The organism is Pseudomonas sp. SWRI50 (genome assembly GCF_014269095.1).
Taxonomy (GTDB): domain Bacteria; phylum Pseudomonadota; class Gammaproteobacteria; order Pseudomonadales; family Pseudomonadaceae; genus Aquipseudomonas; species Aquipseudomonas kermanshahensis.
Map to the genome: position 1 here is coordinate 1 of NZ_JABWRW010000016.1, position 56,502 is coordinate 56,502.

53 protein-coding genes and 1 other RNA gene (1 of these 54 only partly in view) are annotated in these 56,502 nt (G+C 62.6%); 16 read left to right on the plus strand and 38 right to left on the minus strand.

The window, feature by feature from the left end; translation table 11 throughout:
• Positions 1-369: 369 nt before the first annotated feature.
• The 11 genes from HU750_RS17230 to HU750_RS17280 form a co-directional block, all read right to left on the minus strand.
• Positions 370-771 (minus strand): ExbD/TolR family protein, encoded by a 402-nt coding sequence (locus tag HU750_RS17230; RefSeq protein WP_027592267.1) that lies wholly within the window; start codon positions 769-771, stop codon positions 370-372.
• Between the two features lies 1 nt (position 772).
• Positions 773-1,495, minus strand: coding sequence for a MotA/TolQ/ExbB proton channel family protein (locus HU750_RS17235; protein WP_099430730.1), 723 nt, complete (start codon positions 1,493-1,495; stop codon positions 773-775).
• A 40-nt stretch (positions 1,496-1,535) separates the two neighbouring features.
• Positions 1,536-2,336 carry an energy transducer TonB gene (locus HU750_RS17240; protein WP_186681395.1) on the minus strand — a complete coding sequence of 267 codons (801 nt, stop codon included), beginning with the start codon at positions 2,334-2,336 and terminating at the stop codon, positions 1,536-1,538.
• 370 nt (positions 2,337-2,706) lie between these two features.
• Positions 2,707-3,696, minus strand: a complete 990-nt coding sequence (locus tag HU750_RS17245; RefSeq protein WP_027592264.1) for a sulfate/molybdate ABC transporter ATP-binding protein — start codon at positions 3,694-3,696, stop codon at positions 2,707-2,709.
• Positions 3,697-3,699: 3 nt separating this feature from the next.
• The gene (gene cysW, locus HU750_RS17250) at positions 3,700-4,572 is read right to left on the minus strand and encodes a sulfate ABC transporter permease subunit CysW (protein ID WP_027592263.1); all 873 of its coding nucleotides are present in this window, start codon (positions 4,570-4,572) and stop codon (positions 3,700-3,702) included.
• Positions 4,573-4,584: 12 nt separating this feature from the next.
• Complete coding sequence (cysT, locus tag HU750_RS17255; protein WP_012274724.1) at positions 4,585-5,403, minus strand: sulfate ABC transporter permease subunit CysT; 819 nt, start codon at positions 5,401-5,403, stop codon at positions 4,585-4,587.
• A 186-nt stretch (positions 5,404-5,589) separates the two neighbouring features.
• A complete protein-coding gene (locus HU750_RS17260) occupies positions 5,590-6,597 on the minus strand; it encodes a sulfate ABC transporter substrate-binding protein (protein ID WP_033702118.1) in 1,008 nt (335 codons plus the stop codon).
• 48 nt (positions 6,598-6,645) lie between these two features.
• A complete protein-coding gene (gene oscA / locus HU750_RS17265; protein WP_003258557.1) occupies positions 6,646-6,828 on the minus strand; it encodes a sulfur starvation response protein OscA in 183 nt (60 codons plus the stop codon).
• 258 nt (positions 6,829-7,086) lie between these two features.
• Positions 7,087-10,140 carry an efflux RND transporter permease subunit gene (locus HU750_RS17270; RefSeq protein WP_186681397.1) on the minus strand — a complete coding sequence of 1,018 codons (3,054 nt, stop codon included), beginning with the start codon at positions 10,138-10,140 and terminating at the stop codon, positions 7,087-7,089.
• Complete coding sequence (locus HU750_RS17275) at positions 10,137-11,204, minus strand: efflux RND transporter periplasmic adaptor subunit (RefSeq protein ID WP_186681399.1); 1,068 nt, start codon at positions 11,202-11,204, stop codon at positions 10,137-10,139. The genes HU750_RS17270 and HU750_RS17275 overlap by 4 nt, the downstream gene beginning before the upstream one ends.
• Positions 11,201-12,289 (minus strand): efflux RND transporter periplasmic adaptor subunit, encoded by a 1,089-nt coding sequence (locus HU750_RS17280; protein WP_186681401.1) that lies wholly within the window; start codon positions 12,287-12,289, stop codon positions 11,201-11,203. Before HU750_RS17280 ends, HU750_RS17275 begins: the two co-directional genes overlap by 4 nt.
• A 389-nt stretch (positions 12,290-12,678) precedes the next feature.
• Between HU750_RS17280 and HU750_RS17285 the strand changes: the two genes are divergently transcribed.
• A complete protein-coding gene (locus tag HU750_RS17285; protein WP_186681404.1) occupies positions 12,679-13,134 on the plus strand; it encodes an REP-associated tyrosine transposase in 456 nt (151 codons plus the stop codon).
• 105 nt (positions 13,135-13,239) lie between these two features.
• Here the strand turns inward: HU750_RS17285 and HU750_RS17290 are convergent, their stop codons facing one another.
• The 7 genes from HU750_RS17290 to HU750_RS17320 form a co-directional block, all read right to left on the minus strand.
• Entirely contained in the window at positions 13,240-14,133 is an 894-nt protein-coding gene (locus tag HU750_RS17290) for an ABC transporter permease subunit (protein WP_027592258.1), read from the minus strand.
• The gene (locus tag HU750_RS17295) at positions 14,130-15,050 is read right to left on the minus strand and encodes an ABC transporter permease subunit (protein WP_027592257.1); all 921 of its coding nucleotides are present in this window, start codon (positions 15,048-15,050) and stop codon (positions 14,130-14,132) included. Before HU750_RS17295 ends, HU750_RS17290 begins: the two co-directional genes overlap by 4 nt.
• Complete coding sequence (gene potA / locus HU750_RS17300) at positions 15,047-16,189, minus strand: polyamine ABC transporter ATP-binding protein (protein WP_027592256.1); 1,143 nt, start codon at positions 16,187-16,189, stop codon at positions 15,047-15,049. The genes HU750_RS17295 and potA overlap by 4 nt, the downstream gene beginning before the upstream one ends.
• 71 nt (positions 16,190-16,260) lie before the next feature.
• Positions 16,261-17,355: a polyamine ABC transporter substrate-binding protein gene (locus tag HU750_RS17305; RefSeq protein WP_099430737.1), complete on the minus strand. Its 1,095-nt coding sequence runs from the start codon at positions 17,353-17,355 to the stop codon at positions 16,261-16,263.
• A 159-nt stretch (positions 17,356-17,514) separates the two neighbouring features.
• Complete coding sequence (locus HU750_RS17310; protein ID WP_186681406.1) at positions 17,515-18,612, minus strand: polyamine ABC transporter substrate-binding protein; 1,098 nt, start codon at positions 18,610-18,612, stop codon at positions 17,515-17,517.
• A 169-nt stretch (positions 18,613-18,781) separates the two neighbouring features.
• The gene (locus HU750_RS17315; protein WP_099430739.1) at positions 18,782-20,143 is read right to left on the minus strand and encodes an aspartate aminotransferase family protein; all 1,362 of its coding nucleotides are present in this window, start codon (positions 20,141-20,143) and stop codon (positions 18,782-18,784) included.
• A gap of 48 nt (positions 20,144-20,191) precedes the next feature.
• Positions 20,192-21,550 carry a glutamine synthetase family protein gene (locus HU750_RS17320; RefSeq protein WP_027592252.1) on the minus strand — a complete coding sequence of 453 codons (1,359 nt, stop codon included), beginning with the start codon at positions 21,548-21,550 and terminating at the stop codon, positions 20,192-20,194.
• Between the two features lie 41 nt (positions 21,551-21,591).
• On the opposite strand from HU750_RS17320, the gene HU750_RS17325 reads away from it, so the two are divergent.
• Both HU750_RS17325 and HU750_RS17330 read left to right on the plus strand, forming a co-directional pair.
• The gene (locus HU750_RS17325; protein WP_225876673.1) at positions 21,592-21,786 is read left to right on the plus strand and encodes a hypothetical protein; all 195 of its coding nucleotides are present in this window, start codon (positions 21,592-21,594) and stop codon (positions 21,784-21,786) included.
• A 338-nt stretch (positions 21,787-22,124) separates the two neighbouring features.
• The gene (locus tag HU750_RS17330) at positions 22,125-23,501 is read left to right on the plus strand and encodes a glutamine synthetase family protein (protein ID WP_027592251.1); all 1,377 of its coding nucleotides are present in this window, start codon (positions 22,125-22,127) and stop codon (positions 23,499-23,501) included.
• Between the two features lie 151 nt (positions 23,502-23,652).
• On the opposite strand, the gene argA is transcribed toward HU750_RS17330, so the two are convergent.
• The gene (gene argA / locus HU750_RS17335) at positions 23,653-24,951 is read right to left on the minus strand and encodes an amino-acid N-acetyltransferase (RefSeq protein ID WP_027592250.1); all 1,299 of its coding nucleotides are present in this window, start codon (positions 24,949-24,951) and stop codon (positions 23,653-23,655) included.
• 124 nt (positions 24,952-25,075) lie between these two features.
• A complete protein-coding gene (gene argE, locus HU750_RS17340) occupies positions 25,076-26,218 on the minus strand; it encodes an acetylornithine deacetylase (RefSeq protein WP_186681408.1) in 1,143 nt (380 codons plus the stop codon).
• A gap of 114 nt (positions 26,219-26,332) precedes the next feature.
• On the opposite strand from argE, the gene HU750_RS17345 reads away from it, so the two are divergent.
• On the plus strand, positions 26,333-27,709 hold the full coding sequence (locus HU750_RS17345; protein WP_027592248.1) for a CYTH domain-containing protein: 1,377 nt from the start codon (positions 26,333-26,335) through the stop codon (positions 27,707-27,709).
• Between the two features lie 118 nt (positions 27,710-27,827).
• On the opposite strand, the gene HU750_RS17350 is transcribed toward HU750_RS17345, so the two are convergent.
• Entirely contained in the window at positions 27,828-28,298 is a 471-nt protein-coding gene (locus HU750_RS17350; protein WP_027592247.1) for an Lrp/AsnC family transcriptional regulator, read from the minus strand.
• Between the two features lie 126 nt (positions 28,299-28,424).
• On the opposite strand from HU750_RS17350, the gene HU750_RS17355 reads away from it, so the two are divergent.
• The 3 genes from HU750_RS17355 (at position 28,425) to HU750_RS17365 (ending at position 30,910) form a co-directional block, all read left to right on the plus strand.
• Positions 28,425-28,730 (plus strand): ACT-like domain-containing protein, encoded by a 306-nt coding sequence (locus HU750_RS17355; RefSeq protein WP_099455671.1) that lies wholly within the window; start codon positions 28,425-28,427, stop codon positions 28,728-28,730.
• Positions 28,731-28,821: 91 nt separating this feature from the next.
• A complete protein-coding gene (locus tag HU750_RS17360; protein ID WP_186681410.1) occupies positions 28,822-30,507 on the plus strand; it encodes a GspE/PulE family protein in 1,686 nt (561 codons plus the stop codon).
• 88 nt (positions 30,508-30,595) lie between these two features.
• Complete coding sequence (locus HU750_RS17365) at positions 30,596-30,910, plus strand: DUF2388 domain-containing protein (protein WP_099430742.1); 315 nt, start codon at positions 30,596-30,598, stop codon at positions 30,908-30,910.
• Between the two features lie 64 nt (positions 30,911-30,974).
• Here the strand turns inward: HU750_RS17365 and HU750_RS17370 are convergent, their stop codons facing one another.
• The 11 genes from HU750_RS17370 to HU750_RS17420 form a co-directional block, all read right to left on the minus strand.
• A complete protein-coding gene (locus tag HU750_RS17370) occupies positions 30,975-31,985 on the minus strand; it encodes an RHS repeat-associated core domain-containing protein (RefSeq protein ID WP_186681413.1) in 1,011 nt (336 codons plus the stop codon).
• Positions 31,986-32,112: 127 nt separating this feature from the next.
• Complete coding sequence (gene gcvP, locus HU750_RS17375; protein WP_186681415.1) at positions 32,113-34,986, minus strand: aminomethyl-transferring glycine dehydrogenase; 2,874 nt, start codon at positions 34,984-34,986, stop codon at positions 32,113-32,115.
• A 184-nt stretch (positions 34,987-35,170) separates the two neighbouring features.
• Positions 35,171-35,554 (minus strand): glycine cleavage system protein GcvH, encoded by a 384-nt coding sequence (gene gcvH / locus HU750_RS17380; RefSeq protein WP_027592242.1) that lies wholly within the window; start codon positions 35,552-35,554, stop codon positions 35,171-35,173.
• A 51-nt stretch (positions 35,555-35,605) separates the two neighbouring features.
• Complete coding sequence (gene gcvT, locus HU750_RS17385) at positions 35,606-36,688, minus strand: glycine cleavage system aminomethyltransferase GcvT (RefSeq protein WP_186681417.1); 1,083 nt, start codon at positions 36,686-36,688, stop codon at positions 35,606-35,608.
• Between the two features lie 129 nt (positions 36,689-36,817).
• Complete coding sequence (locus HU750_RS17390) at positions 36,818-38,434, minus strand: ABC transporter permease (RefSeq protein WP_186681419.1); 1,617 nt, start codon at positions 38,432-38,434, stop codon at positions 36,818-36,820.
• Positions 38,435-38,580: 146 nt separating this feature from the next.
• Positions 38,581-39,582 carry an extracellular solute-binding protein gene (locus HU750_RS17395; RefSeq protein ID WP_099455677.1) on the minus strand — a complete coding sequence of 334 codons (1,002 nt, stop codon included), beginning with the start codon at positions 39,580-39,582 and terminating at the stop codon, positions 38,581-38,583.
• A 102-nt stretch (positions 39,583-39,684) separates the two neighbouring features.
• Entirely contained in the window at positions 39,685-40,902 is a 1,218-nt protein-coding gene (locus tag HU750_RS17400; RefSeq protein WP_177323869.1) for a 2-octaprenyl-3-methyl-6-methoxy-1,4-benzoquinol hydroxylase, read from the minus strand.
• A gap of 9 nt (positions 40,903-40,911) precedes the next feature.
• Positions 40,912-41,394 carry a DUF4442 domain-containing protein gene (locus HU750_RS17405; RefSeq protein WP_186681421.1) on the minus strand — a complete coding sequence of 161 codons (483 nt, stop codon included), beginning with the start codon at positions 41,392-41,394 and terminating at the stop codon, positions 40,912-40,914.
• Complete coding sequence (gene ubiH / locus HU750_RS17410; protein WP_186681424.1) at positions 41,391-42,590, minus strand: 2-octaprenyl-6-methoxyphenyl hydroxylase; 1,200 nt, start codon at positions 42,588-42,590, stop codon at positions 41,391-41,393. The genes HU750_RS17405 and ubiH overlap by 4 nt, the downstream gene beginning before the upstream one ends.
• Positions 42,587-43,921 carry a Xaa-Pro aminopeptidase gene (gene pepP / locus HU750_RS17415; RefSeq protein WP_099430752.1) on the minus strand — a complete coding sequence of 445 codons (1,335 nt, stop codon included), beginning with the start codon at positions 43,919-43,921 and terminating at the stop codon, positions 42,587-42,589. Before pepP ends, ubiH begins: the two co-directional genes overlap by 4 nt.
• A 21-nt stretch (positions 43,922-43,942) precedes the next feature.
• The gene (locus HU750_RS17420; protein WP_027592234.1) at positions 43,943-44,497 is read right to left on the minus strand and encodes a YecA/YgfB family protein; all 555 of its coding nucleotides are present in this window, start codon (positions 44,495-44,497) and stop codon (positions 43,943-43,945) included.
• 181 nt (positions 44,498-44,678) lie between these two features.
• On the opposite strand from HU750_RS17420, the gene HU750_RS17425 reads away from it, so the two are divergent.
• The 4 genes from HU750_RS17425 (at position 44,679) to HU750_RS17440 (ending at position 46,051) form a co-directional block, all read left to right on the plus strand.
• Positions 44,679-44,861, plus strand: a complete 183-nt coding sequence (locus tag HU750_RS17425) for a TIGR02449 family protein (protein ID WP_033693939.1) — start codon at positions 44,679-44,681, stop codon at positions 44,859-44,861.
• Positions 44,858-45,178, plus strand: a complete 321-nt coding sequence (locus HU750_RS17430) for a cell division protein ZapA (protein WP_027592233.1) — start codon at positions 44,858-44,860, stop codon at positions 45,176-45,178. The genes HU750_RS17425 and HU750_RS17430 overlap by 4 nt, the downstream gene beginning before the upstream one ends.
• Positions 45,179-45,195: 17 nt before the next feature.
• Positions 45,196-45,375: non-coding RNA, 6S RNA (gene ssrS / locus HU750_RS17435), on the plus strand.
• Between the two features lie 67 nt (positions 45,376-45,442).
• On the plus strand, positions 45,443-46,051 hold the full coding sequence (locus HU750_RS17440) for a 5-formyltetrahydrofolate cyclo-ligase (RefSeq protein ID WP_027592232.1): 609 nt from the start codon (positions 45,443-45,445) through the stop codon (positions 46,049-46,051).
• A gap of 19 nt (positions 46,052-46,070) precedes the next feature.
• Here the strand turns inward: HU750_RS17440 and HU750_RS17445 are convergent, their stop codons facing one another.
• The gene (locus HU750_RS17445; protein WP_172960392.1) at positions 46,071-46,223 is read right to left on the minus strand and encodes a hypothetical protein; all 153 of its coding nucleotides are present in this window, start codon (positions 46,221-46,223) and stop codon (positions 46,071-46,073) included.
• A 178-nt stretch (positions 46,224-46,401) separates the two neighbouring features.
• On the opposite strand from HU750_RS17445, the gene HU750_RS17450 reads away from it, so the two are divergent.
• The 4 genes from HU750_RS17450 (at position 46,402) to HU750_RS17465 (ending at position 51,736) form a co-directional block, all read left to right on the plus strand.
• On the plus strand, positions 46,402-46,851 hold the full coding sequence (locus HU750_RS17450; protein WP_099430754.1) for an EVE domain-containing protein: 450 nt from the start codon (positions 46,402-46,404) through the stop codon (positions 46,849-46,851).
• Between the two features lie 94 nt (positions 46,852-46,945).
• Positions 46,946-47,905, plus strand: coding sequence for an HlyD family secretion protein (locus HU750_RS17455; protein ID WP_186681426.1), 960 nt, complete (start codon positions 46,946-46,948; stop codon positions 47,903-47,905).
• Positions 47,902-50,622 carry a ribosome-associated ATPase/putative transporter RbbA gene (rbbA, locus tag HU750_RS17460; protein WP_186681428.1) on the plus strand — a complete coding sequence of 907 codons (2,721 nt, stop codon included), beginning with the start codon at positions 47,902-47,904 and terminating at the stop codon, positions 50,620-50,622. Before HU750_RS17455 ends, rbbA begins: the two co-directional genes overlap by 4 nt.
• A gap of 1 nt (position 50,623) precedes the next feature.
• Positions 50,624-51,736: an ABC transporter permease gene (locus tag HU750_RS17465; protein ID WP_099455682.1), complete on the plus strand. Its 1,113-nt coding sequence runs from the start codon at positions 50,624-50,626 to the stop codon at positions 51,734-51,736.
• 171 nt (positions 51,737-51,907) lie between these two features.
• Here the strand turns inward: HU750_RS17465 and HU750_RS17470 are convergent, their stop codons facing one another.
• A complete protein-coding gene (locus HU750_RS17470) occupies positions 51,908-52,342 on the minus strand; it encodes a type II toxin-antitoxin system PemK/MazF family toxin (RefSeq protein WP_099455683.1) in 435 nt (144 codons plus the stop codon).
• Between the two features lie 220 nt (positions 52,343-52,562).
• Entirely contained in the window at positions 52,563-52,967 is a 405-nt protein-coding gene (locus HU750_RS17475) for a flagellar basal body-associated protein FliL (protein WP_027592226.1), read from the minus strand.
• A 156-nt stretch (positions 52,968-53,123) separates the two neighbouring features.
• Between HU750_RS17475 and HU750_RS17480 the strand changes: the two genes are divergently transcribed.
• Positions 53,124-54,101, plus strand: coding sequence for an NADPH:quinone oxidoreductase family protein (locus tag HU750_RS17480; RefSeq protein ID WP_186681430.1), 978 nt, complete (start codon positions 53,124-53,126; stop codon positions 54,099-54,101).
• 141 nt (positions 54,102-54,242) lie between these two features.
• Here the strand turns inward: HU750_RS17480 and HU750_RS17485 are convergent, their stop codons facing one another.
• The 3 genes from HU750_RS17485 to ubiD form a co-directional block, all read right to left on the minus strand.
• Positions 54,243-54,893: a gamma-glutamylcyclotransferase gene (locus HU750_RS17485; RefSeq protein ID WP_099455685.1), complete on the minus strand. Its 651-nt coding sequence runs from the start codon at positions 54,891-54,893 to the stop codon at positions 54,243-54,245.
• 246 nt (positions 54,894-55,139) lie between these two features.
• Complete coding sequence (locus tag HU750_RS17490) at positions 55,140-56,108, minus strand: CDP-6-deoxy-delta-3,4-glucoseen reductase (protein ID WP_027592223.1); 969 nt, start codon at positions 56,106-56,108, stop codon at positions 55,140-55,142.
• On the minus strand, positions 56,108-56,502 hold the final stretch of the coding sequence (gene ubiD, locus HU750_RS17495; protein ID WP_186681432.1) for a 4-hydroxy-3-polyprenylbenzoate decarboxylase. The gene runs 1,072 nt beyond the window's last position; only the last 395 of its 1,467 coding nucleotides appear in the window; the start codon falls outside the window, past its right edge; the stop codon is at positions 56,108-56,110. Before ubiD ends, HU750_RS17490 begins: the two co-directional genes overlap by 1 nt.

A 56,502-nucleotide genomic window follows, 5' to 3' on the forward strand; every position in this document is an offset into this window, starting at 1 on the left:
GGCATATATCGAGCGCCGCCCGCGCGGCGCATCGCGAGCAACGCTCGCTCCTACGTTTGTTTCGGGCCAGTTATTCCTGGGGCAAACGCGCGCGACCGCCTTGTTTGTTCGACGAGATAACCCGCCATGCGCCAAGGCGGTCGCGCGCGCCTGTCACAGGCGTTACTGGCCAAAAACAAACGTAGGAGCGAGCGTTGCTCGCGATGCGCCGCGCGGGCGGCGCTCGATCTAACAGGCGCTAAACATTCACCGGCGAACACCTTGTAGCCCAATACCTATCCATCAGGCCAAAAAAAGGGCCAACCCCTGCCAAGAGATGTGGCCCATAAGCTCTCAAAGAGAGTCACTTGCCTGAAGAGGATTGCCGAATCAGCGCGCGGTAATCACCGCCAGTTTGCTGATCCCCGCACGTTCAATCGCCGCCATGGCCCGCGCCACTTCGCCGTAGTTCACGCCATCATCGGCCTGCAACTGCACACGAACTTCCGCGTCCTTGGCCTTGGCCGCCTTGAGGTTGGTCTCCAGCAGGTCCGGCTGGATCTCGTCCTTGTTGATGAACAACTTGCCAGCCCCGTCGATGCTCACCACCAGCGGGTCTTTCTGCTCCACCGGTGCCACCGCCTCGGTCTTGGGCAGGTTGATGGGGATGGCGTTGGTCAGCAGCGGCGCAGTGACGATGAACACCACCAGCAGCACCAGCATGACGTCCACCAAGGGCGTGACGTTGATTTCACTGAGGACTTCGTCGCTGTCCTGGGTCGAAAAGGCCATATCAGGACGCCTCCTTCACCGGCTGGGTGAAACCGGCCTGGGCTTTGTGCACGGCAGGGTGCACCAGTACCCGGAAGGCACTCTTCTGCGCCAGGCTGTAGAAGTCATGGGCGAAGTCGTCCAGGTCTGCTGCAGTCAGCTTGAGGCGGCGCAGGAAGTAGTTGTAAACCAGTACCGCTGGCACCGCGACGGCGATACCTACCCCCGTGGCCACCAGTGCCGCGCCGATCGGCCCGGCCACGGTCTCGAGGCTGGCGGAACCTGCCGCACTGATACCCTTGAGCGCTTCCATGATGCCCCACACGGTGCCAAACAAGCCGATGAAGGGCGAGGTACTGCCGATACTGGCGACCACCGCCAGGCCGGTTTCCAGCGAACGGCGCTCGCGGACGATCTGCTGGCGCAGAGCGCGTTCGAGGCGGTCCTGGTGGTTGATGGCGTGGCTCAGGTCGTTGGCCTGGGTGGTATCGCCGACGGCAATAGCGGCATAACCGGACTGCGCAACGCGGGCGGCTGGGCCAGGCAGTTCATGGCTGATTTCGGCGGCCGAGTCCAGGCTGGAGGCTGCCCAGAATTGCTGGTGGAAGCGTTTGTCCTGGTTCTTCAGCCGCACGAACTGCACGACCTTGACCAGGGCCAGGCCCCAGGTGACGACAGAGAAACCAACCAGCAGCCAGATGACTGCGCTTTCAACGGATTCGAGGGGGGATGCCAACAGGCTCATGATGATGTCTTCCTATGTTCTGCTGATTCTGTGAAATGCGTTAGCGAAGCTTGAAGTCGATTGGCACGCTGACCCACCCGGTCTGGGCCACGTCGCCTTGCTTGGCGGGGACGAAGCTCCAGCGCTTGACGGCGGCCAGCGCAGCGGCGTCCAAGGCATCGCGGCCACTGCTCTTCTGCACCTGGATCTGCCCCGGTTTGCCACTGGGCAACACCTCGACGCGCAACAGCACGGTGCCTTCCCAGCCGCGGCGCTGGGCCATCTGCGGGTACTCTGGCGCCGGGTTCTTGAGGTACGCGGCGTTGGCTGAAGCCGGTGTCACCGGCGCCGGCGCGGGTGGCGCAGGGGCTGGCGGTGCCTGGGCTGCAACGGGTGGCGGTGGCGGTGCCTCGACCGGTTTCGGCTGCGGCTTGGGCGCCTGCTTGACCACAGGTTTAGGGATCGGTTTTGGCTTCGGTTTGGGCTTGGCGGCCAGCTCGTCGACTACCGGTGGCGGCGGCGGTGGCTCGACCACGGGCGGCGCGGGTGCCGGGGGTGGCGGCTCGACCACGGGCGGCGCAGGGGCGGCGAACTCGATGGTCATGGGTGGCACCTGGGGCGGCACCACGGGCAGCTCAGGCGTCGGTGCCTGGCTGACCCAGTAGGCGGCGGCGCCGTGCAGCGCCAGTACCAGCAGCGCCAACGCCAGCTTGTCGCGGCGCTTGAGGCCGCTGGCAGGCGTGCGTTGCAGGCGCTGCTGGCCAAGCGGAAGACGAAGCGTGCGTCCAAGCTCGACCAGGTCGCCCGGTGCCGGGCGCCATGGCTGGTCGTAGGCTCTGACGGCCGTCTGGACATTACCCATTGATCAAACTCCTGGGGTCTCGATTCAGGTGTGTGGCTGAATCATCGGGGCCAGAGGCTTATCTCTTAAAGTAATGTTTCAAATTATGGTTAGAACTTAATTGAATATTGTTTTTGAGCGATCGTGTGAAAGCCACGGATTTCGCGGGCTGTGGGCTGGAGGGCGATTAGCGATGCTTTGTGGGCATGCAAAATATTCGCGTAAGGCATGAGATTGCGGCGAGGGCTGCGCCCTCGATTCGCAGCACAAGGCTGCTCCTACAGGGAATCGCGGTGCAGCATTGTGCTGCGGAAGGGTGCGAAGCAGCCCCAGCAATCCACCCGGCAATAAAAACCCGGGACAGAGCCCGGGTTCGATACGCTGGGGTAGCTTAGATATCCGCCACCTTCTGCCACACCTTCGGCCTGAAGAACAGCGTCTCCCCGCGTGCCAGGCCGGTCAAGCTGTCGTGGTCCTTGACCACTTCGGCCTCGATCAGCTCGCTCTGCCCTTCCACCTTCAAGGTCACCCGGGTGGTCGCGCCCAGCGGGCGGATATCGCGCACCTCGGCGGCATGGTGGCCTTCGGTTTCATGGCGCGACAGCGACACTTCATGCGGGCGGAACAGCACGTGGTGGCCTTCGCTCAAGGCCAGGCGGTTGGAGTCGCCGAGGAAGTGGTAGACGAAGTCGTTGGCCGGCTGCTCGTACACTTCACCCGGCGAGCCGATCTGCTCGATCACACCCTTGTTCATCACCACGATGCGGTCCGCGACTTCCATGGCCTCTTCCTGGTCATGGGTGACGAACACCGACGTCAGGTTGATATCTTCGTGCAGGCGCGCCAGCCAGCGGCGCAGCTCTTTACGCACCTTGGCATCCAGGGCACCGAACGGCTCGTCGAGCAACAGCACCTTAGGCTCTACCGCCAAGGCGCGGGCCAGGGCGATACGCTGGCGCTGGCCACCGGAAAGCTGCTCGGGGTAGCGGTCGGAGAGCCAGTCGAGCTGGACCATGTTCAGCAGCTCATGCACCTTTTCGGCAATCTTGCTTTCGCTCGGGCGCTCGCCCTTGGGCTTCATGCGCAGGCCGAAGGCGACGTTGTCGAACACGCTCATGTGGCGGAACAACGCGTAGTGCTGGAACACGAAGCCGACGTTGCGATCACGCACGTCGTGGCCAGAGACATCCTCTCCATGGAACACGATGCTGCCGTCATCCGGTGTTTCCAGGCCGGCAATGATGCGCAGCAGGGTGGTCTTGCCGCAGCCGGACGGGCCGAGCAAGGCCACCAGCTCACCGCTGTGGATATCCAGGTTGATGTTGTCCAGGGCCTGGAAGCTGTTGAAGCGCTTGCTGACGTTACGAACTTCGATCGACATGAATTATTCCTCCGCAGCGCTATGGCGCAGGCGGTTAATACGGTTCTCGCTCCACTGCTTGAGCAGCAGGATGAAGAGCGCCAGGATCAGCAACAGGCTGGCCACGCTGAAGGCCGCGACGTGGTTGTACTCGTTGTAGAGGATCTCCACGTGCAGCGGCAAGGTGTTGGTAACGCCGCGGATATGGCCGGACACCACCGACACCGCGCCGAACTCACCCATCGCCCGCGCCGTACACAGCACCACGCCGTAGATCAGGCCCCATTTGATGTTGGGCAGGGTCACATGCCAGAACATCTGCCAGCCATTGGCGCCCAGCAGGCGCGCGGCCTCTTCTTCCTGGGTGCCCTGCTCTTGCATCAGCGGGATCAGTTCACGGGCAACGAATGGCACGGTAACGAAGATCGTCGCCAGGACGATGCCCGGCAGCGCGAACACAATCTGAATGTCATGGTCCTGCAGCCAGGGGCCGAACAGGCCCTGCGCGCCGAACATCAGCACGTAGACCAGGCCCGCGATCACCGGCGAGACCGAGAACGGCAGGTCGATCAGGGTCACCAGCACGCTCTTGCCACGGAAGGTGTACTTGCTCACGCACCACGCCGCGCTGACGCCAAACACCAGGTTCAGCGGCACCGAGATGGCCACGGCAAACAAGGTGAGCTTGAGCGCCGACAAGGCGTCGGGCTCGAAGATCGCCTCGAAGAAAGTGCCGAAACCGTTTTTCAGCGCCTGCGATACCACGATCACCAGCGGCAGCAGCAAGAACAGCGCGAACACCAGCCAGCCAAGGCCGATCAGGATGCGCCGCGAGGTGGCGCTGCCACGGCGGGCGGCATTGGCGGCGGCGGTAGCGCTCAGGGATGAACTAGACATAGCCGGCCTCCTTCAAGGGGTTTCGATGCGGCGCTGCAGCAGGTTGATCAGCAGCAGCAGGATGAAGGAAACCACCAGCATCAGCACGCCGATGGCAGTCGCGCCGGTGTAGTCGTATTGGTCGAGCTTGACCATGATCAGCAGCGGCAGGATCTCGGTCTTCATCGGCATGTTGCCGGCAATGAAGATCACCGAACCATACTCACCCACCCCACGGGCGAAGGCCAGGGCAAAGCCGGTCAGCCAGGCAGGCAGCAGTGCCGGGGCCAGGATGTGGCGGAACACCTGCAGCGGTTTTGCGCCCAGGCAGGCGGCGGCTTCTTCGACTTCACGCGGGATGTCGGCCAACACCGGCTGGACAGTGCGCACCACGAACGGCAGGGTCACGAAGGTCAGCGCCAAGGTGATGCCAAGCGGTGTGTAGGCGATCTTGAAGCCCAGGTCGGTGGCGAACTGGCCAACCCAGCCCGCCGGGGCGTACAGGGCTGTCAGGGCGATACCGGCCACGGCGGTAGGCAGGGCGAACGGCAGGTCGATCATCGCGTCGATGATCTTGCGCCCGGGGAAGGTGTAGCGCACCAGTACCCAGGCCAGCAGCGTACCGATCACACCGTTGATGATGGCGGCGAACAGGGCGGTGCCGAAACTCAGCTTGAGCGCGGCGATGACCCGCGGCGCGCTGATGATGTTCCAGAACTGCTCCCAGGTCAGCTGCGAGGCATGGATGAACATGGCCGCCAGCGGAATCAGCACAATCAGGCTGAGGTACACCAAGGTGTAACCCAGCGTCAGCCCGAAGCCGGGTATGACGGGGGAAATACGACGTGACATAAGTATCCCTGGTTGAACGCACGAAGCCCGGAATCAATCCCGGGCCGGTGCAGGCTTCTGAATCTTGGGGCTGCTGTGCAGCCCATTCGCGGCACAAGGCCGCTCCCACAGGGGAGCGCGGTTCCTTGTGGGAGCGGCCTTGTGCCGCGAATGGGCCGCACAGCGGCCCCGTTTTTCCATAACCGCTTACTGTGCCTGATAGATCTGGTCGAACACACCGCCATCATTGAAGAATTTGGGTTGTGCAGTCTTCCAGCCACCGAAGTCCTTGTCGATGGTGACCAGGTCCAGTTTCGGGAATTGCTTGCCGAATTCGGCAGCGACCTTCTCGTCACGTGGGCGGTAGAAGTTCTCGGCGGCGATCTTCTGCCCAGCCGGGCTGTACAAGTGCTTGAGGTATTCGGTGGCAATCGCAGTATTGCCCTTCTTCTCAGCGTTCTTGTCGACCACGGCCACCGGTGGCTCGGCCAGGATCGACAGCGACGGCACGACGATTTCGAACTTGTCGGCGCCACCGTCTTCCTTCAGCGCCAGGAAGGCTTCGTTTTCCCAGGCCAGCAGGACGTCGCCCTGGCCGTTGTTGACGAAGGTGATGGTCGAGCCACGGGCGCCGGTATCGAGCACCGGCACGTGCTTGAACAGCTCTTGCACGTAAGCCTTGGCCTTGTCTTCGCTACCGCCGGTCTTCAGGCCATAAGCCCAGGCGGCGAGGAAGTTCCACCGGGCGCCGCCAGAGGTTTTCGGGTTCGGGGTGATGACCGAGACGTCTTTTTTGATCAGGTCGCCCCAGTCTTTGATGCCTTTCGGGTTGCCCTTGCGCACCAGGAACACGATGGTCGACGTGTACGGGGTGCTGGCGTCCGGCAGACGGGTCTGCCAGTTGTCCGGCAGGGTCTTGCCAAGCTTGGCGATTTCGTCGATGTCGCCGGCCAGGGCCAGGGTCACCACGTCGGCGCGCAGGCCATCGATTACAGCGCGGCCCTGTTTGCCCGAGCCACCGTGGGATTGCTGGATCTTCACCTTGTCGTCCGGGTGGGACTGCTGCCAGTGCTTGATGAATTCGGCGTTGTACTGTTGGTACAACTCACGGGTCGGGTCATAGGACACGTTCAGCAGTTCGTAGTCCTTGGCGATTGCGGAACCGGCAAAAACAGCACTGGCCAGGGCGGCGAGCGCATAACGGCGGATGGACATGGTGAAGCTCCCGATTGGCATTTTTCTAGTTTTAGAGGTGTGACGCGATCAGCCGGTCTTGTTGCCGGGCTGTTGCAGGCGGAACTTCTCCTTGCGCTCGATCTGGACGACCTGAGCGTTGTGCACGGTAATCTCCACCGCACCGAAACGCAGATCGCGTAGGGCGCTCTGGATCTCACGCAGAATGGTGGCTTCGTCCTGACCGTCGATGCTACGCAGAGATGCACTCATGCTCGTTCTCCTTGGAGTGAGGTTGCCGGGCAGAGGTTTGAAGGGGATTTGCGCCTGGCTTGAGGGCAATAGTAGTGAGGCGGGGATATTCTTAAAAATACTGTTTAAGAATGTTTATATAACCGTTTTTACAAGCCACACATTTCCCCTGTAGGAGCAGCCTTGTGCTGCGAAGAGGCCGGTACATTCACCTTCAACAACGGATGGCTGTACCGGCCTCTTCTCAGCACAAGGCTGCTCCCACAGGGGGATGCGTGGTCAGGATGAGTGTTTTTCAGGCTCGCGGATTTTGTACCAGGCCACATACAGCGCCGGCAAAAACAGCAGCGTCAGCAAGGTGGCCACGATGATCCCGCCAATCATGGCGTAGGCCATCGGCCCCCAGAACACCTCGCGGGCAATCGGGATCATGCCCAAGCTGGCCGCGGCCGCCGTCAGCAAGATCGGCCGCCGCCGGTGGTTGGTGGCCTCCACCACCGCATCCCACGGTGACAACCCCTGCGCCTCGAACTCATCGATCTGGGTCACCAGGATCACCGAGTTACGAATGATGATACCGGCCAGGGCCAGAATCCCGAGAATGGCCACAAAGCCCATCGGCGTACCCGTAGGCACCAACGCCAGCACCACCCCGATCAAGCCCAACGGCGCCACGCTGACCACCAGGAACAACTTCTGCACGCTGTGCAGCTGGATCATCAGGAAGGTCGCCATGAGGAACAGCATCAACGGAATGACCTTGCGGATCGGCCCTTGCGCCTTGGCGCTCTCCTCCACCGTACCGCCGGTCGCCACCTCGAAGCCGACCGGCAGTTTGCTGGCGAACTCGTCGATCTTGGGCTTGAGCTGAGCGACCAGGTCGGTGGGCTGGATGTCGCCATTGACCGACGCCTTGATGGTGATGGTCGGCTTGCGATCACGCCGCCAGACCAACGGCTGTTCCAGCTCGTAACGCACCGTGGCGAAGGCCAGCAGCGGAATCGAGGTGCCATTGGGGGTGAGGATCTGCAGGTTCTGCAAGGTATCGGGCGAGCCACGCTCGCTGTCTTCGGCACGGGCGACCACGTTGACCAAGTAGATGTTGTCGTTGACCTGGGTAATCGGCACGCCGGTGACGATGCTGTTCATCACGTTGGCCACGTCTTCGGACGACAGCCCCAGCTGACGCGCTTTGTCTTGGGCAATCTCGATGCGCAGCACTTTGCCCGGCTCGTTCCAGTCGTAGATCATCTCGCCGATGTGCTCGTTGGCATCGAGCAAGGTGGCGAGCTCGATGGCGTGCTTGCGCACCTGGTCGATGTCCTGGCCGCTGACCCGGTACTGGATCGGCCGGCCCACCGGCGGGCCCATCTCCAGCGATTGCACGTTGGTGCCGATGCCGACGAACTCTTCGCGCAGCAGTTTCTGCAGGCGATCCATCATACCCTGGCGCTCTTCGAAGCCTTTGCTGACGATCACCAACTGCGCGTAGTAGGGGTTCTGCAATTGTTGGTCGAGGGGCAGGTAGAAGCGGATCGCGCCCTGGCCAATGTAGGTGCTCCAGCGCACCAGGTCCGGGTCGTCCTTGATCCTGGCCTCCAGCCGGTCGACGACTTTACGGGTCTCTTCGATCGAGGCGTTTTGCGGCAGGTTGAGGTCGACCAGAATTTCGGGCCGGTCGGATGAAGGGAAGAACTGGTTCTGCACGAAGCGCTCGCAGAATATCGCCAGCGCGAACAGCAGCACGGTGCCAATGATGGTCAGCCAGCGGTTGCGCATGCACCACAGCAGGCCGCCCTCGAATGCCCGGCCCACGCGCCCGGGTTCGGCCTCGTGGGCTTTGACCTTGCTGCTGAGGATATGCACACCCAGCACCGGGGCGAAGAACACCGCAACCACCCACGACACGATCAGCGCCACGGCGATCACCGCGAACAGTGTGTAGGTGTACTCACCTGCCGAACTGGCGTTGAGCCCGATCGGCACGAAGCCGGCCACCGTCACCAGGGTACCGGTCAGCATCGGAAACGCCGTCGAGGTGTAGGCAAAGGTCGCGGCCTGCTCTTTGCTCTCGCCCATTTCCAGGCGTGTGACCATCACCTCCACGGTGATCATCGCATCGTCCACCAGCAGGCCCAGGGCGATGATCAAGGCGCCCAGCGAGATCCGTTGCATGGTGATGCCGCTGTACTCCATGAACACGAAGACCATGGCCAGCACCAGCGGGATCGAGCAGGCCACCACCAGCCCGGCGCGCACGCCGAGGCTGACGAAGCTCACCGCCAGCACGATCACCACGGCCTCGAAGAGTGCGCTGGTAAAACCGCCCACCGCCTGTTTGACCACCACGGCCTGGTCGGACACGGTGTGCACACCCACCCCCACCGGCAAGTCGGCGATCACGCTGTCCATCTTCTTCTTCAGCGCGGCGCCGAACACCTGGATGTTACCGCCCGCCTTCATGCCGATGGCCAGGCCAATGGCGGTCTGGCCGTTGTAGCGGAACATCGGTGACGGCGGGTCGACGTAGCCGCGCTCGATATCGGCAATGTCGGCAAGGCGGAAGAAGCGGTCATTGATCCTCAGGTTGACCGTTTCCAGGTCCTTTTCAGAAGCGAACTGGCCGGTGGTCCGCACCGAAATACGTTCGGGGCCCGCCTCGATCACCCCTGCCGGGGTCACCGCGTTCTGCGATTGCAGCGCCTGCATGACCTGGCGCTGGTCGATACCCAAGGCTGCCAGTTTGCGGGTGGAGAAGTTCAGGTACAGCACTTCATCCTGGGTGCCGACCAGCTCGATCTTGCCGATGTTGGGCACTTCGCGCACTTCGGCGCGGGCCTGCTCCACGTAGTCCCGCAGTTGCCGCAAGGTCAGGCCATCGGAAGTGAAGGCGTAGATCGAACCGAACACATCACCGAATTCATCGTTGAACGCCGGGCCCTGGATGCCCTCGGGGAACTGGCCGCGGATGTCCTGGATCTTCTTGCGCACCTGGTACCAGATGTCCGGGATGTCCTTGGCCTTGGTGGTGTCGCGCAGGTACACGTAGACCGTTGACTCGCCCGGGCGGGTGTAGCTTTTGGTGTAGTCGAGCGAGTCCAGTTCTTCGAGCTTTTTTTCGATGCGGTCGGTGACCTGATATAGGGTTTCATCCTGGGTCGCACCGGGCCAGCGGGTCTGGATGACCATGGTCTTGATGGTGAACGACGGGTCTTCCTCACGGCCCAGGTTGAAGTAGGAAAAAATCCCCATCAGCAAGCCGACGAACATCAGGTACCAGACGAACGATTGATGCTTGAGCGCCCATTCGGACAGGTTGAAGCTTCCTTTCATTGCGCATCCTCGTCGAAGGTGACCTTCTGGCCAGGCTTGAGGCTGTTGACGCCGGCAGTCACCACGCGCTCGCCTGGCTGCACGCCGGAGGCGATGACGATGTGTTCGCGGGTGCGGTCGATCAAGGCGACATCCCGGGTCGCCACGGTTTTCTGCTGCGTGTCGATCACCCACACCTGGGTCTTGCCGTCACGCTCGAGCAAGGCGCTCAGGGGCAGTTCACTGCGCGGCGTGACCGCAGAACTCAGGCTCACGCTGATCGCGGTGCCAAGGTGGAAGGCGGCAGGTGTGCTGGCCAGGGTCAGGCGTGCACGCCGGGTGCGCGTGGTGGCGTCGGCTTGCGGTTCCAGCTCGCGCAACGAGGCCGTGGTGTTGATGCTGGGGTCGAGCTGCAAGGCCACGGTGAAGGTGAGGCCCTTGTCGAGTTGCTCGCCCACGCCGATCGGCAGGTCGATCACGGCTTCCTTGACGTCTGGCCGGGCCAGGGTCACGACAGCCTGGCCCGCCGTTACCGTTTGCCCAGCTTCGGCCTGCCAGGCAGTGATCACCGCCGCGTGGTCGGTGCGCAGGGTGCTGTAATCAAGCTGGTCACGCGCCTGGCTGACCGCAGAGCGTGCCTGCTCCAGCGCCGCACCGGTGGTTTTCAGGTTGGTCTGGGCAATGTCCAGCTGGGCCTGGGCACCGACACCGCGGTCGTACAGCTGCTGCTGACGGCGCGCGTCGGCCTGGGCGTTTATCCACTGCGCCTGGACCTTGGCCAAGTCGCCTTCGGCGGCGCGCAACTGGTTCTGCTGGTCGGTGGGGTCGAGGGTGGCCAGTGTGTCCCCAGGTTTCACCTGCGCCCCCACATCAAGCCAACGCCGGGCAATACGCCCGGACACGCGAAAGCCCAAGGTGCTCTCGAAGCGCGCCTGAATGCTGCCGGCAAAGCGCCCAAGTTGCGCTTGCACCTGCGGTTCGACCTTCACCGAAAGCACCGGCCGAACGGGCTCGATCGCTTCTTCCTCAGAGCTGCAAGCAACCAGCAACAGCCCGACCGGGAGCATCAACAGCAAGCGCTTCATGGCGCATCCCCCGCAGCCTTTTCATCGATTTTTTCAACCTGCATGCCGGGGTGCAGCAATTGCCCGCCATTGACCACCACGGTCTCCCCGCCTTTGAGGCCTTTGGCGACCACGATCTTGCCGGTGAGGTAGCGCGCCACTTCAACCTTGCGCAGTTCGACCTTGTCGCCCTCGCCCACCACCCAGACGGCAGGCTCATGCAAGGCCTTGGTCAAGGCCGACCAGGGCAGCTCGATGCTGGAGCGCCCCTGGGTATTGGCAGTGGCCGTCACCGGTGAGCCCAGCTGCATGCCGGGCGGCACGTTGCGCAGGCCAACCTTGACCTGCACCGTGCCACTTTGCCCTGAAACGGTTGGCGTCACTTCGCGAACGAAGCCTTGCGCCTGGACGTTGGGGTCATCGAGCAGCTTCACGATCACCCCCTCATCGCTTGGCGGTGCCACCAGCAACGATTCATACACGTTGAACACTGCATCACGGTCGCCATCGCGGGCGAAGCCGAAGATCGGCATGGTGGCCTGCACCACTTGGCCGACCTCGGCCTGGCGCTCGGTGATCACGCCGGCGGCTTCGGACACCAGCGCGGTGTAGCTCAGCTGTTCATTGGCATTGGCCAGCTGCGCCTGGGCGGCCTTGAGCGCGCTCTGGTTGCTGCGCAATGCGGCTTCGGCGGAGTCGTACTCGCTCTGGCTGGTATAGCCCTTGGGCAGCAGCTTTTGCTGACGCACGAAAGCCGCGGCCGTCTGCGTCACGCGCGCTTGGGCGGCGAACACCTCGGCCTTGGCCGAGTCGACGTTGTTCTGCAGGTCTTTCGGGTCTAGCCGTGCCAGTACCTGGTTGGCCTTGACGTGATCGCCCACATCGACGCTGCGCGAAATGATCTTGCCGCCCACACGGAACGACAAGTCGGTTTGCACCCGCGCTTGTACGTCGCCGGTCAAGGTCACCCTGGCAGCGAAATCGGTAGGCTGGACCTGTTGCACACCGACCCGAGGCAGCATCTCGGGGGTTTCTTCCTTGCTACAGCCGGTGAGCATGTACAGCACACTCAGGCCTGCCAGCACCAGTGGACGCGTCACCCTCATGCAGGCTCCTAGCTTGCGCACAAATGATTTGTGAGATGCGACTGTCAGCGTAGTTCAGGGTTCAGTAAACGGCGATACGGCCTGTTCGCCATATACCAAAGCGCCCCATGCTCACCACAGGAGTCAATGGCGGGTTGATGTGCTGAGTTCACGGGCCTCTTCGCGGGCAAGCCCGCTCCCACAGGAAATTCCACTGGCTTGAAACTGTGATGTACCTGGAAAGTCCACTGGCTTGAAAGCTGTGGTGTACCTGTGGGAGCGGGCTTGCCCGCGAAGAGGCCTTTCGAGACACAGAGCCATCCCTGCCATATCCAGAAACCATCAGCCACCGTGCAATGCCACATCAACCGCTATGTTTCAGGGGGACTTCGCCATCAAGGAAGATCCCGATGTGTCCAGCCCAATCCAAACTGCTTCGCCGGGGCCGCTTTTCAGAACCCGGCAGGCTCTACCTGCTGACGACGATTACCCATCAGCGCATACCGCTGTTTCACGACTTCCATCTTGCTCGCCAAGTGGTTAGGCAGCTACGCCTCTCGGATCACAATCAGGACTGCCGGTCATTGGCCTGGGTGGTGATGCCGGACCATCTGCATTGGTTGGTCGAGTTGAAAGAAGTGACCTTGAGTACGCTGATGCGCAGGTTCAAGTCCCGTACAGGGATAGCGCTGCGCAGAGCAGGCGTAAGGCACAAGCCAATATGGCAGGCAGGCTATCAAGACCATGCACTGCGGCGAGAAGAGAGTGTGGTGCATGTCGCCCGGTACATTGTTGCCAACCCCATGCGGGCGGGGCTGGTCGACAGTGTCAGGGAATACCCCCACTGGGATGCAGTGTGGCTTTGAATTCGTGCTGAAACATTCGCGGGCAAGCCCGCTCCCACATGAACACCACAGACCTCAGGCTTGTGAATATCCCTGTAGAAGCGGGCTTGCCCGCGAAGAGGTGGGTCAGACCGGCGCAGCTGCTGCCGTCGGGCGCTTGACCTGTGGCTGCGAGACGTTTGCCGCAGCCCCTTCTTCGATGGCCTGCTGAATCGCCTTGCGACGGTGCTCTTCAGCGCGGCGGCTGAAGTACCAGACCATGAAGGTCACCAGCGACACCGACAAAAGGATCAGGCTGGCCACGGCGTTGATCTCTGGCTTCACGCCCAGGCGCACCGCCGAGAACACTTCCATCGGCAAGGTGGTCGAGCCCGGCCCGGACACGAAGCTCGCCAGCACCAGGTCATCCAGCGACAGGGCAAACGACATCATGCCGCCCGCCGCCAGCGATGGCGCGATCATCGGGATGGTGATCAGGAAGAACACCTTCCACGGCTTGGCACCCAGGTCCATCGCGGCTTCCTCGATCGACAGGTCCAGCTCACGCAAGCGTGCCGACACCACCACCGCCACGTACGCCGCACAGAACGTGGTGTGGGCGATCCAGATGGTGACGATGCCACGCTCTTGCGGCCAGCCGATCATCTGCGCCATGGCCACGAACAGCAGCAACAGCGACAGACCGGTGATCACTTCGGGCATCACCAGCGGCGCGGTGACCAGGCCGCCGAACAGCGTGCGGCCTTTGAAGCGGGTGACCCGGGTCAGCACGAAGGCCGCCAGGGTACCCAGCGCCACCGCTGCCACCGCCGTGTAGCAGGCGATTTCCAGCGAGCGCATCACCGACCCCATCAGCTGGGTGTTGTCGAGCAGGCCGACATACCACTTGATCGACCAGCCCCCCCACACTGTTACCAGCTTCGAGGCGTTGAACGAGTAGATCACCAGGATCAGCATCGGCAGGTAGATGAACAGCAAGCCGAGCACCAGCATCAGCTTGGAGAAACTGAAGCGCTTCATGCCCTGCCCTCCATTTCTTTGGCCTGGCTGCGGTTGAACAGCAGGATCGGCACGATCAGGATCGCCAGCATCACTACCGCCAGCGCGGACGCTACCGGCCAGTCACGGTTGTTGAAGAACTCTTGCCACAGCACCTTACCGATCATCAGGGTTTCCGGGCCGCCCAGCAGTTCTGGGATCACGAACTCGCCCACTACTGGAATGAACACCAGCATGCAGCCCGCGATGATGCCGTTTTTCGACAGCGGCACGGTGATCTTCCAGAAGCTGTTGAAGGTGCTCGAACCCAGGTCCGATGCGGCTTCCAACAGGCTCGGGTCGTGCTTCACCAAGTTCGCGTACAGCGGCAGGATCATGAACGGCAGGTACGAATAGACCACGCCGATGTACACCGCCAGGTTGGTGTTGAGAATCTGCAGTGGCTGGTCGATCAGCCCCAGCCACAGCAGGAAGCTGTTAAGCAGCCCGTTGTTGCTGAGGATGCCCATCCAGGCGTAGACGCGGATCAGGATCGCCGTCCAGGTCGGCATCATGATCAGCAACAGCAGCACAGTCTGCGACTCTTTGCGGGCGTTGGCGATGGCATAGGCCATCGGGTAGCCGATCAGCAGGCACAGCAAGGTGCTGAAGAAGGCCATCTTCAACGAGCCCAGGTAGGCCGAGATGTACAGCTCGTCTTCGGTCAACAGGCCATAGTTGGCCAGGTTGAGCACCAACTGGATCTTGTCTTCGACGTAGCTGTAGATCTCGGTATACGGCGGGATCGCCACGTCGGCTTCGGCAAAGCTGATCTTCAACACGATGAAGAACGGCAGCATGAAGAACAGGAACAGCCAGATGAACGGCACGCCGATCACCAAGTGCCGCCCCTCCGGGGTCAAGCGCTGGAAGGCTCGCTTGAGCTTGCGCAGTTTCATGACCGCAGTACCACGCCGCTGTCGTCTTCCCACCACACGTACACTTCATCGCCCCAGGTCGGACGTGTGCCCTGGCGCTCGGCGTTGGCCACGAACGACTGGACGATCTTGCCGCTCGGCAGCTCGACGTAGAACACCGAGTGGCCGCCCAGGTAGGCGATGTCGTGCACCTTGCCGCGCGACCAGTTGTGCTCGCAGGTCGGTTGCTGGGTCGTGACCAGCATCTTCTCCGGGCGCAGCGCGTAGGTGATGTGCTTGTCTTCGACCGACGTGGTGATGCCGTGGCCAACGTAGATCTTGCGTTCCAGTTCAGGGCTGGCAATGATCGCGTGGCCTTCGGCGTCGTCGACCACTTCACCTTCGAACAGGTTGACGTTGCCGATGAACTCGCACACCAGGCGGCTGGTCGGGGTCTCGTAGATGTCCACAGGCGAGCCGATCTGGGCGATCCAGCCCAGGTGCATGATGGCGATGCGCTGGGCCATGGTCATGGCCTCTTCCTGGTCGTGGGTCACCATCACGCAGGTCACGCCCACGCGCTCGATGATTTCCACCAGCTCAAGTTGCATCTGCGAACGCAGCTTCTTGTCCAGGGCGCCCATCGGCTCATCGAGCAACAGCAGTTTCGGGCGTTTGGCCAGCGAACGCGCCAGGGCCACACGCTGGCGCTGGCCACCCGACAGCTGGTGCGGCTTGCGCTTGGCGTACTGGGTCATGTGCACCAGCTTGAGCATCTCGGCCACACGGGCGTCGATGTCCGCCTTGGGCAGCTTGTCCTGCTGCAGGCCGAAGGCGATGTTCTGCGCCACGGTCATGTGCGGGAACAGCGCGTAGGACTGGAACATCATGTTGATCGGCCGCTCGTAGGGCGGCATCTCGGTGATGTCGACGCCATCGAGCAAGATACGCCCTTCGGTGGGGCGCTCGAAGCCAGCCAGCATACGCAGCAAGGTCGATTTGCCGGAACCGGAGCCACCCAGCAGGGCAAAAATCTCACCCTTGCGGATTTCCAGGGACACATCGTCCACCGCTACCGTTTCGTCGAACTTTTTCGTGACCCGGTCGATCTTGACCAGCACCTGCTTGGGTTGCTGGCCACCCTCGAGGGCTTTCTTATAGGCTCCGGAGGCAACTGCCATGAGTGAAACTCCCAACAAGATTTTTGTGCCCGCGCGGCCTGTTCTGCAGGGGCCGCGGCGGGTCTGGATTGTTACTTGCCCGACTTGACCTTGGTCCAGCTACGGGTCATCAAGCGTTGCACCTTGGGCGGCAACTCACTGTTGACGAACATCTTGTCCAGCACTTCCTGCGGTGGGTAAACCGCGGCGTCAGTCCTCACGGCCTGGTCCATCAGGTCGCCAGCCTTGGGGTTCGGGTTGGCGTAACCGACGTAATCACTGACCTGGGCGATAACCTCAGGTTTCAGCAAATAGTTGATGAAGGCATGGGCCTCTTTGACGTTCTTGGCGTCCTTGGGGATCGCCAGCACGTCGAACCAGAGGTTGCCGCCTTCTTTGGGAATCGCATACGCCAGGTTCACGCCCTTCTTGGCTTCTTCGGCGCGGGCCTTGGCCTGGAAGATGTCGCCAGAGAAGCCCGCCGCGACGCAGATGTCGCCGTTGGCAAGGTCGGTGATGTACTTGGACGAGTGGAAGTAGGTGACGTAAGGGCGCACCGCCAGCAGCTTCTGCTCGGCAGCCTGGTAGTCCTTGGGGTTGCTGCTGTTGGGGTCCAGCCCCATGTAGTTGAGCACCGCCGGGAGCATTTCGTCCGCCGAGTCGAGGAAGGCCACACCACACTTGGAGAGCTTCTTCATGTTCTCGGGTTCGAACAGCACAGCCCAGGAATCGATGGTGTCGACGCCCAGCGCAGCCTTGACCTTTTCAACGTTGTAACCAATACCGTTGGTGCCCCACAGGTAAGGCACGGCGTACTGGTTGCCCGGATCGTTCTTTTCCAGGCGTTTCATCAGCGCCGGATCCAGGTTGGAATAATTGGGCAGCAGGCTTTTGTCGAGCTTCTGGAACGCGCCCGCCTTGATCTGCTTGCCGAGGAAATGGTTGGACGGCACTACCACGTCATAGCCGGTGTTGCCGGCCAGCAGCTTGCCTTCCAGGGTTTCGTTTGAGTCGAACACGTCCTGCACGGGCTTGATACCCGTTGCCTTCTCGAAGTCCGCGAGTGTGGTCGGGCCGATATAGTCGGACCAGTTGTAGAAATGCACCGTAGGCGCCGCTTGGACGCTGCATGCCAGCGTCAGGCCCGCTCCAGCCATCAAGGCCTTGCGTAATACAGAAATAGACAAGTGGGTGGTCCTCACAATCAGTGCCTGGGTAGCGGCAATGTGGCCGCACACGCAAAACCGGCGCGCAACTTACCTTCGCAGCTTCGATGCCGCAATCATCAATTGCCTTTCATGGCCTCTGGGCCGGGCAACCCCAGCCCAGAGCGCCTTGCATCGGGCTTACTTGCCCGACTTGATCTTGGTCCAGCTGCGGGTGATCACACGCTGCACAGAAGCGTCAGGCGCAGCGATCGCGTACAGCTGCTTCTTCACTTCGGCAGGCGGGTAGATGCTCGGGTCGCTGGTGATGTCTTTGTCCACGAACTGGGTGGCGGCAGCGTTGCCGTTCGGGAAGCGCACGGCGTTGGTGATCTCAGCCATGATTTCCGGCTGCATCAGGAAGTCCATGAACTGGTAGGCAGCGTCTTTATGCTCGGCATCTTTCGGGATGGCGACCATGTCGTAGAAGGTACCGGCACCTTCTTTCGGAATGACGTAGTCCACTTTGACCTTGTCGCCAGCTTCGTGGGCGCGGGCCTTGGACTGCTCCAGGTCACCCGAGTAACCGACGGCCACGCAGATGTTGCCGTTGGCCATGTCGCCGATGTACTTGGAGGAGTGGAAGTAGGTGATCGAAGGACGGATCTTGAGGAACAGGTCCTCGGCGGCCTTCAGGTCTTCCTTCTTGGTGCTGTTGCTTGGCAGGCCCAGGTAGTGCAGCGCGGCCGGGATCATCTCGGTCGGCGCATCCAGGAAGCTCACGCCGCAGCTCTTGAGCTTGGCGATGTTCTCAGGCTTGAACACCACGTCCCACGAATCGATCTTGTCCACGCCCAGCGCGGCCTTGACCTTCTCCGGGTTGTAGCCAATGCCGATAGAGCCCCACATGTACGGGAAGGCGTGCTTGTTGTCCTTGTCGCTGGCATCGCCAACGGCCTTGAGCAGGTCGGCGTCGAGGTTCTTCCAGTTCGGCAGTTTGGAACGGTCCAGTTCCTCGTACACGCCAGCCTTGATCTGCTTGGCCAGGAAGTTGTTCGACGGCACGACGATGTCATAGCCCGACTTGCCTGCCAGCAGCTTGGCTTCCAGGGTTTCGTTGCTGTCGAAGACGTCATACTTGACCTTGATGCCGGTCTGCTTCTCGAACTTGGCGATGGTGTCCGGAGCGATGTAGTCCGACCAGTTGTAGACGTTCAATACCTTGTCTTCAGCCTGAACAGCGGTCGCCATGGCACCCATCAGGGCGGCGGCCAGCAACGTCTTGCCCATTTTCTTCATGCGTCATGCTCCAGATTTTTTTGATTAGCCATCCGTTCAGCTGCCAGGTCCCGCAGTACACGCGTCGGGCGACTGAAACAGTCGCTAGTCTGGCAAGTTACAAGGCGCTGTTTCAAGGAAAGCAGCCCCTTGTAACCAACTAATGTCACAACGCTAGCCTAGCAGGTGCTCATCTGATCGCTTCGAGGGTCAGGTCGAGGCACTTGCGCGCCTTTTCCACCAGCTCGTCGATCTCTGCATGGCTGATTACCAGCGGTGGCGCGATGATCATGGTGTCACCGACCGCACGCATGATCAGGCCGTTCTCGAAGCAGAAGTTGCGGCAGATCATGCCCACGCCCTTGCCTTCGTAACGGCTGCGGGTGGCCTTGTCCTTGACCAGCTCGATCGCGCCGAGCAGGCCCAGGCCGCGTACCTCGCCCACCAGCGGGTGGTCTTGCAGCTCACGCAAACGCTTTTGCAAATACGGTGCCGCTTCTGTGCGCGCCTGCTCGACGATTTTTTCGTCGCGCAGAATGCGCAGGTTTTCCAGGCCTACGGCGGCCGCGACCGGGTGCCCTGAATAGGTGAAGCCGTGGTTGAAGTCGCCGCCTTCGCTGATCACCTTGGCCACGGTGTCACGCACGATCACACCGCCCATGGGGATGTAACCGGAGGTCAGGCCCTTGGCGATGGTCATCAGGTCTGGCTTGAGGTCGTAATAGTCGGAGCCGAACCACTCGCCGGTACGGCCGAAACCGCAGATCACTTCGTCGGCCACGAACAGGATGTCGTACTTGGCGAGGATCTCCTTGACCTTCGGCCAGTAGGTTTCTGGCGGGATGATCACCCCACCGGCACCCTGGATCGGCTCGGCGATGAAGGCGGCGACGTTGTCTTCGCCGACCTCGAGGATTTTCTTCTCCAGTTGCTCGGCAGCCCACACACCGAATTCGTCCGGGCTCATGTCGCCGCCCTCACCGAACCAGTACGGCTGCGGGATGTGCACGATGCCCGGAATCGGCAGGCCGCCCTGCTCGTGCATGCCGCTCATGCCGCCCAGGCACGCACCGGCGAAGGTGGAGCCGTGGTAGCCGTTGATGCGGCCGATGATGGTCTGCTTGTGCGGTTTGCCCTTGAGTGCCCAATAGTGACGGACCATGCGCAGCACGGTGTCGTTGCCTTCGGAGCCGGAGCCGGTGAAGAACACATGGGTCATGCCTTCCGGCGCCACGTCGGTGATGGCTTTGGCCAGTTCCAGCGCAGGCGGGTGGGCGGTCTGGAAGAACAGGTTGTAGTACGGCAGCTCGCGCATCTGCTTTTCGGCAGCCTGCACCAGCTCTTCACGGCCGTAACCTACCGCCACGCACCACAGGCCGGCCATGCCGTCGAGGATCTTGTTGCCCTCGCTGTCCCACAAATGCACACCCTGGGCCTTGGTGATGATGCGCGGCCCCTTTTCCTTCAGCTGTTTGTAGTCGCTGAAGGGCGCGAGGTGGTGCTCGCCGCTCAGGTTTTGCCATTCACGGGTTTGCGGGTTTTTGACGCTCATGTGCTTCTCCGTTATCCGACAGCCGCGCTCCTGCGGCACCAGGGTTGATCAGACAGCAAACAGCAGGAACTCACGCTCCCAGGAACTGATGACGCGTTTGAAGTTTTCGTGCTCGGCGCGTTTGGTGGCGACGTAGCCAGTGATGAACTTCTTGCCCAGGTATTGGACCAGCGCACGGCTGATTTCCATGCGTTCCAGGGCGTCTTCGATGGTCAGCGGCAGGCGCAGGTTGCGGCGTTCGTAACCACGGCCCTGCACCGGTGCACTGGCTTCGATGCCTTCGACCATGCCGATGTAGCCGCACAGCAAGCTCGCAGCGATGGCCAGGTAAGGGTTGGCATCGGCGCCCGGCAGGCGGTTCTCGACCCGGCGGTTTTGCGGGCCGGCATCCGGTACGCGCAGGCCAACGGTACGGTTTTCTTCGCCCCACTCGACGTTCACTGGCGCCGAGGTGTCGGGCAGGAAGCGGCGGAACGAGTTGACGTTGGGGGCGAACAGCGGCAGCGCTTCGGGGATGAACTTCTGCAGGCCACCGATGTGGTGCAGGAACAGCTCGCTCATGCTGCCGTCTTCGTTGCTGAAAATATTTTTGCCGGTGACCACATCAACCACGCTCTGGTGCAGGTGCATGGCACTGCCCGGCTCGCCGGTCATGGGCTTGGCCATGAACGTTGCGGCCACGTTGTGCTTGAGCGCGGCCTCGCGCATGGTGCGTTTGAACACCAGGATCTGGTCGGCCAGGTGCAGGGCGTTGCCGTGACGGAAGTTGATTTCCATCTGCGCCGTGCCGTCTTCGTGGATCAGCGTGTCGAGGTCCAGCTGCTGCAGTTCGCACCAGTCATAGACGTCCTCGAACAGCGGGTCGAATTCGTTGGCGGCCTCGATCGAGAACGACTGGCGGCCAGTTTCCGGGCGGCCCGAACGGCCTACCGGAGGCTGCAGCGGGAAGTCCGGGTCTTCGCTGCGCTTGGTCAGGTAGAACTCCATCTCGGGCGCGACGATTGGCTGCCAGCCTTTGTCAGCGTAGAGCTTGAGCACTTTTTTCAAGACGTTGCGCGGCGACAGTTCGACCGGGTTGCCCTTCTTGTCGTAGGTGTCGTGGATCACCTGCGCCGTCGGCTCGATGGCCCAGGGCACCAGGAACACGGCGTCTTCGTCGGGGCGGCAGATCATGTCGATGTCGGCCGGGTCGAGCAGCTCGTAATAGATGTCGTCGTCGACGTAGTCACCCGTCACGGTCTGCAGCAGCACGCTCTCAGGCAGGCGCATGCCTTTTTCGGCGATGAACTTGTTGGTCGGCGAGATCTTGCCGCGCGTGATGCCGGTCAGGTCGCTGATCATGCATTCGACTTCAGTGATCTTGTGCTCTTTCAACCAATCGGTGAGCTGGTCGAGGTTGTTACTCATAAATACCTCAGGAGGTAAGGTGGTCCGCGCCTTGATTCTGGATGGAGAAGATTGCTAAAGCAAAAACCCCCACGCAGGAGCACAGTGGATACACTGAAAACAAGCGTGTCCGTAATGAGTTTGAAGGGCAGGAAGGCGAATCGAAGCGTGTGAAGCCGCTACGGGGAATGGTCCGGGTGCGCCAAGCGTCAATTATTGCGGCCAGGGCGGCCACACCGTTGACGGTGCGTGCATGAACGACAGGGGTACCCGACGGCACTGCGCAGGCAGTGCTTTCAGGTCGCGACAAGCGGACCATGTGACCCTCGTATTATTGTGTTCTGGGTTGAATCCGAGCTTAGCCTTGTTCATTTTTTTACACAACACCTCCGTAAAAAATAAAACACGGCACGCTTGAGATAGCCCTTCACGCGGGAAATAGCGGATAATGGTTCGCCCCGATATGCAGCAAATCTGCCGTAGATGTGCCATTTCAGGGCATCATGGGGTTGGCTTGACATCAGTAGGGCTTTTCGATTGACTGGTCTTGCAAGCCCCCCTTGATTGATATTTTTAACAACAAAGGTGTTGCATCATGTCGGTACCCCCGCGTGCCGTTCAGCTTAACGAAGCGAACGCGTTCCTTAAGGAACATCCTGAGGTTCTCTACGTTGACCTTCTGATTGCAGATATGAATGGTGTGGTGCGCGGCAAGCGCATAGAGCGCACCAGCCTCCACAAGGTTTACGAGAAAGGCATCAACCTGCCGGCCTCCCTCTTCGCCCTGGATATCAACGGTTCCACCGTCGAAAGTACCGGCCTTGGCCTGGACATCGGCGACGCCGACCGCATCTGCTATCCCATCCCCGATACGCTGTGCAACGAGCCGTGGCAGAAACGCCCCACCGCACAGCTGCTCATGACCATGCACGAGATCGAAGGCGAGCCGTTCTTCGCCGACCCTCGTGAAGTGTTGCGTCAGGTTGTCAGCAAGTTCGACGACATGGGCCTGACCATCTGCGCCGCGTTCGAGCTGGAGTTCTACCTGATCGACCAGGAGAACGTGAATGGCCGCCCGCAACCGCCGCGCTCGCCGATCTCGGGCAAGCGCCCACAGTCGACCCAGGTGTACCTGATCGACGACCTCGACGAATACGCCGACTGCCTGCAGGACATCCTCGAAGGTGCCAAAGAGCAGGGTATTCCGGCCGACGCCATCGTCAAGGAAAGCGCCCCAGCGCAGTTCGAAGTCAACCTGCATCACGTCCCAGACCCGCTTAAGGCCTGTGACTACGCGGTGCTGCTCAAGCGTTTGATCAAGAACATCGCCTACGACCATGAAATGGATACCACGTTCATGGCCAAGCCCTACCCGGGCCAGGCAGGCAACGGCCTGCACGTTCACATCTCCGTGCTGGACAAAGATGGCAACAACATCTTCACCAGCGAGGATCCCGAGCAGAACGCCGCGCTACGTCACGCTGTCGGCGGTGTGCTCGAGACCCTGCCAGCGTCCATGGCGTTCCTCTGCCCGAACGTCAACTCGTACCGTCGTTTTGGCGCGCAGTTCTATGTGCCGAATGCACCGAGCTGGGGCCTGGACAACCGCACCGTCGCGCTGCGCGTGCCGACCGGTTCTGCAGACGCCGTGCGCATCGAGCACCGGGTAGCCGGCGCCGATGCCAACCCGTACTTGATGATGGCGGCCGTGCTGGCCGGCGTGCACCACGGCCTGACCAACAAGATCGAGCCGGGCACGCCGATCGAAGGCAACTCGTACGAGCAGCTGGAGCAGAGCCTGCCGAACAACCTGCGCGATGCCCTGCGCGAGTTGGACGACAGCGAGATCCTCAACAAGTACATCGATCCGAAGTACATCGACATCTTTGTCGCGTGCAAGGAAAGCGAGCTGGAGGAGTTCGAGCACTCGATCTCCGACCTCGAGTACAACTGGTATCTGCATACCGTGTAATTGAAAACGCCGCCCATCAGGGCGGCGTTTTTCTGAGACCGGTGTCGCCTGCTTCGCGGGGCAAGCCCGCTCCCACAAGTCCTCCGCATGGCTCAGGCCTAGTGAGATTCCTGTGGGAGCGGGCTTGCCCCGCGAATAGGCCGGTACAGGCTTACAAGGACTTCTCGAAAATCTTGGAGTTGCGCTGGTAGTTGTACAGCGAAGCCCGCGCCGCCGGCAGCCGCTCCACGCCACTGGGCGCAAAGCCCCGCTCGCGGAACCAGTGCGCAGTCCGCGTAGTCAGCACGAACAACGTATTCAGCCCCATCTGCCGCGCACGGCTCTCGATGCGCTCCAGCAACTCATCGCCCCGCCCGCCATGCCGGTACTCCGGGTTCACCGCCAGGCACGCCAGCTCCCCCGCCTCGGAATCGGCAATCGGGTACAACGCCGCGCACGCGATGATCATGCCCTCGCGCTCGACCACACTGAACTGCTCGATTTCCCGCTCCAGCACCTCGCGCGAACGGCGCACCAAGATGCCCTGCTCTTCCAGCGGGCTGATCAGCTCCAACAGGCCGCCCACATCCTCGATGGTCGCCTCACGCACGACTTCGAACTGCTCCTGCGACACCAGCGTGCCGCCGCCACCGCGGGTGAACAGCTCGGTCAGCAAGGCGCCGTCTTCGGCATAACTGACGATATGGCTACGTGCCACGCCGCCCTTGCAGGCCTCGGCGGCCGCATCCAGCAATTCGCCCTGGTAGTCGCTGCCCAGGCGCAGCAAATGCGGCGCCACCTGCTGCGGGCGCAGCTCACGCACCAGCTTGCCCTGCTCATCCAGCAGGCCCGGTTCGGCGCCGAACAGCAGTAGCTTGTCGGCACCCAGCTCGATGGCCGCACGGGTGGCCACGTCTTCGCAAGCCAGGTTGAAAATTTCGCCTGTGGGCGAGTAACCCAACGGCGACAGCAATACGATGGAACGCTCGTCGAGCAGGCGGCTGATGCCTTTGCGATCGACCCGGCGCACTTCGCCGGTGTGGTGGTAGTCCACCCCCTCGAGCACACCGATCGGCCGCGCCGTGACCAGGTTGCCGGACGCCACGCGCAGGCGCGAGCCCTGCATCGGCGAGGCGGCGATGTCCATCGACAGGCGTGCTTCGATGGCCAGGCGCAAGGCACCCACGGCATCGATCACACAATCCAGGGTCGCCGCATCGGTGATGCGCATGCCACGGTGGTAGTGCGGGGTCAGGCCACGGTCGGCCAGGCGGCTCTCGATCTGTGGGCGCGAGCCATGCACCAGCACCAGCCGCACGCCCAGGCTGTGCAACAGCACCAGGTCGTGGACGATGTTGCCGAAATTAGGGTGGTCCACCCCATCGCCAGGGAGCATGACTACAAACGTGCAGTCGCGATGGGCATTGATGTACGGGGAAGCATGACGCAGCCAGTTGACGTAATCGGGCATGACAGGGCCTGTGGATAAGTGGACGGAGAACGGCGATACAGGGGGCGTTCAAGATCATCGTCGGAACAGGCTTGCGGTCACGCGCGGTCTCCTCTAGGCAGGAACGAATAAGCTCAATGGACGTTTAGTGCAGGCAATAGTGCCGAATCAAGTCACGCAATAGACGCACGGTAGGCTCGATTCGTGACATTTCCAGGTACTCGCCGGGCTGATGGGCACAGGCGATGTCGCCAGGGCCCAGCACGATGGTCTGGCAGCCCAGCTGCTGAAGATAAGGTGCTTCGGTGCCAAACGCTACCGCTTCGGCGCGGTGACCGGTCAGGCGTTCGGCCACCTGTACCAGCTCGGCGTCCGCAGCCTGCTCGAAGGCAGGCACTTCCGGGAACAGCGGGGCATAGTCGATGCGCACCTCGAACCGCTCCGCCACCGGCGCCAGCTTCTGGCGAATCGCTGCCCGCAGTTGCTCGACATCCATCCCCGGCAACGGCCGCAGGTCGAATTCCAGCGCGCATTGGCCGCAGATACGATTGGGGTTGTCGCCGCCATGGATGCAGCCGAAGTTCATCGTCGGTGTAGGCACGGTGAACTGTGGGTTGCGGAAGGTTTGCTGCCATTCGCCGCGCAACTGCATCAGTTCGCCCATTGCGGCGTGCATGGCTTCCAGGGCGCTGCGGCCGAGGGATGGGTCCGACGAATGGCCGCTGCGCCCGAGGATGTCGATGCGGTCCATGAGGATGCCCTTGTGCATGCGGATCGGCCGCAGGCCCGTGGGCTCGCCGATCACTGCGGCGCGGCCCAACGGTTGGCCGGCCTCGGCCAAGGCACGCGCGCCGGACATGGAGCTTTCTTCGTCGCAGGTGGCGAGAATCAGCAGCGGCTGCTTGAAGTCATGCTCCAGCAACGGCACCACCGCCTCGATGACCAAGGCGAAAAAGCCCTTCATGTCGCAGCTGCCCAGGCCCACCCAACGGCCATCGACTTCGGTCAGCTTCAGCGGGTCGCTCGACCACAGCTGCTCGTCATAGGGCACGGTGTCGCTGTGCCCCGCCAGCACCAGGCCACCCGGGCCGGTGCCACGACTGGCCAGCAGGTTGAATTTGCCGGGGCTGACCTGCTGGATGTCGCACGTGAAACCCAGGTCACCCAACCAGCCGGCCAGCAGGTCGATGACCTGACGGTTGGACTGATCCAGCGCAGGCTGGGTACAACTGACCGAAGGTGCGGCGATCAAAGCGGCGAACTGGTCTTTCAGCGTCGGCAACGGCATGCCTGTACTCCTCGGAAGCGTTGCCCATCATAGGACCATCTGCCGTCTGGAATAAACCGTTGACGGCCGACTCCTGTAGACTCTCTGCCAACGAGCCCCTCCTTCGAGCCTGCGATGCACAAAGAAACCGAACTCAAGCTCCGCGCCAGCCGCGAGACCCTTGCCGCCCTGCGTGAGCACCCCCTGCTGAAAAAGCGCAACAAGTCCGGTTGGCAGACCCGTGAACTGCTCAACCAGTACTTCGACACTCCGGAGCGCGAGCTTTCCGCCGCCCGTGTCGCCCTGCGCCTGCGCCGCGATGGTGATGCAATTATCCAGACCTTGAAGTGCCGCGGGCAAAGCGTGGCCGGGCTGTCCGAGCGCAACGAGTACGAGTGGCACCTGGACAAGGTCAAGCTCGACCTGAAAAAGCTCGACGGCACCTGCTGGCCCGAGCAGTTGGCTGCGCTCGACAAGAAAACCATCAAGCCGCTGTTCACCACTGACTTCAGCCGTGAATACGCCGAAATCGCTTGGGGCCGCGGCAAGAGCAAGGTCGTGATCGAGGCCGCGCTGGACCAGGGCTTCGTGATCGCCGGCAAGCGCAAGGAAGAAATCTGCGAGTTGGAGCTCGAGCTGCGCGAAGGCGCACCTGAAGCCCTGCTGGAACTGGCCGCCGAGCTCGCCGCCAGCCTGCCGCTGATGCCTTGCGACATCAGCAAGGCCGAGCGTGGCTACCGCCTGCTGGAGCCCGAAAGCTACGAGCTGGGCCTGCCGCAGACCGAGCTGGACGCCGAAATGGCCCTGGACGATGCCTTCGCCGCCCTCGCCTGGCAGTTGCTCGGCAGCAGCCAGCGCCTGGCCGAGCAATACCGCCACAATGGCCACTGGCGCCTGCTGCAGGACTGGGTGCAGTCTCTGGCCGAGCTGCGCGCACTGGTCGCCAGCTTGGGCCAGGCCGCACCGCGCGCCACCACCCGCGAGCTGCGCGCCAGCCTCGACGCGCTGCTGGAAGACTGGCGCCCACTGGTGCAGGCCGGCAACGATGACGAAGACATCCGCCGCGCTGCGCCTGAGCAATTCGCCGAAGAACTCGAAGACGTGCGTTGGGGCCAGTTCTCGCTGGAAACCTCGCGCTGGCTGCTGGCCCGTGGCTGGACCGTCGAGCGCAAAGGCCGTGGCGAACGCCAGGGCAAGGCGCAGCTGGCCAGCTGGATGGCGCACCTGCTGGGTGAAGAAGGCCGTTCGCTGAAACTGCCGCTGTACACCCAGCGCCCGGAAGACCTGGCCGAACAGCTGCCGCGCATCGAACAGCTGCTCGCCTGGCTGCACCATGCCCGCCAGGTGCTCGAAGCGCCGCAGATGGACCGCCTGTACGGCGACCTGAAAAAGCTGCACGAGCTGGCTGAACTGCCGCTGTCCGAAACGCCCGACGAGCTGCTTGAAGCCCGTATCGAGCAGGCCCGCGCGGTTGATCAGAGCCGTGGCTGGAAGTACCTGCTCAAGGCCTGATCGGCGTCGCTAGCCCTGTAGGAGCAGCCTTGCGCTGCGAAGAGGCCCGTTTTGCCACAGATTTTTTCTGGTCAAACCGGCCCCTTCGCAGCACAAGGCTGCTCCTACAGGTCGTGTACTACCTCGACAGTGGCAGGCTGGTGGTGGATTTGATCTCCGAAAGCGCCACGATCGAATTGACCTCCTGAATCCCCGGCACATTCGACAGTTTTTCGAAGAAAAACCGCTCATACGCCTCAATGTCCGAGGTAACGATACGCAGCAAGAAGTCCACCGAGCCCATCAGCACATAACATTCCAGCACCTCCGGGAAACCTCGGATCGCCTCGGTGAACTCGGTGAAATTGGAGCGCCCGTGCGCGTTGAGCTTCACCTCTGCAAAAATCTGCGTGTTCAGGCCGATCTTCTTGCGGTCGAGCAGCGTCACCTGCCCACGTATCACCCCCTCCTCCTTCAGCCGCTGAATGCGCCGCCAGCACGGCGACTGCGAAAGCCCCACACGCTCGGCGATCTGTGCGCTGGACAGCGAAGCGTCCTCCTGCAGCAATTCGAGGATGCGCCGATCATAGGCGTCCAGTTCGCTGTGCATTAATAATTCTCCAGATCACGACAATCCAAATAGATCAATCTGCCATACCGGCCAATTGGTCGAATCATAGCGAAAAAATACCCGCCTCAACGTGCAAGAATTTCTCCCACATTTGCGGAGACCAGCATGAACGCACTGCCACGTACCGACGCTTGGGCCGCCAGCAACGCCCACAGCACCGTGCACTACCGCCTGCAGGCCGAGGCCGAGCCCGACAGCTTGTGCCGGGTGCTCAACCTGTTTGCCTTGCAGTTTCTGACCCCACACCACGTGCAGGTCAGCCAACAGGATGACTGGCTCGCCATCGAGATCGGCATTGGCGGGCTGAGCTGGCACCGGGCCGAGGTGATTGCGCAAAAATTGCGCAACTTGGTGTGTGTGGGCGAAGTTAGCCTGATGAACCTGGCGCGCGTGGAGCTGGCGGTGGTGTGACACCGCAAGATCCAGAAACCCTTTGCCCGCCGTAAGCGCACCGCACCCGACTAGCCTTCAACAGGACTCCCCTCCTGGCAAGGACGCCGCCATGCATAGCCCCGACAACCAAGCCCTCGACCTCAAGCGCCTGCTCCAGGCCTTGCTCACCGACCGGCACCTGGACGCCAGCGACACCCTGCTGGTACTGGAGCAGGCCGCGTCACGGCCGACCTGCCACCCTCTGGAGCTCATCGCCGCCCCCGGCCTTGAAGACCGCAAGCACCCCGGCCAGCCCCTGGACCTGGACCGCCTCTGCCAATGGCTGGCTGACAAGATCGGCCAGCCGTTCCTGCGCATCGACCCCATGCAACTCGACATGGCCCAGGTCAGCGGGCTGATCTCCCCCGCTTTCGCCCAGCGCCATGGCATTCTCGTCGTCGCCGCCGACCCTTCCGGCGTCACCGTGGCCAGCGCACAGCCCTATCAGGATGACTGGCAAGCGGACTTGGCCAGGGGCCTGGGCAGGCCCATCCGCCGCGTGCTGGCCAGCCCGCTGCAGATCCGCCAGCTGGGGCAGTCGTTCTTCCGCCTGGCCCAATCGGTACAGGGCGCGCAGCACCAGCAGTCAGCCAGCCTGGGCGAGCTCGAACACCTGCTGGAGCTGGGCAAACGCCAGGCAGAAGCCAGCGCCGACGATGCCCATATCGTGCACATCGTCGACTGGCTGCTGCAGTACGCCATCGAGCAACGCGCCAGCGATATCCACCTGGAGCCCCGTCGCGAAAAAGGGCAGCTGCGCTACCGCATCGACGGCCTGCTGCACACCGTCTACGCCTTCCCCGCTGGCGTCACCCTGGCGCTGGTCAGCCGCCTCAAACACCTCGGGCGCATGGATGTGGCAGAGAAACGCCGGCCACAGGACGGCCGGTTGCAAAGCCGCCTTGCCGGCGGCGGCGAAGTGGAATTGCGCCTGTCGACCTTGCCGACGCCCTTTGGCGAAAAACTGGTACTGCGCCTGTTCGACCCGCAACAGTTGCATGAAGACTTCGACCGCCTGGGCCTGGAAGGGCAGCAACTGGAGCAATGGCGCGCGCTGCTGGGCCAACGCCAGGGCATCATCCTGGTGACAGGCCCCACGGGGTCAGGCAAGACCAGCACGCTCTACGCCAGCCTCAAGCTGCTGGCCACCCCGCAAGTCAACCTGTGCACCATCGAAGACCCCATCGAGCGGCTGGAGCCGGCCTTCAACCAACTGCAAGTCCAGCCCGCACTGGGCCTGTGCTTCGCCGACGGCGTGCGGGCGATGCTGCGCCAGGACCCGGACATCATCATGATCGGCGAGATCCGCGACCGGGAAACCGCCCTGGTGGCCGTGCAGGCAGCCCTCACCGGGCACCTGGTGCTGTCGACCCTGCACACCAACGATGCCTGCGGCGCGATCACCCGGCTGCAGGAACTGGGCGTGGCTGATTACCTGATCAAGGCAACGCTGATCGGGGTCATGGCGCAGCGCCTGATTCGCACCTTGTGCGGCGATTGCCAGGGTTGTGCCTCGGCAGCCAGCGGCCAGCCCTGCCGCACCTGTCGCGGTACCGGTTTTCAGGGCCGTACTGGCCTGTTCGAACTGTTGATACCCAGCGAAAGCCTGCGCGCGCAGATAGGCCCACACACCGACCTGGCGCAGTTGCGACGCCAGGCGCTGACCGAAGGCTTGGTAGACCTGCGCCGCTGCGGGGAGGCGAAAGTGGCCCGGGGCCTGACCGCTACAGAGGAAGTGCTAAGGGCCTGCTCCTGAGCAAAAAACCCTTGTATTCAAGGAACTTGCCCCCCTCGGCAGGATCAAACCGCGCATCTTCAACCCTCACCCTTCGAGGTGTTTCAACATGCGTCTCAAAACCGCCATCGCGACCGCTGCCTTGCTTTCGCTGCCAATGGGCTCCGCCATGGCCGATACCTTCTGGCGTAACGTGATTTCTTCCGGTGCAACCACGGCGTCGACCTACCTGACGTCGAAGGATCACAAACTGGTAATGGCCGCGCAGGATGACGCCGGCAGCTTCGTGGCCAGTGAAGGCGCAATCCGCGGGCCGTTCCTGGAATCGGCGATGCGCCAGGTGCGCGCTGAAAACCCAGGGATGCAGGCCAGCGACATGGAACTGGCCAATGCCATTCTGGCCAAGAACGCTGTGTCAGAATAGGTCTCTGCTGCCGTCAGTTCTGGTCTCGGCCAGACTAGAACTGATCAAAGCTCTTCATCCCAGACTACCTATCGCCTTCCTGCCTAGGAGGCGTAATACTACCAAATGACTGTTCAGATGCTCTTATTCGGGCTCTTTCATTAGCCACAATAAATGCTTTACGCGTATCCACGTCATTGAACATGCCTGAAAAAAGACTGGCCCCAACGGCGACTTTAAAGCGTCCGGAAACCTCACCGATTACCGCGCCTGAATAAATTCCTCTTATAGCGTCACTGGCTCGTTGCTCCGCCAGCCGTCGCCCCTCATGCCCGGCAGGCAAATCCTTAAGTCTGAAGTAGTCATTATGAAGGCGCTGGGCATTAACTATTTGAGTTTTGAGGTTCGGCGAAGCTTCATCATAAGTGCGCTTATAATCAGCTCGATGCTCCTCCCGTCGCGAAACGCCTCTGTTGGTCCCTCCCGCTCCTCGAGCGGCTGTAGACCCACTACGCCGATGATTTGCCAAAGAGGCAGTAGGATCATACCTGTTGCTACTAGCACCGCGCGCTGTACGTGATGGACCTTGCGGTGGTGAATTTGAACCCTGCCGATTCATGCCAGCGCCCTTCATACGCCCTGATGGATCCGTAAAGTTGATTGGATCCCCCTCGCAGTAGGCATAACTGTTGATTCCACCTAACGAAAATGGGCTCAGGCTATCAGGGGAACAAAATCTCATTATTCTGGAGCTGTAGGCACGCAAGCCATTCCCCAGCATATAACAGCCCACAACAGGTTCTAACACGGCCCCCGTGAAGCCTGGGCTTGGAAACAACAAATATACCATGCAACTGTAACCGTACCCGGTATACGTGTACCTATACGAGACGTCGCCATGTACCGCCTCAACAACAGATCCATTAAAGTCAGTCGATGCCAAACTTGCAATCCGTTGATCGCCTGCTCCCGACCTCTCGCTTAGAAACCGCCCCTCTGCAAATAGCAATGTTTGGCTGGCGTTCTGGCCCTTAACCTGAGTCACCAACTGCTGCCCGTGATAAAACAACCTCCGCACGTCAGGCTGCTTTTCCATTGAAACCTCCAGTTGCTGGTTCAGGTGTTCCAGACATGGATGCTGCAGGAAACTTTGCCAACGCGAAACTAGCAGAATTGTCAGTCCGCCTCTGCGTAGCACCTATTCTGAAACGCCCGTTTCGTCCCTACCGATAAGCCTCCACCGGCACACACGCGCAAAACAAGTTCCTGTCCCCATACACATTGTCGACCCGGTTCACCGCTGGCCAATACTTGTGCTGGCGTACGTGAGCGCTGGGGGCAATGCCTTGCTCCAGGCTGTACGGCCTGTTCCACGGTGCCAACACGTCAGCCAAGGTATGCGGCGCATGCTTGAGCGGGTTGTCTTCGGCCGGCCAGTTGCCTTCCTGTACCTGAGCGACTTCTGCACGGATCGCCAGCATCGCTTCGACGAAACGGTCCAGCTCGGCTTTCGACTCACTCTCAGTTGGCTCGACCATCAGCGTGCCCGGTACCGGGAATGACATGGTCGGGGCATGGAAGCCGTAGTCCATCAAACGCTTGGCCACGTCTTCCTCGCTGATGCCGGTCTGCGCCTTGAGCGGCCGCAGATCGAGAATGCACTCGTGGGCCACGCGCTGGTTACGCCCGCGGTAAAGCACCGGGAAAGCCCCGCCAAGTTGGCTGGCCAGGTAATTGGCCGAGAGGATCGCCACCTCACTGGCATCGGCCAGTTGCGGGCCCATCATGGCGATATACATCCAGCTGATCGGCAGAATGCTCGCACTACCCCAAGGCGCGGCACTGACCGCGCTGTTGTTCGGGTCCAAACCCGGCACCGGCACCACCGGGTGGCTGGCGACAAAGGGCTTGAGGTGGGCGCGGATACCGATCGGGCCCATGCCGGGGCCGCCGCCCCCGTGGGGGATGCAGAAGGTCTTGTGCAGGTTCATGTGCGACACATCGGCGCCGATGTCGGCTGGGCGCGTCAGGCCGACCTGGGCATTGAGGTTGGCGCCGTCCATGTACACCTGGCCACCGTGTTGGTGCACCACATCGCAGATTTCGCGAATACCCTCTTCATACACCCCGTGGGTCGAGGGGTAGGTGACCATCAGGCACGACAACCGATCCCCGGCCGCCTGTGCCTTGGCCTTCAGGTCTGCCAGGTCGACGTTGCCGTCGTCGTCGCAATCGACGATCACCACCTCCATGCCGGCCATCTGCGCCGAGGCCGGGTTGGTGCCGTGGGCCGAGGACGGAATCAGGCACAAGGTACGCTGAGGCTGGTGGCGGCTGCGGTGGTAGCGGGTGATGGCCATAAGGCCGGCGTATTCGCCCTGCGCGCCGGAGTTGGGCTGCATGCAGATGGCGTCGAAGCCGGTGATGGCGCATAACCAGCTTTCCAGCTCGTCGATCATCGCCTTGTAGCCCACTGCCTGGGCAGCCGGGGCGAACGGGTGCAGTTGGGCGAAGGCTGGCCAGGTGATGGGGATCATCTCGCTGGTGGCGTTGAGTTTCATGGTGCAGGAGCCCAGCGGGATCATTGACTGGTTCAGCGCCAGGTCCTTGTTTTCCAGCTGCTTGAGGTAGCGCAGCATCTCGGTTTCGCTGTGGTGCAGGTTGAAGACCGGGTGCGCAAGGATCGGCGTGCGCCGCACCAGCCCCGCCGGGATGCCTTCTGGCAGCGCCAACTGGTCGAGCGCGGCAATGTCCAGGCCGTGATCGACGCCGAGGAAAATATCCAACAGGCGCAATACGGTCTGCTCGTTGCAGGTTTCGTCCAGGCTCACGCCCAGGTGCCCGCGCCCGAGGATGCGCAGGTTGATACGCGCGTGCTCGGCACTTTCGATGATCGCCGCCTGCGCGCCGCCCACCTCCAGCGTCAAGGTGTCGAAGAAATGCTGGTTGAGCCGCTTGATGCCCTTGGCCTCCAGGCCGGCCGCCAGAATGAAGGTCAGCCGGTGCACCCGCTGGGCGATGCGCCGCAAGCCTTCTGGGCCATGGTAGACAGCGTAGAAGCCGGCGATGTTGGCCAGTAGCACCTGGGCCGTGCAGATGTTGGAGTTGGCCTTCTCGCGGCGGATGTGCTGCTCGCGGGTCTGCAGGGCCATGCGCAGCGCGGTGTTGCCCCGGGCATCGCGCGACACACCGATGATGCGCCCCGGCATGGCCCGCTTGAAGTCGTCGCGGCAGGCGAAATAGGCGGCATGAGGGCCGCCGTAGCCCATGGGGACGCCAAAGCGCTGGGTCGAGCCCAACACCACATCGGCGCCCAGCTCACCGGGTGGTGCCAGCACCACCAGGCTGAGCAGGTCGGCGGCGACGCAGGCCAAGGCATGCTGGCTGTGCAGATGATCGATCAGCGGGCGCAGGTCGCGTACTTCGCCGTGGGTATCCGGGTACTGCAGCAAGGCGCCGAATACCGCGTGCTTGGCCAGGTTATCCACAGCATCGACGATCAGTTCGAAGCCAAACCCTTCGGCACGGGTTTTCAGCACCGAGAGGGTTTGCGGGTGGCAGTGCTCGTCGGCGAAAAAGGCGTTGCTCTTGTTGCGCGCCACGCGTTTGGCCAGGGCCATGGCCTCGGCAGCGGCGGTGGCCTCGTCGAGTAGCGAGGCATTGGCCAGGGTGAGGCCGGTGAGGTCGATGACCATCTGCTGGAAATTCAACAACGCTTCCAGCCGGCCTTGGGCGATTTCGGGTTGGTAAGGCGTGTAGGCGGTGTACCAGCCAGGGTTTTCCAGCACGTTACGCAGGATGACGGTCGGCGTGACGGTGCCGTGGTAGCCCATGCCGATGAGGCTGGTCCAGACCTGGTTCTGTTCGGCATAACCGGCGAGCTTGGCCAATGCGGCCTGTTCGTCCAGCGCCGGCGGCAGGTCGAGGGGGCGATTGAGGCGGATCCCCGGCGGGACCGTCTGCTCGATCAGCTCGCTGCGGCTGGCAACACCCAACGCGCTGAGCATGGCCTGCTGCTCCGAGGCATCGGGGCCCAGGTGGCGACGCAGGAACGGGTTGAGCTCTTGCAGTTGATGCAGGGACGGCGACTGGGACATGACGACGCTCTCTTCCTAGACCAGGCCTCATGGAGACTTATAAGTCTAGGAAGAATTGCCGATTGTGCGGGGAAACTTGCTTGCAGGCCCGGCCTCATCGCGGGCAAACCCGCTCCTACAGGGGTATCAGCTGCAGTGCAGTACCTGTGGGAGCGGCTTTAGCCGCGAACAAGGCGACGCGGTATTACTCGCCGATAGCAGCCTGATAACCCGCAGCATCCAGCAGCTTGTCCAGCTCAGCCTTGTCGCTTGGCTTCAGCTTGAAGATCCAGGCACCGTAAGGCTCTTCGTTGAGCAGCTCTGGGCTGTCGGCCAGTGCTTCGTTGACCGCGATCACTTCGCCACCGATCGGGGCGTAGATGTCGGAAGCAGCCTTGACCGACTCGACCACGCCAGCCGCGTCGCCTTGGGCGAACACCTTGCCGACTTCCGCCAGTTCGACGAACACGACGTCACCCAGGGCTTCCTGTGCGTGGTCGCTGATGCCAACGGTCACTGTGCCGTCGCTTTCCAGGCGTGCCCACTCGTGGCTTTCGGCAAAACGCAGTTCGGCGGGGATATTGCTCATGTCTTGAATTCCTCGATTGGCTCAGCGGTCGGCCCGCCGGTTAAAAATTATTCAAATCAGGATTTTGCCGTGGCGCACGAAGGTCGGTTTGACCACCCGCACCGGGTACCACTTGCCGCGAATCTCGACCTCGGCGCGGTCGCCGGTGGCCATGGGTAAACGCGCCAGGGCAATAGACTTGCTCAGCGTAGGAGAGAAACTACCACTGGTGATCTCCCCTTCGCCAATGCCAGCAACGCGAACCACCTGATGGGCACGCAAAACACCGCGTTCTTCCAGCACCAGGCCAACCAGTTTTTCCTTCACACCTTGCTCGATTTCCGCCAGCAGGCCCGCGCGGCCGATGAACTCGCGCTCAGCCGGCTCCCAGGCGATGCTCCAGCCCAGGTTGGAGGTGAGTGGGGTGTGGGTTTCGTCGATGTCCTGGCCATAAAGGTTCATGCCGGCTTCCAGGCGCAGGGTGTCACGGGCGCCCAGGCCACTGGGGGCGATGCCGGCGCCGACCAGGTCGTTGTAGAAAGTAACGGCCTCGTGGCCTGGCAGGATGATCTCAAGGCCGTCTTCACCGGTATAACCGGTGCGGGCAATGAACCAGTCGCCGTCGGCAATGCCTTCGAACGGGCGCAGCGCGCGAATCAGCGCGGCGCGCGAGGCGCTGAGCAAGGCGGCGACCTTGTCCCGCGCCTGCGGGCCTTGGATGGCAAGAATGGCCAGGTCCGGGCGCACCTCGAAATCGACTGAGAACCCGCTTTGCTGGGCCTTGAGCCAAGCCAGCACCTTGGCGCGGGTAGCGGCGTTGGTGATCAGGCGGTAGCCGGCTTCGGTGCGATAGGCGATCAGGTCATCAATGACCCCGCCCTCTTGGTTGAGCAGTGGGCTGTACAGCGCCTTGCCGACACTGTCGAGGCGGGCAACATCGTTGGCCAGCAAATGCTGCAACCAAGCGGTAGCATCACGGCCACTGATGTCGATCACGGTCATATGGGAAACATCGAAGACCCCGCAGTCACTGCGCACCTGATGGTGCTCCTCGACTTGCGAGCCATAGTGCAGGGGCATGTCCCAACCGCCAAAATCGACCGTCTTGGCGCCGAGCGCCAGGTGCAGGTCATACAAAAGCGTGCGCTGTCCCATGGGTTTCTCCTTCCGGGCGTGGCGAAGCGGCGGCGGTCGATGACGTTTGGTCGTCAGCTCTTCTTGTAGGACCCGCCGCGCGAATGCCGCGCATTGTAGCCGCATGGGCGCAGGCTGGCATCCTTACTGTCAGTGACCGGGGCGCCGAGCTGAGCGGCGAATCAGCCCGATGACCGGCAGCAAGCCCACCAGCACCAGGGTCAAGGCAGGCAGCGAGGCACGCGCCCACTCGCCCTCGCTGGTCATCTCGAACACCCGTACCGCCAAGGTGTCCCAGCCGAACGGGCGCATCAGCAAGGTGGCCGGCATCTCCTTCAACACATCGACGAATACCAGTAGGGCAGCACTCAGTGCACCGGGCACCAGCAACGGCAGATACACCTTGAAAAACAATGCCACGCCGCCGACGCCCAAGCTGCGCGAGGCCTCCGGCAATGAGGGCCGGATACGCTCCAGGCTGCTTTCCAGCGGTCCGTAGGCCACGGCGATGAAGCGCACCAGGTAGGCCAGCAGCAAGGCCGCAAGGCTGCCCAGCAGCAAGGGTTTGCCAGCGCCGCCCAGCCACGTCGAAATCGGCACCACCAGCTGGTTATCGAGGTAACTGAAGGCCAGCATGATCGACACGGCCAGCACCGAGCCTGGCAGGGCATAACCAAGGTTGGCCAGGCCGACCCCGGCGCGGATGCCGCCGGTCGGCGCCTGGCGCCGGGCGAAGGCCAGCAGCAGCGCCACGCTCACCGTGATCAATGCGGCCATGCCGCCCAGGTACAAAGTGTGCAGCACCAGGCCGACATAACGCTCGTCCAGGTCATGCCGCCCGCGCTGCCAGCACCACACCAGCAGTTGCAGCAGCGGTATGACGAAGGCACAAGCGAACACCAGCAGGCACCAGCCGCTGGCCAGCAGCGCCTTGGCCCCACGCAGGTGATAGAGCGCCTTGCCACGCGCGCGCTCATTACCCGTACGGCTCGCGCCGCGGGCACGGCGCTCGCCGTACAGCACCAGCATCACCGCCAACAGCAGCAGGCTGGCCAACTGGGCCGCGCTGGACAGGCTGAAGAAGCCGTACCAGGTCTTGTAGATGGCGGTGGTGAAGGTGTCGAAGTTGAACACGGCCACCGCACCGAAGTCGGCCAGGGTTTCCATCAATGCCAGGGCGATACCGGCACCGATCGCCGGCCGCGCCATGGGCAGTGCGACGCGCCAGAACGCCTGCAGCGGTGACAGCCCCAGTACCCGGGCCGCCTCCATCAGCCCCCTGCCCTGCGCCAGGAAGGCCGTGCGCGCCAGCAGGTAGACATAGGGGTAGAACACCAGCACGAGCACGATGATCACCCCGCCCGTGGAGCGCACGCGCGGCAGGCGCATCGGCCCGAATACTTCGCGCAGGGCGCTTTGCACCGGGCCGGCAAAATCCAGCAGGCCGACGAAAACGAATGCCAGCACGTAGGCGGGGATGGCGAACGGCAGCATCAGCGCCCAGTCCAGCCAGCGCCGGCCAGGGAATTCGCAGAGGCTGGTGAGCCAGGCCAGGCTGACCCCCAATACGGTCACGCCGAGGCCTACGCCTACTACCAGGGTCAGGGTGTTGCCGAGCAGGCGGCTCATCTGGGTGTCGAGCAGGTGTAACCAGATCTGCAGGTCGATCGACTGCCATGACAGCAGCAGGACGCTCAGGGGCAACAGCACCAGGGCGGCGACCAGGGCGACCGGGAGGTACCAGCGGCGTTGGGGGGTGTGGGGCAAGTTCAGAACTCTCGATTGCGATTGCGACCGCTGCGCGGTCGTTCGCGGGCAAGCCCGCCCCCACAGGGTTTACACACGCTTCAGTGGAAAACCTGTGGGAGCGGGCTTGCCCGCGAAAGGGCCCTTGCAGGCCCCGGAAGGATAACTTAGTTCCAGCCAGCCCGATCCATCAAGCGAATCGCTTCGGCCTGCCGCTTGCCAGCGATTTCGACCGGAATGCTGTCAGCCTTGAAGCTGCCCCAGGCGGCTACCTCGTCCGATGGCTTGACCTTCGGGTTGGCCGGGAACTCCTGGTTGATGTCGGCGAACAGCTTCTGCGCGTCCTCGCCGGTCATCCATTCCACCAGCTTTTTCGCAGCCTCAGGGTGCGGGGCATGCTTGGTCAGGCCGATACCCGACAGGTTGACGTGCACACCGCGGTCACCTTGGTTGGGCCAGAAGATCTTGACCGGCAACGTGGGGTTTTGTTTATGCAGGCGCCCGTAGTAGTAAGTGTTGACCACGCCCACGTCGCACTGGCCAGCTTCGATGGCCTGGATCACGGCGTTGTCATCGGAGAACACGTCGGTGGACAGGTTATTCACCCAACCTTTGACGATGGCTTCGGTTTTCGCCTCGCCGTGGTTCTCGATCAAGGTGGCGGTCAGCGACTGGTTGTAGACCTTCTTCGCAGTGCGCAGGCACAGACGCCCTTCCCACTGCTTGTCGGCCAGGGCTTCGTAGGTGCTCAGCTGCTCCGGTTTGACCCGGTCGGTGGAGTAGATGATGGTGCGCGCGCGCAGGCTCAGGCCGGTCCAGTCATGGGACGAGGCCCGGTATTGCGGCGGGATGTTCTGGTCGATGATGTCCGATTTGATCGGTTGCAGGATGCCCATCTGCTCGGCCTGCCAGAGGTTGCCGGCATCGACAGTCAGCAGCAGGTCGGCCACACCGTTCTCGCCCTCGGCCTTGATGCGTTGCATCAACGGGGCTTCCTTGTCGGTGATGAACTTGACCTTGACCCCGGTCTTGGCGGTGTAGGCGTCGAACACCGGCTTGATCAGCTCGTCGATGCGCGAGGAGTACACCACCACTTCTTCCGCTGCCTGGGCAGTGCCGCCGAACAACGTCAGGGCCAGGGCGGCCAATAGGGGCTTGCGTGGCAACATGAAATGCACTCCTCGGTTCGTATGAGAGGCGCAAATGGTAGTGAATCCCATTTTGTCCCTCACCCTCGGAGCCGTTACCGGATGTTGCAGGCCGTGCTAACGTCAGGGCTTGGCCAATTCTGGCAGGTCTCCGCTCAAGCCCAACGCTTGGCGCACGAACAATGCCTTGGCCTCTGGCATCTGCTCCACCAGCTTCAAGCCACTGTTACGCAACCAGCGCAACGGCAGCGGATTGGCCTGGAACAGCCGCTCGAACCCTTCCATGGCGGCCATCAGCCCCAAGTTGTGCGGCATGCGCCGGCGCTCATAGCGGCTCAGCACCTTTACATCCGCCAGCCGTTCGCCGCGCTCGCTGGCATTCACCAGCACCTCGGCCAGCACGGCGGCATCAAGGAACCCCAGGTTGACGCCCTGCCCGGCCAACGGGTGAATGGTGTGCGCGGCATCGCCGATCAGCGCCAGGCCCTCAGCCACATAGCGCTTGGCATGGCGCTGACGCAGCGGCACGCACACGCGTGGGTCGGCCTGTAGCACCTCGCCCAGGCGCCCCTCGAAGGCCCGCTCCAGGGCCTTGAGGAAGGCCGGCTCGTCCAGCGCCATCAGTTGCTCGGCATGCTCTGGCGTGGTCGACCAGACGATTGAGCACCAGTCCTGCTGGCCCTCACGTGTCAGCGGCAGAAACGCCAGCGGGCCCTCGTCGGTAAAGCGTTGCCAGGCCGTGGCCTGGTGCCCCGCGCTGCAACGTACGCTGGTGACGATGGCGTGGTGCAGGTAATCCCACTCACGGGTTTCGCAGCCGGTCAGGCGGCGTACCGCCGAGTTGGCGCCATCCGCCGCCACCACCAACGGCGCCCGCAGTTGGCGGCCGTCGGCCAGGGTCAGCAGCCACTCGTCACCGGAGCGGCGCAGTTGCTCGAGCCGCGCGTTGGGCAACAGGCCGATGTCGCTGTCATGCAGACGCTCCAGCAAGCCGTCCTGCACCACCCGGTTTTCGACGATGTGGCCGAGCACCTGGGCATGCACGCTGGCCGCCGAGAAGTGGATCTGGCCCGTACCGCTGCCATCCCAGACGTGCATGTCGGTATACGGCGTGGCCCGTCGCCGGGCGATGCCATCCCAGGCGCCTAGGCGCTCCAGAATGCGCTGGCTGGCCGCCGACAGGGCACTGACGCGCGGCTCGAACGGCGCTTCGGTATCGAAGGGTTTTACCGACAGCGGGCTGCCGTCGAGCAGGAGAATGTCCAAGCCACTGTGGCGCAATGCCAGGGCCAGGGCGCTGCCGACCATACCGGCACCGACAATCAACAGATCTGCGCGCATTTCCATGCCTTACGCCTGCCTCGCTTGCGGCTTGAGCCGCACGTATAGGGTTTTATCGACCCGCGCTACCAGTTCGCCGGTGCCATCGCGGATGTCCACCTGCAGCCGCGGCAAGCACTTCTTGCCGGTGGCGGTCTGCTGGCGAATGTCGTCGAGCAGGGCGTCATCGAGGTGGAACTCGGCGTACACGGGGCCTTTGCCCGGCGAGATGAAATCAATGCTCGCCGCCTTGTCCCAGACGATGTACTCGCGCCCCAACTGCTCGATCAGCAGCAGCATGTAGAACGGGTCGACCATCGAATAGAGGCTGCCGCCAAACTGGGTACCGACGTAGTTGCGGTTCCAGCGGGTAAGCTTCATGCGGACCTTGACGCTGCGCATGTCCGGGCTGATGTGCTGCACGCGGATACCGGCGCCCAGGTACGGCGGGTAAAGGTTCAGCAACCAGCGCAACATGCGGGCCCGGCGCGCCAGTCTGCGCGGATTGCTCATGCCTGGCCCCGCGAATCGGGGCGCGTACCCAGGCCCATGGCCTGGCGGGCAAACCAGCTTTTTGCCGGCGGCAGCAGGTCGAGCCCGAGCAGGCCAATGTTGCGCCCGGCAGCCAGCAACGGCTGGTTGCTGCCGAACAGGCGGGTGACCTGGTCAGAGAAGCCAATGGTCAGCGCCTGGTCCAGGCGCTGACGCTGGTGATAGGCCCGCAAGGTGCCCAGGTCACCGGGGTACTGCGGGCCCGCCAGCAGAGCGTGTGCAAGCACCTGGACGTCACGCAGCGACAGGTTGAATCCCTGGCCGGCAATGGGGTGCAGGCTGTGCGCAGCGTTGCCCAGCACCACCAGGTGCGGGCGTACCTGTTCTTCAGCCTCGACCAGTGCCAGCGGGTAGAGATGCCTTGCACCCACTTGGCGCAAGGCCCCAAGACGATAGCCGAAGGCGTCCTGCAGCTCGCGCAGGAAGCTGCGTTCATCGATTTCGGCCAGGCGCTGAGCGTCCATGCCCTGACGGGTCCAGACCAGCGCGCAGCGGTTTTCCGGCAGTGGCAGCAGGGCCATCGGGCCGGTTTCGGTGAACCGCTCGAACGCCTGGCCGCGGTGGGCTTCGCCAGGCGTGATGTTGGCGATCAGGGCGCTTTGCTCATAGGGCGTGCGGCGCACATGAATACCCAGCTGCTCACGCAGGCCAGAGCGGCCGCCATCGGCCAGCACTGCCAAGTCGCATTCCAGGCTGGTGTCGTCATCCAGTTGCAGGCGATAACCGCCTTCGATGGCGTGCATCGCCCTCACTTCGGCGGGGCAACGCCAACTCACCACCTCAGGGTCCAACCCCTGCCACAGGCACTGCCCGAGCCAGGCGTTTTCCACCACGAAACCCAGCGCTGGCACGCCTTCTTCGTGGGCATCGAGGCGCGTGGCACCGAACCGGCCACGGTCCGATACCTGAATCTGCAGGATAGGCTCGGCGCGCTGGCTGATGGCCTGCCACAGCCCCAACTGCTGGTAGATCTGTTGCGTGCCATACGACAACGCCGACGAACGCGCATCGTAGCTGGGCTGGAAGCTATGGCCGGGTGCGAACGGCTCGATCAGCAGGATCTTCCAACCCCGCGCCTTGGCCCCGGCCTGCAGGGCCAACGCCAGGCTCGCGCCGACCAGGCCGCCACCGATGATCGCCAAGTGGACCCGGTTCATGCCGCGTCCTTGCGCGCAGCCTGCATCAGCGCCTCGATCTCGGCGACTGTGCGGGGTACACCCGACGTCAGAATTTCACAGCCCTGCCTGGTCACTACCACGTCGTCCTCGATCCTTACGCCGATGCCGCGCCACTTCTTGGCCACCGCCTGGTTGTCGGCGGCGATGTAGATGCCCGGTTCGACGGTCAGCGCCATGCCGGGCTCCAGCACGCGCCACTGGCCGCCCACTTTGTATTCGCCCACATCGTGCACATCCATGCCCAGCCAGTGCCCGGCGCGGTGCATGTAGAACGCGCGGTAGGCTTCGCTTTCGATCAGCCCCTGCACATCGCCCTTGAGCAGCCCCAGCTCCACCAGGCCCTCGGTGATGACCTGCACGGTCGCCTCGTGGGCGTGGTTCCAGTGCTTGCCGGGGGCAATTTCGGCGAAGGCTGCCGCCTGGGCCTTCAGCACCAGCTCGTAGATGGCCTTCTGCTCGGGCGAAAAACGCCCGCTGACCGGGAACGTACGGGTGATGTCGCTGGCATAGCAGTCGATTTCGCAGCCCGCATCGATCAACACCAGGTCGCCGTCCTTGAGCGGGGCGTCATTCTGCTGATAGTGCAGGATGCAGCCATTGCGCCCGGCCGCGACGATCGAGCCATAGGCCGGCATTTTCGCGCCGCCTTTACGGAACTCGTAATCCAGCTCGGCTTCCAGGCTGTACTCATGCAGCCCGGCCCGGCAGGCCTGCATGGCACGCACGTGGGCACGGGCGGAAATGTCTGCGGCAGCGCGCATCACCTTCACTTCTGCCGCCGATTTATACAGGCGCATGTCGTGCAGCAGATGATCCAGCGCAACGAACTCGTTCGGCGGCTGGGCACCCAGGCGCGCCTTGGAGCGGATCACGTTGATCCAGTCCATCAGCCGGCGATCGAATTCCGGGTTGCTGCCCATGGCGCTGTACACCCGCTCCCGGCCCTCGATCAGGCCCGGCAGGATCTCGTCGATGTCGGTGATCGGGAAGGCATCGTCGGCGCCAAAATCACGCACCGCACCTTCCTGGCCGGCGCGCAGCCCTTCCCACTGCTCGCGCTCAGGGTTGCGCTCGCGGCAGAACAGCACGTACTCGCCATGTTCACGGCCCGGGATCAGCGCAATCACCGCCTCGGGCTCGGGAAAGCCGCTGAGGTACTGGAAATCGCTGTCCTGGCGGTACACGTGCTCGACGTCGCGGTTGCGAATGGCAACGGCAGCGGCGGGCAGGATGGCGATGCTGTTGGGGACCATCTGCGCCATCAGCGCCTTGCGCCGACGGGCATACTCGGCCTTGGGAATGTGGCTCATGGGCAGACTACCCCCGGTTGATCAGTGCAACGATGGCTTGGACGCAGGTGCGGCCGGCTTGGCCAGCTCGGAGAACAGCAGCAGCGGCGCGACGCGCAGGTATTCCATGACTTCCATGTAGTCGCTCTCGCCGTCTTCGGATTCTTCGAGGGCTTCTTGTACCTGGGAGATTGCCACCAGGTCCTGCAGCACGTCTTTGGCTTCGGTGGACAGGTCCTTGCCACCGGCGTTCAGGCCAAAGCCCGTGATGAAGCCTTGGCACCACTGGCCCAGCGCCTCAGCACGGTCAGCCAGCGCGGCATCATCGGTCGGCAGCAGCAGGACGATGGCCATGTCATCGCTGGTGAGCTCGCCCTTGACCATCTCTTGCAAGCCGATCAAGGCGTTGCGGACGGTGTCACCGGGTTCGTTTTCCAGCAGCTGGGCGGCGTCGGCCAGCCAGGCGTCGGCATCGAAGCCGGCACCGGCGCAGCTGCGCCCGACCAGCAAGCCGTGCAGCTCGGCAGGAGTGACAGGGTGGCCGTTGCTGGTAAGCAGCATGGCGAAGGCAATGTAGGGCGATTGGGTATTGGGCATGGGCAACTAGGCGCCAGACGGCGCAATGACTAGAATGGAGACCTTGTATCCTAGCACCGGCAGGCGCGCCAAGACCATCGGCACTGGCCGTCGCGGCCCGGGGAGAGGCATCATCGCCAGGTGACTCAACGACGGAGCGATTCGAGTGCAACCCACGCAAGAGAACGACCTGCAAGCGCTGATGAGCCGATTCGAGTTGCTGATCGAACGTGTCGAGCAACTAAAACGGCAAAATGCACTCCTAGTAGCTCAGGAAAAATCCTGGCGCGAAGAGCGCGCCCACCTCATCGAAAAGAACGAGATCGCAAGGCGCAAGGTCGAGTCGATGATTTTACGCCTCAAGGCTCTGGAGCAAGACTCATGAGTTCAAGCAATAGCGTCACCGTGCAGATCCTCGACAAGGAATACTCGATCATCTGCCCGCCGGAAGAGCGCAACAACCTGGTCAGCGCCGCGCGCTACCTGGACGGCAAGATGCGCGAGATCCGCAGCAGCGGCAAGGTGATCGGCGCCGACCGCATCGCGGTCATGGCTGCGTTGAACATTACCCACGAGATGCTGCACCGCCAGGAAGACCGTAGCGCTGCCCCGGTCGCTGGCACCAACCGCGAACAGGTGCGCGACCTGCTGGATCGGGTCGATAAGGCTTTGTCCGACGACACGGATACCAAAATCGGCTGAGATTGGTATACTGGCGCCACTCCCTGGGGGATGCGCCAGTCGGTTATGTCCCTGAGCCGATACGCACAACCACGGGGGTTGCACGCTGGGGCCGGTGTGCATGTCCGCTCGACGGAAAGCCTTAACGCCCCCTGCAATCTCCACCTTGAACTTTCGGGTTCAAGGGCTACACCGATAGCGGTCTTATCGGGGAGCCTTATTTTTTTGTCCGCCCTTGCTGCGGGCATACCCCTACCAGTCGCGACAACTGGGAACGCCTGTGCCATGACCGACACCGCGCCGCTCACCCGCCCCCAGCTTCGTCGCCTGCTCCGCAATGCCCGCCGCGCACTGACCCCTGCCCAGCAGCGCCAAGCCGCCCTTGGCCTATACCGCCAGCTGGCGCAAGACCCGCTGTTCCGCCGCGCCCGGCACATTGCCCTGTACCTGCCCAACGACGGTGAAATCGACCCCTACCTGCTATTGCGCGAAGCCCAGCGACGCGGCAAACGTACTTACCTGCCGGTGCTGCACGCCTGGCCGCGCACACGCATGGTGTTTCAGCGTTTCGAACAGGGTGAAAAACTCAAGCGCAACCGCTTCCGTATTCCAGAGCCACTGACCGACCGCAAACGCCAACGCCCGATCTGGGCTCTGGACCTGATCCTGCTGCCGCTGGTGGGTTTCGATGAAGTGGGTGGCCGCTTGGGCATGGGCGGTGGTTTCTATGACCGCAGCCTGGCCTACCAGGCGCGCCGCAAGACCTGGAAGAAACCTTTGCTATTGGGGCTGGCGCATGAATGCCAGAAGGTCGAGCGGCTGGCACAGGCCAGTTGGGATGTACCATTGCAAGGCACGGTCTCGGACCGCGACTGGTACCTGGCGCCGAACTGAGCGGCGCCAGCGGAGGGCATCAACGTTGCGGCTGGCTGGCGTCGACCGGCATTTGATAGGCGGTGTCCAGCTTACGCTCCAGGAACCCTTGCGCATAACCAGTGGTGACCACACCCAGGCCAAAAATGAACACCAGGATCCACAGCAGATCCGGCTTTTTGCGTTGATTCATCGAAGATTGCCCCCCAGGCAAACTGTTTCGGCTTGGCGATTTTCTGAGTATCGCCAGAGCATCTCGCTTTAAACGGGGCGCATTTTCCGACAACCTGCGCCCACACGCAAACATTGGCGCCAACCGGCTGTCGGTTTCGTGCAACAGGTTATTTCAAACCTTTTCAGGAGCAGCATGCATGGCCTATTGGCTGATGAAATCCGAGCCCGACGAGCTCTCGATCGAAGCCCTTGGCCGGCTGGGCGAAGCGCGCTGGGACGGCGTGCGTAACTACCAGGCGCGCAACTTTTTGCGGGCCATGAGCGTGGGCGACGAGTTCTTCTTCTACCACTCCAGCTGCCCGCAACCGGGCATTGCTGGCATCGCCCGCATCACTGCGGCGGCCTACCCGGACCCGACCGCACTGGACCCAGAAAGCCACTACTACGACCCCAAGGCCACCGCCGAGAAGAACCCGTGGAGTGCGGTGGACGTGGCCCATGTGAAAACCCTGCCCAAGGTGCTCGACCTTGGCAGGCTCAAACAACAGGCTGCACTTGCCGAATTGCCGCTGGTGCAAAAAGGCAGCCGCCTGTCGGTGATGCCGGTTACCCCCGAACAATGGGCGGCCATTGTCGCGCTGAAGTGAAGGTGGGCTAGGATCAAGGGGTTTGACCGATATCAACACGCCATGGATAGCCGCACGCCACGATAGCGGCGTGCATTGAGCAGGATGCTGACTGATGAATCGATATGCCCCCAGGGTCTTCGCCACTGCATTGATCGCCCTTCTGGCGACCGCGGCAGGGCTGGGTTACTGGAAGTCGCTGCATGACCAGCTGCCGGAAGGCCTGAGCATGGGCAACGGCCGTCTCGAGGCGACCGAAGTGCAAGTTGCCACCAAGGTCCCCGGGCGCTTGGCCGAAGTGCGGGTCGACGAAGGCGACAAGGTGACCCGTGGTCAGCTGCTGGCCCGTATCGACACCCGCACAATGGAAGCCCAGCGCAATCAGGCCGAGGCCGAAGTGCTGCGCGCCCAGGAAAACTACGCGGCGGCCCAGGCCAGCGTGCAACTGCGTCAGAGTGAGCTGCTGCTCGCCGGCCAGGAACTCAAGCGCGTGCGCGAGATTTTCAAGCGCAACTATGCCAGCCAACAACTGCTCGACCAGCAGCAGGCCCGCTTCGACACCGCGAACGCGGCGGTGGTTGCGGCGCGCGCCCAGCTGGCAGCCGTCAAAGCCGCCATCGGCGCCGCCCAGGCCCAAGTCACCCAGCTAACCAGCGAGATCGACGACAGCAGCCTGCGCGCGCCCATCGACGGCATCATCCAGCTGCGCCTGGCCGAGCCGGGTGAGGTGTTGGGCGCTGGCGGTCGCGTGCTGATGCTGATCGACCCGAGCGACCAGTACATGAACCTCTACCTCCCAGCCTCCACCAGCGGCCGGCTGACCGTTGGCGATCAGGCACGCATCGTCCTCGATGCGCTGCCCGATCAGGCGTTGCCAGCGAAGGTAGCGTTTGTCGCAGCCAAGGCGCAGTTCACCCCGAAACAGGTCGAAACCCGCGATGAGCGGCAGAAACTGGTGTTTCGCGTAAAACTGCGCCTGAGCGACCCAAGCGCCGTGCCGCAAGCCAAGCCGGGCATGCCGGGCGCTGGCTATGTGCGCACGGCTGACGTGGACTGGCCGGCCAACCTGCAATGAACGCGCCGGCACTGCTGGCCGAGGGCATCAGCCACCGTTATGGCGACCTGATCGCCTTGCAGACGCTGGGTTTCAGCCTGCCAAGCGGCACCCGCTGTGCACTGATCGGGCCTGATGGGGCCGGCAAATCGACCCTGCTCGGGCTGATCGCCGGCGTAAAACGCCTGCAGCAGGGCGAGTTGCAGGTGCTGGGCGGCTCGATCCGCCAACGACGCCACCGCGCTGCGCTGTACCCCAAGGTCGCGTTCATGCCCCAAGGGCTGGGCAACAACCTGTACCCCGAGCTGTCGATCAGCGAGAACATTCGTTTTTTCGCCACGCTGTTTGGCCTGGGCCGGCAAGAATGCGAACAGCGCATGGCCAACCTGCTGCAGGCCACCGACCTGCATCGCTTCGCCGAGCGCCCGGCCGGCAAGCTGTCGGGCGGCATGAAGCAGAAACTGGGCCTGTGCTGCGCGTTGATCCACGAACCTGACCTGCTGATCCTCGACGAACCCACGACCGGGGTCGACCCCCTGTCGCGGCGACGCTTCTGGGAACTGGTCGAGCAGGTACGCGAACAACGCCCGCAATTGACGCTGCTGGTGGCCACTGCCTATATGGAGGAAGCCGAGCAGTTCGAGCATTGCCTGATGCTCGATGGCGGCCGGCTGATTGCCGCGGGCCCCAGCCACACATTGGCGGGCGTCACGCCCAGCGGCAAACTGGACGATGCCTTCACCCATTTCCAAGGGGCAGGCAGTACGCAACATGCGCCGTTGACTATCCCGCCACGCTCGGCAAATGACGGCCTGGTCGCCATCGAAGCGCATGACCTGACCCTGCGCTTTGGTGACTTCACCGCGGTCAACAAGGTCAGCTTCGCCATTGGTCGTGGGGAAATTTTTGGTTTTCTCGGCTCCAACGGCTGCGGCAAGACCAGCACCATGAAAGTGCTCACGGGCCTGGTACCCGCCAGCGAGGGCAGTGCCAGCCTGCTGGGCCGCCCGGTGGACGCCAGCGACCTGGCCACGCGCAAGCGGGTTGGTTTCATGTCGCAGAGTTTCTCGCTGTATGGTGAGCTCAGCACCCGTCAGAACCTCACGCTGCATGCGCGCCTGTTCGACCTGCCCAAAGCCGACAGCGCACAGCGCATCAGCGAACTGATCGAGCGCTTCGGCCTGCGCGACATCGCCGACCAGCCGTCAGGCGCCCTGCCCCTCGGCCTGCGCCAGCGCCTGTCACTGGCCGTCGCGGTGCTGCACCGCCCTGAAGTGCTGATCCTTGACGAGCCGACTTCCGGCGTCGACCCTGCCGCCCGCGATGACTTCTGGCGACTGCTGGTGGAGTTGTCGCGCGCGCAAGGCGTGACCATTTTCCTCTCTACGCACTTCATGAACGAAGCCCAGCGCTGCGACCGCATTTCGTTCATGCACGCCGGGCGCGTGCTGGCCTGTGACACGCCTGATGCCCTGCAACGCCAGTACGCCGGCGAAACGCTGGAAGACGCCTTTGTGCGCTGTCTGGAGCAAGCCCAGGAGGCCGTGCCCCAGGCCCCACAAAACACTGTGCTGGAGCAGCCGGCAGCGGCCACACCACCGTTGCGCCAAGGTTTCAGCCTGCGCCGCCTGCTGGCGGTGGCCAGCCGGGAGGGCAAGGAGCTGCTGCGCGACAAGGTGCGCCTGGCCTTCGCCCTGCTCGGCGCCGTGTTCATGATGGTGATCTTTGGCTATGGCATCTCGCTGGATGTAGAGAACCTCGCCTTCGCCGTTCATGACCAAGACCAAAGCCCGCAAAGCCGGGCCTACCTCGAAGCGTTTCGCGGATCACGGTATTTCGCTGAGCAGGCGCCGATTCGCGATACCCGTGAAATGCACCAACGCCTGCAACGTTCCGAAATCAAACTGGCGCTGGAGATCCCACCCGGCTTTGGCCGTGACCTTTACGCCGGTCGCCAACCGGTGGTGGCTGCCTGGCTCGACGGCGGCATGCCGTTCCGTGCAGAGACCAGCCGCAACTATGTAGAAGCGGTGCACCAGGCGAACCTCGAGCAATTTGCCGCGGCCAGCCAGCAACCGGTGCAGCGCCAGGAGCCGGTGCGCCTGGAAACACGCTTCCGCTACAACCAGGACGTGGTCAGCGTGAATGCCATCGGGCCCGGCGTCATGGCGCTGATCCTGGCGTTCATCCCGGCCATGCTCACCGCCCTGGGCATCGTCCGTGAAAAAGAACTTGGCTCCATCACCAACTTCTACGCCACGCCCCTCACCCGCCTGGAGTTTCTGCTCGGCAAACAGCTGCCCTACCTGGCCGTAAGCCTGGTCAACCTGGCGTTGCTGGTGGCGATGAACCGCTGGTTGTTTGCCGTACCGCTCAAGGGCAGCGTGCTGGCCCTGGCCTGCGGCGGCGTCGCCTACCTGCTGGCGACCACCAGCCTGGGCTTGCTGATCTCGGCCTTCACCCGCACTCAGATCGCGGCCATCCTGGGCACCATGATCATCACCAGCCTGCCGACCATCCAGTTCTCCGGCCTGATCGTGCCACGCTCGTCGCTCGATGGCGCCGCAGCAGTGATGGGCCAACTGTTCCCGGCGGGTTACTTCCTGGACATCGCGGTCGGCACCTTCACCAAAGCGCTGGGCCTGCGCGAGCTGTGGCCGCAGTGCCTGATCCTGCTGAGCTTCTTCGCCGTGTTCACCGGCCTGAGCCTGGCCATGCTGAAGAAGCAGGAGGCCTGACATGTCGCGCCTGAACCATACCCTGCGCCTGGGCCTGAAAGAGCTGACCAGCCTGCGCCACGACAGCGTGCTGCTGCTGTTTTTGCTGTATGCCTTCAGCGTGGCGATCTACATGCCGGCGGCGGGCTCGGTGATCGGCGTGCACAACGCCAGCGTTGCCGTGGTGGACGAAGACCATAGCCAGCTCTCGCGCAAGCTCACCGAGTCACTGCAACCGCCCGAGTTTCAACCTGCCGTGCCGCTGCCCCCAGACCGCCTGGACCAGGCCATGGACAGCGGCCAGTACACCTTCGTGATCAATGTGCCGGTGAACTTCCAGAGCGACCTGCTGGCCGGGCGCTCACCCGAGCTGCAGATCAACGTCGACGCCACGGCCATGAGCCAGGCGTTCATGGGCGCCGGCTACATCGGCCGGATTTTCGAGCGTGAGCTGCTCGACTATGCCCAGCGCACCACAACCCAAAGCCCCGTGCTGATCAACCCCAAGGCACTGTTCAACCCCAACCTGGAGGGTGGCTGGTTTCTGGCCGTGATCCAGATCATCAACAACATCACCATCCTGGCGATCATCCTCACCGGCACGGCGCTGTTGCGCGAGCGTGAACACGGCACCCTCGACCACTTGCTGGTGCTGCCGTTGACCGCCCTGGAAATCATGCTGGCGAAAATCGCCAGCAACGCGCTGGTGGTGGTGCTGTGTACCTGGGTGTCGCTCATCGTGGTGGTCAAAGGCGCCCTGGGCGTGCCGCTGTCTGGCTCCATGGGGCTGTTCCTGGCCGTGACCGCGCTGTACCTGTTCGCCAGTACCGCCTTGGGCATCTTCCTCGCCACCCTGGCGCGCTCGACGCCTCAATTCGGCCTGCTGGCGATCCCGGTCATCATCCCGATGCTGTTGCTGTCTGGCGGCAGTACCCCGCTGGACAGCATGCCGCAGTGGCTGCAGTGGGTCATGCAGGGCTCGCCGTCGACGCATTTCGTCAGCCTCGGCACCGCGATCCTGTTCCGCGACGCCGGCGTGGTCGTGGTATGGCCAGACATCCTGGCCCTGGCCGTGATTGGCCTGGTGTTCTTCAGCGTGGCGCTGGCGCGCTTTCGGCGGACGCTGGCGTCCTGAGAGAGTGTCGCTGGGGAATATGAGAACGACACAAAGACAAAGGGCGCCTTCCGGCGCCCTACTCACAGACAGGTCGGCTTGTCATCGCCATCTACCTGCCCGGCTCTGTGATTGCTGGTTAACCAGGATCCGCAGAGTCTTACAAGCCCCTTACGGGAACAGGATGGATTATCACGCATCAGGTGCTTTATTGACAACAGACTGCACTGTTGCTGGATGTGTGAAGCCCAGCGTGAAGCAAACGGCGGCCCTAACGGCGGCAAAATGCTCGGGCTGCATTGTAAAAGTCATATATTCCCGGCCACCTCCCTGCCGCGACTTGACGCGGCATCTGTCCAGCCTGGAGGTTGCAACCGTGTAGATCATGTCGCACTTGGCCCAGCATGTCAGATCAGGGCCAGGCAAATAACTCGGCAGGACAACGTGATGCCTGGCCAAGTGATCAGGAGCAGTGGTGCTCAACGGGATTATCGTCACCAACTGGCGATTTTGACTGTGCTTGCGAAGAACGACGACGGGCCGCACCTTGATCATTTCAGGTGCTTGAAATCCTGAAAAATCGCACATCAGTACAGTCGCCTCTTTCGGTTGGTACTTCAAAGGCATTGCCAATACTCTCGAGCAACTGAAGACGAGGCACAATTTAACGCGGCCATCGCATCAGAAACTGTAAATTGGCGGACGTACAAGGAAGACAGAAAGGTCCTACGACTAGGGTTAGTCTGAGCTCGTTTCAGACACAAATGACGAGGCCCTGCTGGAGGCCTGCGCCCTAATAGAAGCCGCTGTCGCCGGCTTGCCGGCGATGGGCCCCAAGGGTTTCAGGTCACTGCACAATCAAGTTGTTGAACAGCAGGTCTTCGACAATTGGCTTGCCCTCTTCCGCTTCCATCACCTGCTGCACCTGCTTCAAGGCTTCCTGGCGCAGTTGCTCCTTGGCGTCGACGTTGCTCATCTTGTCCACCGTCTGCTGGGTGAACAGCGCCACCAGCTGGTTACGGATCAGCGGCTCGTGGTGTTTCACGGCCTTGGCGGCTTCATCACCGGTCACGCGCAGGGCTACGTCGGCCTTGTAGACACGCAGCTTGGGGCTGCCGTCGAGGGCATAGTTACCGACAAAGGGTGGGCTCAGGGTGATGTAGGCGACCTTAGGCGCCCCTTCCTTGGCTTCTTCGGCCACGGCCGCAACTGGCAGCATCAGGGCCAGCACCATCAAGATCCACGCTTTCACGAATTCGCTCCTCAATACAATTGGCGCCAGCTTACCCAGCACACCGCTCAAACCCAAGCCCTGGCTTATGCCGGCCCATCAGGGTAGGCCATGCTCGTTGACCCGGCAGGTGGCCCTCCTACACTTATCGGCCACTACCCGCAAAGGAATAGCCCGATGAAAGCTGTGTTGTGCAAAACCTTGGGCCCGGCGCGCGACCTGGTACTGGAAGACGTCGCCAGCCCCGTGCCGAAAAAGAACGAGATCCTGCTGGATGTGCAGGCTGCGGGCGTCAACTTCCCCGATACCTTGATCATCGAAGGTAAATACCAGTTCCAGCCACCGCTGCCGTTTTCCCCAGGTGGCGAAGCGGCCGGTGTGGTGGTTGCGGTCGGCGAGAAGGCCGGTGCGTTCAAGGTGGGCGATCGGGTCATGGCCCTCACGGGGTGGGGTGCGTTCGCCGAACAGGTGGCGGTGCCCTTCTACAACGTGATGCCGATCCCCGAGCACATGGACTTCACCACCGCCGCCGCCTTCGGCATGACCTATGGCACCTCGATGCATGCACTCAAGCAGCGCGGTCACCTGCAGCCGGGTGAAACCCTGCTGGTGCTGGGGGCCTCAGGGGGTGTGGGCCTGGCGGCCGTGGAAATAGGCAAGGCCATGGGCGCCCGGGTGATCGCTGCAGCCAGCAGCGCCGAAAAACTGGCCGTGGCCAAGGCTGCCGGCGCCGATGAGCTGATCGACTACAGCCAGGCCAGCCTCAAGGACGAGATCAAGCGCCTGACCGGCGGCCAGGGCGTGGACGTGATCTACGACCCGGTGGGTGGCGAGCTGTTCGACCAGGCGGTAAGGGGCCTGGCCTGGAATGGCCGGCTGCTTGTGGTGGGGTTTGCCAGCGGGGCGATCCCACAGCTGGCGGCGAACCTGGTGCTGCTCAAGGGCGCAGCGGTCGTGGGGGTGTTTTGGGGGGCGTTTGCCCAGCGTCAGCCGGAGCAGAATGCAGCTAACTTCCGTCAGCTGTTTGCCTGGCAGGGTGAAGGCAAGCTGAAGCCGCTGGTGTCGGAGACTTATCCACTGGCTGAGGCGGGGGCTGCCATTGAGAAGCTGGGGCAGCGGCAGGCTGTGGGTAAGTTGGTGGTGCTGACTAGCTAGCGTCTGGCTGCTTGATTGCCTGCTCGGGCCTCTTCGCGGGGCAAGCCCGCTCCCATAGATTATCCACTGCCCTCAAGGCGGCTCGGGTGCCTGTGGGAGCGGGCTTGCCCCGCGAAGAGGCCGGTACTGCCAGTCAATAAATCAGACTTCCCGCAGGTTATGGCAGCGCCTGAACCGCGCCTCCAGGTTGCGATCCGGCATTTGGTGGCTGCGCAGCGCATTCAACGTCTGTTCCACATACTCGCGCGTGGTGCCATATCGCCCCTTGGCACTGGCTAGGATCTGGCTGAGCAGTGTGTCGGGCAAATTCCCCGCATAGCACGGCAAATGGCGCTCCAGCACAAAACCCAAGGCCTGCACCTTGCTGCCATCACCCAATCGGCAACTGAGCCAGTGCGGGCGGTAGGCCGGGTACGGCATTTCGCGTTGCCACAGGGCCATCAGCGAATCATCCAGGTTGCTTTCATCCAGCCGATAGGCAAAACCACTGCATGACCCACCACGGTCCAGGCCAAACACCAGGCCGGGCGTTTCCGGTGTGCCACGGTGCTCGTGCGACCACAGGTACAGCCCACGGTGATAACCGTGCACCCGTGCGCGCTGCCGCTCTACCGAACTGCACTCCGGTCGCCAGATCAACGAACCATAGGCGAACAACCACACCGGCCCGCCTTCATGGCGTGACATGGTCAGTTGCATGGAGTTGATCAATTGCTCGCGGGTCAGTTGCTGGCCGAAGTCGAGCGCCGGAGGGTAAGCACTTTTCCAGGACAAACTTTCAATTGCCGACATACGCTGCCGCCATTATTCCCTGTGAACTACAGATGAATCGAGAATCGCTGTGTGCCGGGGTTTGCGCCCCGCACCTAAGGTGTCTGCATTAACCTTAGGATAGAAACGCGCCAACACTCAAGCCTGAAAGCTAAAGTTTCACGCGAACTTCCGACGATTGGAGAGCATTGTTTCGAGCGCAGTGAAAGTTATTAGCCAAGGCGGTAACAATTACCGCCTTATACCCACTCGGTTGAACTTGAGTTATTAGCCGCGCGGCGCGTAGGCAAATACATCGGCGCGCATGCGGTGTGCATCCATACCGGCCTCGACCAGGGCATCGAGGGTGGCATAGACCATGTTTGGCGAGCCGCTGGCGTAGACGTGCACGCCGTTGAGGTCGTGGATGTCTTCGCAAACGGCCTCGTGCAGCATGCCGCAGCGGCCTTCCCACCCACACAGGTCACTGACGACCTTGTGCAGGAACAGGTTGGGCAGGCGCAACCATTCGTCCCAATGCTCAATCTGGTAGAAGTCCTCAGGCCGACGCACACCCCAGTAAAGGTGTACCGGATGCTTGAAGCCCTGGGCACGGCAATGCTCGACCAGGCTGTGCATCTGGCCCATTCCCGTACCGGCGGCGATCAGCACCAGCGGCCCGTCTGGCAACTCGGCCAGGTGCGCATCACCGAAAGGCATTTCGATGCGCGCCAGGCGATCACGCTGCAGTTGCTCGATCAGCTGCAGCGCGCTGGGCTCACGCGCCAGCACGTGCAGTTCCAGCTCACGCCCACCATGAGGCGCAGAGGCCAGGGAGAACGCCGCCTGCTTGCCGCCCTCGCGTTCGATCATCAGGTACTGACCGGCGTGATAACGCGGCGGCTTACCGGCAGGCGCACGCAGGCGCACGCGCCAGACGTCGCCACCGACCTCGACGCATTCGCTCACGCTACACGCCAGCTTGCGCACTGGCAGCTCGCCCAGGGCGAGCACACCGTCCCAGAGCAACACGCAATCCTCCAGCGGTTCGGCAATACAGGTGAACAGCTCGCCATGGTCGCGTACTTCGCCGTTCTGGCGGACGCTCCCTTCCACCAGCAAGGCGGCGCAAACATGGCAATTGCCATTGCGGCAGCTGTTCGGGCAGTCATAGCCGAGCCGCCGCGCTCCATCCAGGATCCGTTCCCCGGGTTCAAGCGCCAGCACTGCCCCGGACGGCTGCAACGTTACCTGCATCAATCTATTCCCAACTGATCCCACAGCTCATCGATACGGCGGGTGACGGCCTCGTCCTTGACGATGACCCGTCCCCATTCGCGTGTAGTCTCGCCCGGCCACTTGTGGGTGGCGTCCAGGCCCATCTTCGACCCCAACCCGGACACCGGCGACGCGAAGTCCAGGTAGTCGATCGGGGTGTTGTCGATCATCACCGTATCACGCTTGGGGTCCATGCGCGTGGTGATGGCCCAGATCACATCGTTCCAGTCGCGGGCGTTGATGTCATCGTCGGTGACGATAACAAACTTGGTGTACATGAACTGTCGCAGGAACGACCACACACCCAGCATCACGCGCTTGGCGTGGCCTGGGTATTGTTTTTTCATGGTCACCACCGCCATGCGGTACGAGC

Bases quoted from the DNA above. Each gene is read 5' to 3' on its own strand.
- HU750_RS17230 (WP_027592267.1), bottom strand. From the start codon at position 771: ATGGCCTTTTCGACCCAGGACAGCGACGAAGTCCTCAGTGAAATCAAC.
- HU750_RS17235 (WP_099430730.1), bottom strand. From the start codon at position 1,495: ATGAGCCTGTTGGCATCCCCCCTCGAATCCGTTGAAAGCGCAGTCATC.
- HU750_RS17240 (WP_186681395.1), bottom strand. From the start codon at position 2,336: ATGGGTAATGTCCAGACGGCCGTCAGAGCCTACGACCAGCCATGGCGC.
- HU750_RS17245 (WP_027592264.1), bottom strand. From the start codon at position 3,696: ATGTCGATCGAAGTTCGTAACGTCAGCAAGCGCTTCAACAGCTTCCAG.
- cysW (WP_027592263.1), bottom strand. From the start codon at position 4,572: ATGTCTAGTTCATCCCTGAGCGCTACCGCCGCCGCCAATGCCGCCCGC.
- cysT (WP_012274724.1), bottom strand. From the start codon at position 5,403: ATGTCACGTCGTATTTCCCCCGTCATACCCGGCTTCGGGCTGACGCTG.
- HU750_RS17260 (WP_033702118.1), bottom strand. From the start codon at position 6,597: ATGTCCATCCGCCGTTATGCGCTCGCCGCCCTGGCCAGTGCTGTTTTT.
- oscA (WP_003258557.1), bottom strand. From the start codon at position 6,828: ATGAGTGCATCTCTGCGTAGCATCGACGGTCAGGACGAAGCCACCATT.
- HU750_RS17270 (WP_186681397.1), bottom strand. From the start codon at position 10,140: ATGAAAGGAAGCTTCAACCTGTCCGAATGGGCGCTCAAGCATCAATCG.
- HU750_RS17275 (WP_186681399.1), bottom strand. From the start codon at position 11,204: ATGAAGCGCTTGCTGTTGATGCTCCCGGTCGGGCTGTTGCTGGTTGCT.
- HU750_RS17280 (WP_186681401.1), bottom strand. From the start codon at position 12,289: ATGAGGGTGACGCGTCCACTGGTGCTGGCAGGCCTGAGTGTGCTGTAC.
- HU750_RS17285 (WP_186681404.1), top strand. From the start codon at position 12,679: ATGTGTCCAGCCCAATCCAAACTGCTTCGCCGGGGCCGCTTTTCAGAA.
- HU750_RS17290 (WP_027592258.1), bottom strand. From the start codon at position 14,133: ATGAAGCGCTTCAGTTTCTCCAAGCTGATGCTGGTGCTCGGCTTGCTG.
- HU750_RS17295 (WP_027592257.1), bottom strand. From the start codon at position 15,050: ATGAAACTGCGCAAGCTCAAGCGAGCCTTCCAGCGCTTGACCCCGGAG.
- potA (WP_027592256.1), bottom strand. From the start codon at position 16,189: ATGGCAGTTGCCTCCGGAGCCTATAAGAAAGCCCTCGAGGGTGGCCAG.
- HU750_RS17310 (WP_186681406.1), bottom strand. From the start codon at position 18,612: ATGAAGAAAATGGGCAAGACGTTGCTGGCCGCCGCCCTGATGGGTGCC.
- HU750_RS17315 (WP_099430739.1), bottom strand. From the start codon at position 20,143: ATGAGCGTCAAAAACCCGCAAACCCGTGAATGGCAAAACCTGAGCGGC.
- HU750_RS17320 (WP_027592252.1), bottom strand. From the start codon at position 21,550: ATGAGTAACAACCTCGACCAGCTCACCGATTGGTTGAAAGAGCACAAG.
- HU750_RS17325 (WP_225876673.1), top strand. From the start codon at position 21,592: ATGGAGAAGATTGCTAAAGCAAAAACCCCCACGCAGGAGCACAGTGGA.
- HU750_RS17330 (WP_027592251.1), top strand. From the start codon at position 22,125: ATGTCGGTACCCCCGCGTGCCGTTCAGCTTAACGAAGCGAACGCGTTC.
- argA (WP_027592250.1), bottom strand. From the start codon at position 24,951: ATGCCCGATTACGTCAACTGGCTGCGTCATGCTTCCCCGTACATCAAT.
- argE (WP_186681408.1), bottom strand. From the start codon at position 26,218: ATGCCGTTGCCGACGCTGAAAGACCAGTTCGCCGCTTTGATCGCCGCA.
- HU750_RS17345 (WP_027592248.1), top strand. From the start codon at position 26,333: ATGCACAAAGAAACCGAACTCAAGCTCCGCGCCAGCCGCGAGACCCTT.
- HU750_RS17350 (WP_027592247.1), bottom strand. From the start codon at position 28,298: ATGCACAGCGAACTGGACGCCTATGATCGGCGCATCCTCGAATTGCTG.
- HU750_RS17355 (WP_099455671.1), top strand. From the start codon at position 28,425: ATGAACGCACTGCCACGTACCGACGCTTGGGCCGCCAGCAACGCCCAC.
- HU750_RS17360 (WP_186681410.1), top strand. From the start codon at position 28,822: ATGCATAGCCCCGACAACCAAGCCCTCGACCTCAAGCGCCTGCTCCAG.
- HU750_RS17365 (WP_099430742.1), top strand. From the start codon at position 30,596: ATGCGTCTCAAAACCGCCATCGCGACCGCTGCCTTGCTTTCGCTGCCA.
- HU750_RS17370 (WP_186681413.1), bottom strand. From the start codon at position 31,985: ATGGAAAAGCAGCCTGACGTGCGGAGGTTGTTTTATCACGGGCAGCAG.
- gcvP (WP_186681415.1), bottom strand. From the start codon at position 34,986: ATGTCCCAGTCGCCGTCCCTGCATCAACTGCAAGAGCTCAACCCGTTC.
- gcvH (WP_027592242.1), bottom strand. From the start codon at position 35,554: ATGAGCAATATCCCCGCCGAACTGCGTTTTGCCGAAAGCCACGAGTGG.
- gcvT (WP_186681417.1), bottom strand. From the start codon at position 36,688: ATGGGACAGCGCACGCTTTTGTATGACCTGCACCTGGCGCTCGGCGCC.
- HU750_RS17395 (WP_099455677.1), bottom strand. From the start codon at position 39,582: ATGTTGCCACGCAAGCCCCTATTGGCCGCCCTGGCCCTGACGTTGTTC.
- HU750_RS17400 (WP_177323869.1), bottom strand. From the start codon at position 40,902: ATGCGCGCAGATCTGTTGATTGTCGGTGCCGGTATGGTCGGCAGCGCC.
- HU750_RS17405 (WP_186681421.1), bottom strand. From the start codon at position 41,394: ATGAGCAATCCGCGCAGACTGGCGCGCCGGGCCCGCATGTTGCGCTGG.
- ubiH (WP_186681424.1), bottom strand. From the start codon at position 42,590: ATGAACCGGGTCCACTTGGCGATCATCGGTGGCGGCCTGGTCGGCGCG.
- pepP (WP_099430752.1), bottom strand. From the start codon at position 43,921: ATGAGCCACATTCCCAAGGCCGAGTATGCCCGTCGGCGCAAGGCGCTG.
- HU750_RS17420 (WP_027592234.1), bottom strand. From the start codon at position 44,497: ATGCCCAATACCCAATCGCCCTACATTGCCTTCGCCATGCTGCTTACC.
- HU750_RS17425 (WP_033693939.1), top strand. From the start codon at position 44,679: ATGAGCCGATTCGAGTTGCTGATCGAACGTGTCGAGCAACTAAAACGG.
- HU750_RS17430 (WP_027592233.1), top strand. From the start codon at position 44,858: ATGAGTTCAAGCAATAGCGTCACCGTGCAGATCCTCGACAAGGAATAC.
- HU750_RS17440 (WP_027592232.1), top strand. From the start codon at position 45,443: ATGACCGACACCGCGCCGCTCACCCGCCCCCAGCTTCGTCGCCTGCTC.
- HU750_RS17445 (WP_172960392.1), bottom strand. From the start codon at position 46,223: ATGAATCAACGCAAAAAGCCGGATCTGCTGTGGATCCTGGTGTTCATT.
- HU750_RS17450 (WP_099430754.1), top strand. From the start codon at position 46,402: ATGGCCTATTGGCTGATGAAATCCGAGCCCGACGAGCTCTCGATCGAA.
- HU750_RS17455 (WP_186681426.1), top strand. From the start codon at position 46,946: ATGAATCGATATGCCCCCAGGGTCTTCGCCACTGCATTGATCGCCCTT.
- rbbA (WP_186681428.1), top strand. From the start codon at position 47,902: ATGAACGCGCCGGCACTGCTGGCCGAGGGCATCAGCCACCGTTATGGC.
- HU750_RS17465 (WP_099455682.1), top strand. From the start codon at position 50,624: ATGTCGCGCCTGAACCATACCCTGCGCCTGGGCCTGAAAGAGCTGACC.
- HU750_RS17470 (WP_099455683.1), bottom strand. From the start codon at position 52,342: ATGCCTTTGAAGTACCAACCGAAAGAGGCGACTGTACTGATGTGCGAT.
- HU750_RS17480 (WP_186681430.1), top strand. From the start codon at position 53,124: ATGAAAGCTGTGTTGTGCAAAACCTTGGGCCCGGCGCGCGACCTGGTA.
- HU750_RS17485 (WP_099455685.1), bottom strand. From the start codon at position 54,893: ATGTCGGCAATTGAAAGTTTGTCCTGGAAAAGTGCTTACCCTCCGGCG.
- HU750_RS17490 (WP_027592223.1), bottom strand. From the start codon at position 56,108: ATGCAGGTAACGTTGCAGCCGTCCGGGGCAGTGCTGGCGCTTGAACCC.